Raw genomic sequence first — 41,043 nt, 5'->3', positions numbered from 1 at the left:
CACCATACCCCCCCCCCCACAACCCCCCCGGTCCTGTGTTTGGGGGATCCCAAGCCCCACGCTCGGATAATATGGGCCCCCCCCCCCCCCCCCCCCCCCCCCCCGGGGCCCGGCCCCTCGACTTCATCACAGGGTTGATTCGTCCACTTCATGTTGGACGACCCGGACGCGCAGAAAAAAGCGCCTGCGGCGGGTCCTTTGTAACCACCATGATGCGGGACCACAGCGACAGGGCGTGCCGGAGACGGTCAATCCGGCCGGCGATGTCGTCGCCGGCGGCGACGGTCTCATTCAGGATCAGCATCGACCAAAGAGCGAGGCCACTGCCGTTATGCTCGAGATCTGGGGACGGCGGCTTGGCGAACGCCGTCTACTCGGCGTTTCTCGAACTCACTGCATGCAAGACCGTGACGAAGCCCTTCACATTGCGGGTCGGGACATAGCTGGCTTCTTGGCGCGCTACCACCGCTAGAGATGCAGACTTCGCCCGACAGCTCCTGCTGGAGCGCGGCCTGGATCTGATGGCAGAATTCTTGCGGAGACGCGGACAAGTGGGGAGCACTCCAACCCTACACACGCGTCACTGGGCTATCAGTGTTGACCGTATAATCTTCGGAATGGCAATGGCATATTTTACAAAGCACGACGGCAATCAAATTATATACCGCAGCTGGGAAGAGCCGGAACAGTCAAGCGCAAGGATGAGAATTTTGGTCCTCAAGCTTGATCATGTCGGCGACTTTTGGATGTCTCTAGGGCCCCTAAAGGACCTTCGTCAGCGTTTTGCGCATGCCCACATTACGCTGGTGGTGGGAAGCTGGAACATCGCTACTGCAAAACAGTTCGACCTCGCCGACGATCACATTGCTTTTGACTTTTTTCCTCGCAACCCAAAAGTCAAAACGCGCAAAGAAGCCGCCGACATAAGGCCGCTGCTGACCGGCGAGTTTGATCTTGCCATTGATATGCGTGTTCCGGAAGAAACAAGGCCCATCTTGCTTGAAGTCCCCGCCAGGCACCGTGCGGCGATAGTTGATCCGTACAGCATGCATCAGATCGATATTGCGATAGCGCCATTCAATCTGAAACTGCGCAGAACCATTTTCTACAAGCTGGTCCAAAAAATAGGGCTTGCTAACAAAATCCCCCGTAGATGGCTTGATTGGTTCATTGACCGTAAGCAGGTGCGTCTCCAGCATGTGTCAGAAATCCTCCTCTTTCTGGTCGCAAAGGCAGCTGCCTATTTCGAAAGCGGAGCGGGTCACCCACAGAATTCGACTACAGGCAATGCCCCGATTGTCGTGGCTCCGTTCTCCAATTCCAGCCTGCGAGATTGGCCGATTGAAAGTTTTGGCAAAGTTGTCGCTGCTCTTTCGACCCGTGGTGAGGTGGTCCTCGTTGGCCGTGGCGAATGCCTGGAAGCGCTTGAGGAGGTTGCGAAGATAGCTAGGGAACGTGGAGCCGCGAACATTCGGACGGCTGTCGACTTGTCAGAATTGGAATTCAATTGTCTCGTGAATTCGGCCGCGCTCGTCGTTTCGAACAATTCAGGCACCGGCCATGTCGCTGCCCAGCTTGGCCGCCCTACTATCGGCATTTTCACGGCGTCACATCTACCGGAGATTTGGGGGTTTCGAGGTCCCTTGGTCAGCATGCTTATGAGTGTTATTGAATGTCGCGGATGTGGTCTGGACCAAGTGCGGCATTGTCCGGTCAAAGTCCGATGCAAGTTCGACATCACGCCGGATCTCGTGATTGCCGAGGTAAACGCCTTGATGAATCATTGTAAGGGTACGGCACAAGCTTAGTGGCTCGCGGTCACCACAACCGCGACTGCCCGGACCGCAGTGGCGATGTCACATTGGCCGACAGGTGGCATAGAGCGGCGCCTGAGAATGAAAGTGCCGCCGCCCAGCCTTCATAGCCGTTCCTCCTTTGTGGCGTGACGGCCCGAAAGTCGCCATCGCGTCAGATGTTTATCAGGTTCGGGATAGCCGGGGCTCGTCCGGCGACAGTCATGGCAGCGACTTCGCTTCTGGACCCGCTCATCCGGCCGCCAAAAACAAATGCGCTTCCTAAGCCGTAATTGATCCGCCGGAGCTGACCAAAGCCACCTTGCTCTGGGTTGCGGCAATGGCGACTGGGGCGAGAAGCCGAGAAGAACCGATGCGGCGAGAAATCCTGAGACCATCCGCCACGAGACGTCGCCAGGGAACGTAGTATTGCGTTCCGCGTTACACTAACGTATATACGTCCGCAGCACAGGAGCGCGCCATGGCCACCACACCCACCAGGAAGGAAGCACCCGTCTCGATGCGGTTTCGCGACGATGATCTCACCATCATCGACCGCGGCGCGGAGCTGCTCGGCCTGTCGCGCACGGAGTTCATGCGGCGCGCCGCGCTGCACGAGGCGCAGGCGGCCATCCTCAACGAAACCGTCATCCGCGTGTCCCCGGAAGCCTATGACGCCTTCATGCAGGCGATCTCAGCCCCGGCCGCTGCGCCCCCGGCGAAGGCGGCCGAGCGGCTGCGTCGGTCCCCGCCCTGGGACCGCTAGGTGGCGCTTTCAGGCATCGAACTCCTCGACCACGCACACCGCCTCGACAGCTTCGATTGCGGCAAGCCGGCGCTCAATGCTTGGCTGGCCGGCTTCGCGCGAACGAACCAGGCCCGCGGGTTTACCCGCGTCCCGGTCGTTCACGACGAGGGAACAGTCGTCGGGTATTACGGCCTCGCGCCGGGCGTGATCCAGCCAAATAGCGCACCGCGCGCCATCCGCACCGGACGCCCGCCCGATCCGATCCCCTGCCTGCTGATCGGACAACTCGCCGTCGACCACCGCTATGCCGGACAAGGCGTCGGTAGCGGCTTGGTCAAGGACGCGCTGTATCGCTGCGTCGCCGGCGCCGACATCGTCGGCGGCCGCGCGGTGGTGGTGCGGGCGATCGACGCCGAGGCAGAGCGCTACTGGCAGAGCTGGGGCTTCATTCCCGCGCGGGACAATCCGTCGGTGCTCATGCGCTCGATCCAGGACGTGAGCCTCTGGCTGGCCGACAAAGGGCACTAGCTCCGCGCGCGTAGCGCCTCCGGAGCGGCAGGTCTGCGCGCCTGCCTGCCGCCGACCGGGCTCTAGTTGCGGCGTCCCGCCGCTCCCCGAGCCGGCTTCGCCGTCTCGGCGTTCGGGTGACCCCTCACGCAGGGCCAGAGGGAGACGGCGGTCAGAGCGAGGGAGCCCTGGAGAGAAGGGAAAGTCATGATGTCGATGATATTCATAGGGGGTTCACGCGAGATATTTGAGCTGCCGGAACCTGCCATCGCTCGGATCCGCCCAATCGTTGTTGCCGTGCACGGCGTGCTGATTGGCGACGCGTCTGGAGCCGATGCCGAGGCGCAGGGCCTGCTGGCGGGCTACGGCTACAAACATGTCGGGGTCTTCCATGCGGCCAAGGAACCCCGCAATGATCTGGGCGACTGGGCTGTACGCCGCCAAAGACCGGGAGATGGCGCGCGCCGATTTTGGGATGATAGTCTGGGACGGCGCATCACCCGGCACGGCCGTCAACGTGCTTCGGCTCGCCATGGCGAACAAGCCGAGGTCATCTACGATCTGGCCAGGGGCAGCATGGCGACTACGCACCATGTCGTCCCGGCGAGAAAGTCGTCATTGTCCGTGAGGGTGACCGCCGCCTCTACGGTGAGAATATTGATCGCCGGCAACTTATGGCGCCTGCCGACCTCAAATTCGTTGAAGTCGTGCGCCGGCGTGATCTTGACCGCGCCGCTGCCTTTCTCCGGATCAGAATACTCGTCCGCCACCACCGCGATCCTGCGGCCGACGATCGGCAGAGGATGAGGTTCTTGCCGACAAGATGCCGGAAACGCTCGTCGTCGGGATGCACCGCCGACCGCCATATCGCCCAGCATCGTCTCCGGGCGGGTCGTCGCCACGGTGATGAAGGTTTTAGGATTTTCCGGATCCAAAACCTCGCCCTCGACGGGGTAGCGGAAATGCCAGAGGTTGCCGTTGACCTCCTGCTGTTCGACCTCAAGGTCGGACTCGCGATCAAGAGCTTCGGGTCCCAGTTGACAAGCGCTTGTCCTTGTAGATCAGGCCTTTCCTTGTAGAGCGTGACGAACACTTCGAGCACCGCCTTGGATAGGCCCTCGTCCATGGTGAAACGTTCTCGGCTCCAGTCGGCCGAGGCCCCCAGCCGCTTCAACTGGTTGAAGATCGCGCCGCCGGATTCGGCTTTCCACTCCCAGACTTTCTCAATGAACTCGTCGCGCGTCAGGTCACGGCGGTGGATCTGCTTCTCCATAAGCTGGCGCTCGACCACCATCTGCGTGGCGATGCCGGCGTGATCCATGCCGGGCTGCCACAGCACGTTCTTGCCGCGCATGCGCTCGAAGCGCACCAGAATGTCCTGCAGCGTGTTGTTGAGCGCATGGCCATGTGCAGCGAGCCGGTGACGTTCGGTGGCGGGATGACGATGGTCAAGGCTTCCGCGCCCTCCTCGGCGCCTGCGCCGACACGAAACGTCTTTTGAAGCGTATTATGTTTTTTTGTGCATAGACCAACGAGTTGAACGGCGGCCCCATAAATCGCCGATGTGATAGGTCGGGCGAAGGCGTCCACCAGCTCGTACTTGTCAAGACGATGCCACCCTTGATCTTGCACCCGCCTCCGATACCAGCGATGCGCTGCGTCGTACGCTCATGCCTGTCAGGATGGGATGGGCGCTGCTAGCACCGTGGCAGTTTGACAACCCGGCCATCGGGGCGGTAGCACCGTCCAAGGCCAAGAGTCGCAGGGCAGACCGCACCCCATCGGGCTGCGCGACCCAGACCAGCTGACGCCCAACTCGCACACTCATCGCGCATCAGCACCGTGGATGCGACATCTACTTTGTTGCGAGCGCGATATCGGAACTTGGTTGTGACGCAGCTGTGCGTAAGCGCACCGCTGTCAGCAAGTGAGTGAGCGAAAGAACTACGTGGTGGAGGTGAGAAGTCATGCGGCGTCAAGATTCCCCGCCCTTTGCGGCAAACACACTGATCCCTCTTCAGAATCCGGTCTTTCGTTCGATCTGGACAGCCACGCAGATATCCAGCCTTGGCTGGCTGGTGCAGAGCGTGGCTATAAGCTGGCTTATGGCAACGATTTCAGCCTCCGATCTGATGGTTGCGCTCGTGCAGGCTGCATCGACACTGCCCGCCTTCTTCTTGTCGATCCTTGCTGGAGCGATTGCAGACAGCTTCAGCCGCCGCGGCGTGATGCTTGCCGGACATTGCCTGATCGCACTGGCATCCACGGCGCTGGCTCTCTCTGTTGGACTGGGCTTTGTCAGTCCATGGCTGATCTTGGGACTGAGTTTCTTGGCGGGATGCGGCTTTGCCTTGAATGATCCAGCCTGGCACGCCTCGGTCGGCGACATCCTGGAAAAGCGCGACATACCCGCTGCAGTGACGCTGATGTCGGTGGGGTACAACGTGGTTCGGAGTATAGGACCGGCGCTGGGCGGTGTAATTTTGGCTTTGCTGGGCCCCCTTACGGCTTTCGCCTTCGCTGCGCTGACCGACCTGGTCCCGTTGAGCGCTGTGCTGCGCTCCAAGTGGCAAGTTCGCTCTTCGCCTCTTCCGCGCGAGCGGATGACGACGGCCATTCATGATGGCATGCGCTTCACGGCAATCTCCTCGGAGATCAGAGTGGCGATCGTGCGCGCAACCCTGTTCGGGCTGTCAAGCATCTCGATCCTTGCTCTGCTCCCCCTCGTGGTTCGCGACCAACTGGCGGGGGGGCCAATTGTTTACGGCGTCCTGTTAGCCGGCTTCGGCACAGGCGCCTTCATCGCGGGCATTGGCAATAGCTACTTGCGACGCATCACGTCCCAAAATCGATTGATCACGCTCGCATCCGTTGCTTGCGCAACGTGTTGCCTTTTACTGGCTCTCACATCATCGGTGGCTGTAGCAGCGATCGCGCTTGCAATCGCTGGCGCAGGCTGGGTTGTCACCTGGACCGGAACCGACGTGTGTGTGCAGTTGGCAAGCCCAAGGTGGGTCGTTGGTCGCACCCTGTCGATCTATTACGCCCTGACCTACGGCGGCATGGCAGCGGGCAGCTGGATCTGGGGTGCTGTCGCGCAGTACTATTCCCTGACGTGGGCTTTGGAAGGTGCTGCAGCGGCGCTGTTGCTGGTTGCAGCTGTGGGAAAGCTATTGCCGGTACGGCTATGGGAGGAATCGGATCAAGGGGCCTTCGACTTCAGGCCACCAGAACTGGCCCTCGATTTGAAGCCCAGGAGCGGCCCGATCGTGATCAAGGTGGAGTACTCGATACCCGAGGAGAATATCGAGGAATTTCTGAGCTGCATGCGCGAAAGGCGGCGCGTTCAGAGCCGTGCCGGTGCGCGGGACTGGACCCTCCAGCGCGATCTTCAGAACTCGACTCTTTGGACCGAGACATTCCGCACGCCGACATGGACGGACTATCTTCGTCTAAACCATCGGCTAACGGTGACTGACAGGGAGGTAGGCGAGCGCCTTGCCGCTCTGCAGGTCGGTGATTCTCCTCCTCGTCTCTCACTTTCGATCGAGCGGTCGACAAGCCCCGCCCCCGGCAGCCAAGTCCAGCCCGTGCCCTTTGTATCGCGCCCGTAAGGAAACCAGTAACTTTTCTGGGTTCGGACACGGGAATGGCCGAGACCTACTCCTTCTTTCGTCGGGTCTGCCCGGATTGCCATACGTTGCAGCCGGTTAGGCGAGCATGAGGATTTGTGTGGCACGTATGTCCACCACGGGCCCATGTCCAGCCCCACCGCTGCCATCAGATCGGCTTGGGCACGGGTTCAGGTCGCCTGTCCCCCGGCATCGTGGCGAGCAGCGCGAGCAAGGGGGCGGAGGGGTCTCCCCGGTCTGCACGGAGCGAAGCGGGCAGACGGAGGAATCCGCCAGCGGCGACTTGCAGGGAGAGGGCCGCGCGCCTCTTTCCCTCCCTCACAAAACGTGCCGCCAAGCACGTTCACGTCGGCGCAGCCGTGCCGCAGAGCCGGCCGCAACAAAGAAGGCCCGCAAGGCGGAAGCATCGAAATGTCCGCCAGCGGGACCAATTCAGTTCGGTGCTGGAGAAAGCGGTTCAACAGGGCGGCCATGGGAGCGCCAGCATAGCGCCGCTGTCAGGCGCGATGCGGACCGACAGCCCCGGCGAAGGGCGCTGATTCATCGACCGAAATTGGATCGGGTCATAATCCATGAATTTTTCACGATGCTTCAGCACGCGCGTGGATTTGTGCATTTAACTGCAGCGTCCAGGTGGTCCGGTGGAAGCGCACCCAGGGCATCTTGGAACTTATTTGATGCAGCCATCCAGGACTGCTGCATTGCCACAGCAATGGTCACAACCTGCTAGGGTCCGGACCCATAAAGGGATTGAACGAAGCCGCTGACGCGTCATTTGGTGCGTGGGTTTGCGGATGACGCTTCTGTTTTGAAGGATTGCGGCTGTTGAAGCGCAATCTTGAGAACAGGAGTTTGAGACGGCCGAGTTGAGCCCTCTTCGCCGACGCATGATCGAGGACATGACGATCCGCAATCTGTCGCCGGCCACCCAGCGATCCTACGTGCACGCGGTGGCCAAGTTTTCGCGATATTTCGACCGCCTCGCCGGACCGGCGCGGCCTGGAGGACGTTCGCGCCCGGCCTCGACTCCAGATGCCGCAATGACCGTCGCGGCCCGGCGCGATTGATCGGGTCTCATGCCCAAAGCTGCCTCGGTGCCCAGTAGCGGCACCGCATTGCCCCTCCCAGGCGCTGCGCCAGTAAAGCGTCGGCGAGCCAGCATCCGACGGTGCGTTCGAAGCGATCTCATTCGGCGGCCATGATCGCGCCGGTCACCATGCCGCAGCGGAAAGCTGCCGAGCTCGTCTGGTCAGGTCGCTGACCGCCTCGTCGTCGCGGGCGACGATCGAAATCTTCCCCACCGCAGCGAGGTTTCTCCCGTTAGAAGATCCTCAGCGGGATGGGCTGCCAGTTCACGCCCGGTCAACAGCATCGGGCCCGCGGTGTCGACCTTGTCTCCCGGTCGTGTGAGCAGAAGAACATCGCGAAGTGCGGCTTCATCCTCGACGCCGCGAGCCTGCTTCGCCGTACCACGGCCGCCGAAAGCCCTAGGCGCTGTCACCAGGCGCCAGCCCACCTCTCTAGCTGGCGGACCATCTCATCGAGCGCGCCGATGGCCGCACCGTCAATGATTGCAATGTCCTCAATGCGCCGCAACTGTTTGGGTCGGGGGCAGCCCTGCGCAACCAGCCGGCACCGCCGTCGTCGGCGCGGCTTCCGTGGCACCGGGAAGAGTGCCGTGGTGGCGCAGGAGGGTTTTGGCTCAGAACCATGGAATACGATGAATGATTGGGGCGCTTTTTGTAGAGCGAACGATAAGTCTTGCACGACCAGCCATTTATCCCTCGCGAGATCAATGCCGCGGGCAATTAGCAGGCGAACTCCGTCCGGACTGAGTACCCGTTTCAACGCGGGCAAAGAAGTTGTGTAGCCATGTCACGAAATGCTTGGTCCGCTTCTCTGCCGGCCGATGGTCCATGAAATCCCCTCTGCACGCACGACGCCGGAAACCTCCTTGCCGATATGATGCTCAAGCACCGGCCGCCATGGCACCAGCGTGAACTCGCGCGATTTCTCGATGACAGCGTATTTTCCGCCGGCGAGCTCGACGGAGCGGTGGAGCGTGCCTTCTATTCGATCTCCACTCTGGGCTTCAGAATAGGGCAGACCGAGTTCGTTCGACAACTGGCCGGCCACGCGGTTCAACTCGCGTTGGCGCAGCATCGAAAGCATGTTGGCGCGATAGACGATCCGGTCCTGCTCTTCCCGAGCAAGACCTTGCGCAATCAGCCACTGCCGTCGGCGGCCTTGCGCCTCTCGGACATCGCGGCCGAAACCAGAGCTGTGCAAGGCCTGCGGTATGTCGGAAACCAGCTCTCGATCGAGCCAGGTGGCGCCGTCGAAGCTGACTTGTTGTTCCAGCGGCGTCGATGAGAGCTTGTCAACCGTGACAGGCTCGGCCCCGGCCCGCTGACGCTCGTAGTCAGACACACGGTCGAGATGATCCGGTGCGACGATCCAGGTGCCGTCCGGCTCGCGCTCGACACGACCGGTCGCCCGGCGGATCGCCTCCAGTCGCCGCACGTGCGTTTCGGCAAAGCGTTCGGTGGCCGACGGGTCATGCTTGAGATGGATATCGATGCTGTAGCGCCCGTCATGGGCCGTGGCGATCTCGGCAATTGTGCGGTCGACTTGCCTTGGCCCGGTGTCCCTCGGCGTGACCCGCACTATGCAGCCCTCTGGCGTCGGTTGGGTGGCCTCGCCTTTGCCGATATCAACATAGTGGCTTTTGCCGTCCACGCCGTCGACGACGAGGTAATGGCGGTCAGTGATTTCGTCGGCCAGGCCGCGCGCAATGATGCGGCCGACGACAGGCTGCATCTGCTCTGCAGATCGATCATGGACAACATAGTCGGCGGCACTGCGGGCGAGCCCCTTGCCGGTCAGTTCGCGGTGCATGGTCTTGATGATGTCGCCCCGCTCGCCGATGCGGCGCAGCGTCGCTTCAAGCTCGCCATCAAGGCGCCAGCGGCCCGAGCCGACTTCCTCAGCCAGACCCATCCGCTCGAGCTTGCGCAGGCGGCCCTGGTGCAGCGTCTGGCGAAACGTGTCTCGGCTGGCCGGTGAGATATGCCCCTCATGGTCGCGCATGCGGAGCAGCTGCCGATCGATGCTGGTGAAGCGTTCCCGCTCCATTTCCTGGCGCAGGCGTTGCTCGATCTCGCGGTCCGTTCTCGGGCCAAGGTCGAGGCTGACCAGCTCGGCCGCCCGTTCACGGATTCCAGACGAGATGTAGTCCCGCGCGATGACGAGGTTTTCGTCGCGGTCGTCCTTGCCGCGGACGATAATATGGGTATGCGGATGACCAGTGTTGAAATGATCGACGGCCACCCAGTCGAGCCTGGTGCCGAGGTCTTCTTCCATCTGCGCCATGAGGCGCCGCGTGAGCGGCTTCAAGTCATCATACTCGATGCCGTCTTCAGGGGCGACGATGAAGCGGAACTGATGCCGGTCGCCATCGGCACGATCGATGAAGGCCTTGCCATCAACGCGGTCGCTGTCGGCGCTATAGAGCTCGCCAGGCTCGCCTTCGCGGGTGACGCCGTCGCGCTGGAGGTAGCGAAGGTGTGCACGTGCCCCGTCAACACCCTTGCCGGCCAGCTTGACGATACGCGCCTTGACGACGGCGCGCCGCTGCCGAAACGCCGCGTGGGGGTCGCGCGCTCTGAGAACGGCGGCAGCAGCCCCGCCGCGCCCCGCCCGGCTTCCGATGAAGCGGCCACGGCGACCGCTGCCGCCGCCGGCTCGGTTGATCGCGGCGCGGATCTGGCCGGCGAAACGCTTGCCTGCCTTCGAGCCGCGCGATCCGATTTTGCCCAGGCTCGGCTTGAACTCTTCATCCTGCATTGAGCCTCCTAGTAATCTTAAGCAATATCAGAGGTTTGTCGGCAGCAGCCCTCCTGACGCTGAAGGCAGCCTCCATGGAAAACGATGTGCAGACAAAGACTTCGCCGCCTCCAGGAGGCGATGCCTTTATCTTGCCTTCCGCGGACCTGCCTCCCTGCCTCGCTGCCCCGCCCGACCCACGGTACCCCTGCCCTCACCTGCGATCCGGCCGGCCTGACCTTGCTCGCTCCGATCCAAGCGGCACCACGATTTGGCCATTCGGATCGGTCACGGAAATACCGTTTCGCAGGAAAAACAGCGACTGCCCGGACGGGATTTCCGGCGCTTTTCCGGAACGGGATTTGCCGGTGAACGCGTCCATGTCGGCGGCCGAGATCCCCGCCGCCTTGAGCTGTTCCAGATACGAAACCGTCTCGCTGGGCAGCGGTCGCCCACGCTGCAAATGCTGTTCGTAGCGGTCCGGCCCAGCGTTATAGGCGGCAAACAGGCCGGGAAAGCCGAAGCGGTCATACATGGCGCGCAGATAGGCAGTGCTTGCCAGAATGTTGTCGCGAGGGTCGTGCGGATCGGCTCCCAGGCCAAGCTCTGCGCGCATCTCCTCGTAGGTGCCGGGCATCACCTGCATGAGGCCAATGGCGCCGGCGCTCGATGTGATCGGCCGTCCATTCAGCCTTGTCTGCCCCCGGCTTTCGGCATCCATGACCGCATAAATCCAGGGCTGTGGAATGCTGAAACGCCGGCTTGCCTCAGCTACGTAGTGCTGCCATCTTGCCATCTGCGGACCACGGGAGATGGCGGCCGGCTGAGCGTCGGTCGCGGCGGAACAGGCGCATGGCGCTATCGCGACCATGCCCAGCATCAGGAGGGTTACTCGGTCCATAGCGGCACGAGCCTCCCGGCAATATTTTCGGCCGGCACCGGCCCGAAATAGCGGCTGTCGAAGGAGCGGTTTCTATCGTTGCCGAGCAGGAAAACCTCGGCGGCGGCGAGCTTGCGGCAGGCATTCCACCAAGGCAGCGGACGGTGCTGCGTGTCGGTTGCCAGCCGGCGCGCGACAATCTCGCCGCCGATGATGATGGCGTCGCCGAAGGCGCAGACATGCTCGCCAGGCAGCGCGGCAAGGCGCTTGACCAGCGGCACATTGCTGGGCAGATAGAAGCGTTCGGCGGCGAGATCGGCGACCGGTTTTGGCGGGCGGACGAGCACGAGGTCGCCCCGAGCCGGTGATCCGGACGCGACGCGATAGAGGCCGACCGGCGCACTGGCCGAGGCGTTCCAGATCAGCCAGGGCGATGGTTTGGCGAAAGCGGCGAAGCCGATCAGGCCGAGGCCTATCGTGGCCACGGCGATCGTCTTGCGCGCCCGAACGCGCCGCAGATCGCTGCCGATCAGACGGATAGTGGGACGCCGGCTCATGAGCGGCCTCCCTCACCGGCCGAGCCGGAATCGTGCCCGCCATTCTCGGGCCTGGTCTCCTGCGCGCGCCCCTTCGACCAGTCGTCGAGCTCGTCGATGTGATAGCGGACATAGCGGCCGTGCTTGCGAAATTGCGGGCCGCCGCCTTTGAGCCGCATCTTCTCCAGCGTGCGCTGGGACAGCCCGATATAGAAGGCGGCCTGCGCGGTGTTGAGAAACGGACTGCCCTTCTTCGCGCGGGCCGCGCGTTCGTTTTCGTCGTCCATGATGATCCTCGTTTCGTTACGGACAAGCGAAGGCGAGGATCGGCGAGCGAGATCGTTTCGGGGACGGGCGAAGAGTGGGGGGCGAGTTTTCGCCGCCCTTTCTTGAGAAGAGCCCCGCGCCGGTTGCGGCGCGAGGCTCGAGGCAGGCGGTTCAGTCGACCGGGTTCCAGATGATGGCGTATGTGTCGTCGTCATCCTGGCCGGCGGCGCGGCCGAGATTGGCGTAGAGCTTGCGCGGGCCGAACTCCGGGGCGGCAATCGACAGGCTCACATAGTCCTTGCCGGAGGTCTCGCCGGTGCGGATCCAGCCGGCCCCTACTTCGACCCCTTGCGTCAGCACCCGAAAGTCGGGATGGGTGTCGGCGCTCTTTGCCTGATTGGGCACGATGTCGATGTCGGCGCGGACACTGAGCGTCTTGAGCTGGCCCTTGTAGCCGCCGTTTTCCTGTTTGGTGACGTATCCGATCGCGGTCATTTTCAGTCTCCTTTTGGTGCTCGCCGGGGACCATTCCCCTGCGATGGCGGACCGTGATGGGCGCGTCCGGACCGCCGGAACCGCGACGGCCGCAGCGATAGCGGAGGACCCGAGCGGACAGCTTTTTTGAAGCGAAGCGGCGCGAGGAAGCCGCCGCAGGCGGCGGGGAAAAAAGCTGTTGGCGAGGGTTTCGGGCGGGCCGGATCCGCCTATAGGTCGTCAAGCCAGCCGCAGGGGAATGGTCCCTGAGACGCATGGAGACAGGTGGCGCGATCCGGTGACACAAACGAGCAGGCGGCATTACAGGGCGCTGGCTGCGGGGGCTCTGTCGCCAACCGGATCGGACAATTGCCCCATGCGCGGAGCGCCTCGGCAAGCAACCCGGCGCGCTGCAGGGCTGCCGAAATGGGGGCGAGTTGCCGTCGGGATTTCTCGCGCGCGGCACCGGCTCGACAAGACGACCGATCGGCAGCCGGCGCGGTCCGGAGCGGCGCGCGCGATCTGAGCGGCGGCACTCGAAAGAACCGCCGCTTGGGTCCTGATCGATTATTCGCGGACGAACAGCGGCTGCACTTGTGCCCACTGATCGGCGGTGCGGAAACCGCCGCGGCTGGTGTAGCTTTCGGCGGGGAATTTCATCCAGCGCGGCAGCCAGGTCTCGACCCTGAGGCGGCCATTCTCGCCCGCCAGGAAGTCACGGATGATCTTCTTTTGCGTCTTGACCTTCTCGGCGACATTGCCATCCGCGACCAGCTTGCCGCCGACGTCGGCCAGCATCGAATTGGCGATTTCCTTGTCGCGCAAGAGGTCGAAGAACGCATCGTCCGGTTCCCACCATGCGCCCATATCCACGTTCAGATGGTTGCCGAGCGCCTCGATGACGGCGCTGCCGGCTGCAAGCGTCTCGGCCATGACAAGGGTGAGAACGCGCATGACATCGTCGTCGCAGAGCGCCAAGAGGCGGGCGAACACGCCGGCGATAGCAAAGGCGTCGCCATTGCCGCCGGCGACCACGCCACCATCCTCATCCGGTGATCCGAGCAGGGCCAACACCTCGCGCCGCTTTTTGCCGAATGCAGCTTCGGCCTTGCAGCCGGCAAGGCTGGCAGTCACCGTTTCGTTGACTGCGCGCTGTGGCTCACGGCGCACCTGCCACAGGCCGGAACCGGTGATGGCGTGCGCCACCACGAGGCGCAGCGCCACGGCGGGATGGTCGAGCATGGCCGCGCGCACAGCGGCATGGCGATGCAGATCGACATAGTTCTGCATCGGGCCGGTGACTTCAGGGCGCGGCGGCTTGGCGGCTGTTTCTTCTTGCTCACCGCCCTCGCGGGCGCGGCGGGCTTCCTTGCGTGACAGCCAGCCCTCGTGACACTCGACCTCGCCGCGATACGTGACCGCGATGAAGACCTTGCCGCCCTTCTTCTTCGGGGTCTTCTCGTGGTCCCATGGGTGGAAATACTGGCCCGGCTCCAGCAGCACCACCTCGCTCCAGCCGTCGTTGAGATAGGTGTCGCGTCTGGCGGCAATCGCTTCGTTCTGCTTTTGCCAGAACAGGTCGGGATCGGCGAAATAGCTGTCCTCGCCGAACAGGTCCGAGGTGATCAGGCCGGGATATTCGTCGATGGCAAACAGCGCCACCTTGGTGGAAATCGACTGGCCGCCGAACAGCCATTGCTTCAATTGAAAGCCACGCGGCGCGTATTGATCGGGATCGGCACAGAGTGCCAGCCAGTCCTTCTGCTGCGCCTTGGACGCCATGGTGAGATGGCGCACCGTCTCGGCGTCGATCTCCTCGCGGCGATAGGCTTCGCGGATTTTGGGCAAGAGGTCGCCAAGCGCCAGAATGCGTTTGACCTTCAGGTCAGTGATGCCGAAGGTCGCAGCGATGTCCGGAACGGTGCGGCCTTGCCTGACGAGCCGCGAAAACGTCTCCCATTGCGATACTTCGTCAGGATCGAGGCGGGCGAGGTTTTCGATCAGCGAAGCTTCCAGCGCATCGGCGTCATCACCGTCCTCCATGATGGCGCAGGGCAAGGGATCGCCTTCGCCGCGCTCGTCGGCAAGCGATTTCGCGGCGAAATAGCGCCGCCTGCCGGCGACGATCTCGAAGGTTTCCGGTTGGCCGTTGGGCCGCACAAGGAGAGGCACCAGCACGCCGCGCGCACGCACTGACGGCAGGATGTCGGATATGTCGGGCGCGCGTTTTCCATGGCGCATGTTGAGCGCGGAAATGTTGAGCTGATCCAATGGGATGTGGGCAAGCTGCATGGTTACTCTCCTTTCGCTTTGGTTGAGGTTGTCCCCGCCGCAGAGGCCGAAGGCCGGCGCGGCGGGACGGTTTTTGCGCCTATCGGCGCTGCTGTTCCGCCGTGTCGGGCGGAAGCTCGGAATGGGGCTTTGAAAGGGCGTCTGCTGCCTGCCGCAGAAGTCGCTCGGCCTCGGTGATGTGGCGGCAAATGCGGGCGGCTTCGGCATAGACGGAGAGCGGAAAGCGCGCCTGGAAATGCAGGTCGCGCTCTATGCCGAGGCCAAGCGGACCTTTTACGGATGCAAGCTCGGCCAGACTGACGCTGCCGAGTTCGGGGAAGCCGAAGCCGAGATCGCAAAGGCCGAACAGCGTGTCGCCATCGGCGTCGAGTTCGGTCAAAAGCCACGTGGCGGCACCTGTGGGATTAAACAGTTTCACAACGGGAAAATGGTCGATGTCGGCGTCGGCGGCGCCATTGGCGAGCAGTCGTGCGCGCAGTGGATCGGTGATCAGGATCATGGAAAGACTCCTTGTCAGAACAGGTCGAGTTGATTTCTGCTGGCTTCATCGAAGAGGCCGATATCGAGCGGGTTTTCGCCGCGCGCGGACACATCGGCGCGTCCATCAGGAGGGTGAGCCGATCGCGCGTGGTGATCGGCCGGACACCGGGAATGAGCATCTGCTCGCCTTGCGGTGTCGGCTCGGTCGCGGTCAGTTGAGGATCGCGCATCGTCATGCCGCAATCCCTTCCTGCGCCTCGCCTTCGGCATCGGCCTGAAGGCCAAGCAGGAAATCGGCGGCCTTGGAGGCAAGACTGGCGGCACGGAAGATGGCGCGGTTGTCCTCGCGCAGCACCTTTAGCCATGAGCCGATGTAATCGGCATGACGCAAGGTCGGCTCGATACCGAGGTTGCTGCAGACGAAGGCGGCATTGATTTCGGCGACCAATTCTTCACGCGCGTAAGCCTTGGAGCCGAACGAGCCGGAGAGGTCGCGAGCAAGCCGCGTCCGGTGGCCGGTCCAGTGGCCAAGCTCGTGAAAGCAGGTCCGGTAATAGTCGATCTGGTGATGGAACGCCGGCTGCGGCGGCACCTGAATGTGGTCGCTGCCCGGCATGTAGAAAGCGCGATCGCCGCCGACCCTGAAATCCGCACCGCTGGCGCGAATGAGCGTCTCGGCCTGCGGCACGATCTCGCACTGAGGCAGCGGCTCGGCGGCGGCATAGAGGTCTTCCGGAAGATTATCGCACTGCGCGACATTGAAGACGGTGAAGCGCTTCAAAAAAGGCACGGCCTGTGGTTCATCGCCCTCGTGGCGTGCGCGCTCCTTCTCGTCCTTGGGGACAAAGCGGTCGGCATGCACGATGGTCGTGCCGCGCTCGCCCTTCCTGACATTGCCGCCAAGGACGAGCGCCTGCCGGAAGGTGAGCCAGTTCTGGCTGGGATAGCTGCGCTCGATGACCGCGCCCCACAGGATGAGGATATTGATGCCGGAATAGGTGCGCCCAGAGGATGCATTCCTCGGCAGGCCAAGGCCTGCCTTTGCGCTGCCCCATGGCTTGACCCATGGCACGGTGCCGCGCTCCAGCTCGGCAATGATGCGGTCGGTGATCTCCTGATAAAGGCTGGCGCCGAGGCGCCCGCCCTTGCCTGCGCCAGCCTCTCCGCTGGCGGTACGCTTGCTGTTTGCATGCATCGTCTCATCCTCCGCTCGCCAATCGCCGCGCCTTTCCCCGGAAGCGGGGTGGGCGGCGAGTCGCGACCGGAAAGGCCCGCCGTGGTAGGCGGACCGCATCCGAAGGACCGGAACGAAGAGGAGGACCCTGAGCGGCAGCGAAGGGTTGCGGGCTGCCGCGGCGGGCCTAGAAGGGAGTGCCGCCCACCCCGCGCCACCGGGAAAGGCCAACAGACAAACCGCGCCGCCCGCAAGGGCGGCGGCCGTCATAGCCCGAAGGGCTGCCCACGCCAAGGGGCGAAGCCGAATGGCCGAGACCGCCTGAGCTTGCCGAAGAAAAGCGGGCTCGGTTCACGAGCACCTGGTGCGCGTCGTCAGGCGCGCGGGCGCCCGCCAGGACGGCAGGCTGGACAGATTTTTCGCACGGATCATCGTCAAGCGCCGCAGTTACGCCGAGAAACTCGACGACATCGCCGCCGTGGGGCGGCTTGCTCCGAACAAAACCAGCGCTCCCCTTTCGACAGGTTGAGGCGCGTGTCGCAGTAATATTCCTGTCCGGGATCATGATAGACGCGCTCGCCCGTTTGTGGCTTATATTGGCTTTGATGATGCAGCCGACAGCGGCAGGGTCGATTCGAAGGCAAGAATGCCAGCCAGGAGTTGCTTTGATAGCGATGGTTGCCCACGCCCCTTCCCTCCGAAGAGAGAATGCGACGTTTGCGGCCTGGAGTCTACCAAGTCGGGTCTAATTCACCGGTCCTGTTCCGAACCATTGAATGAACGGCGCATCCTTACCCGTGATATCCTTCACCGTCTGTAACAGCGCTTCATGGGTGCGTTGGAGAGCCAGGTAATGGTTGCTGGTAGGTGATAGAAGCGGCTGGACGATGCTCTTGTGCAGCCGTTCCGCCTCCGCCACAAAGCGCTCGATTTCAGCCTGTGAAAGCTGCTTGGAAAGTTTGGTCCTAGCCATTGCGATCTCCGTTGAGGAATCGCCCCACCTAGGATTATCATCCTAATTATATACGTGACAAAGTATGAGCCGTCTGCTACAAACATGGCAGGGACACCCAGCCATGAAACTCGACAGCCCAATCTTCCAAGACGCCGACGCCGCCCGCATCCATCTGGAGGCGCAGCGCTGGCCCTATGGCCCTAACTGCCCGCATTGCGGCAATGCCAATCCCGACCGTATCACCAAGATGGTAGGCAAGGCGCACCGTCCCGGCCTGTACAACTGCATGGAATGCCGTGAGCAATTTACCGTCACTGTCGGCACCGTATTCGAGCGCTCCAAGATCGCTTTGAACAAGTGGCTTCTGGCAACGTTCCTCATGGCTTCGTCCAAGAAAGGCATGAGCGCTCACCAGCTACACCGTATGCTGGGCGTCACCTACAAGACCGCCTGGTTCATGGCGCACCGCATTCGCGAAGCGATGGCGGAAGACGTGAAGTCGGCTGGCCCACTTGGTGGCGAAGGCAAGACCGTCGAAGCCGACGAGACCTACATTGGACGCGTCGACCGCGATTACCTTTCGCCCCAGCGCAAAGGCCAGCCGCGCTTGAAGCGCAAGATGAAGCCGAAGCGCACCGTTATCGGTCTTGTCGAGCGTGGCGGCAAAGCCCGCATGGTTCACGTCCAGAATGCCACCAAGGCTGTTGTGCGCGATATCCTAGTGCACAATGTCGACCGCAATTCGACGCTCTATACAGACCAGTCGAAGCTCTACACCATGACTGGCGAGGAATACGCCTCACACAAGACGACCAACCATTCCGCTGGCGAATACGTCCGCTATGAGGACGGCGTGTCGATCCATTCGAACACGATTGAGAACGTGTTTTCGGTCTTCAAGCGCGGCATGGTTGGCGTCTATCAGCATTGCGGCGAGGCTCACTTGCACCGCTACCTGTCGGAATTCGATTTCTTGGCGTCACCGACACCGAGCGCCACGACCAGTTGCTTGCCATGATCGAAGGCAAACGCCTGACCTATCGGCGGATTGGTGAAGCCGATATCACCTAAGCAGAAGGCGCGAGTGCTTTTGCGTAGGCGAAAGCGTCACAGTCAGTAGGTAACGCTCTCCCTCATTTGTCCTTTGGTTCGGCTGCTTTGCTGATGGATTCGATGCGCGAAATTAGCGGCTCCTGAGAGAACCCTACGAACGCGCCAAATATGAAAGCTGAGAGGCCATTCGCATCAAATTGCGACAGGCGGACTTCGCCTATCGCGATCTCGAAGACGCCTGCTTTGAGGAAGGCGCCAGTCAGGAAAAGAAGTATCAATGCGAATATAGCCCTCATAGCAGGGGTAAACCGGTCGGCATCAATTGCATGAAGATCAAAAAACGTGACAGCGCGGCACCGCAGGAAAGATGAGAAAGTGAGACCGGCGAGAAGGCCGGGCAATACCATGGCCAACGCCGGCTGAATTACCAAAAGGGTCTGATCTGGCCCAATCAGCCACCGGGCAGCCAACACAGCCAGAAGACCGAGGATTCCAACGCCAATCAGGATCAAGGAAAGCCACCCAACGATCTTCCGCATATGCTCACTAATCATCCGGCCTTTCTCCGTGTCGAAGATACGCTGTTGCAGATTGTGGAGCGTGCCGATGCCAAGATCAGGCTGCGCCGTTTCGCCAACCAAACCGTATTGAGAAAGGCCCAAAAGTTCGTTGTAATATCCCCTGAAACGAATATCAGGCGGATGAAACATTCCTCGCAAGACCATGAGCGTGCGCTCGGCTTCGTGCTTCAGAAGCCCTTGCTCTGCAGGTACTTCAGTTGCGTCTTTCGTCAGGTGAAAAGCAATGTCGTAGGGATTCTCCGCATCTATAGGATACGGAGAAACAACATATCGTCCCGTCATCGTGGGGTTACTTACCGCAGCAGGGGCAAATATCAGGAGCGAACGAAATGGTGGTATCGCTTTTTATCTGGCGATTTGCGATGGAGTTGCCTAACTCGCGCTCTAACTGCTCGGCGATGCCAGCAACGGCATTCCCAGTGCTGGTGCTAGTCGCTATCTGACCGGTTCTAGCCTGCCTGGAAAACTCTCGAAGCATTTTCCGAAAACGATCGACTTGCATTAACCCCTCCCTTAAAAAATAGTACAGAAGGGTACGTTAAAGCATTTCTGGTACCAAGGCTATTCGCTCCCTTAGAGACCTTTTGCTCTCTTGGTCTTTCGCTCTGATATCCGCGCTTTCGTTTCCGGCTTGACCAATGCCCTACCGCCCTTGTGATCGGGCGGCGTCTGTAGCATCCGCTTCAGCGTCTCGTTAAAGCGCTTCTCGTCGGTTTTTACGTCGGACTTATCGTTCATGCCGCCTTACCTAGTGCTTCGCGAGCGATACGAGCTATCGCCGCGTCTTCGTCGTCTCTGTAAACTGGTACCGTCGCTAGTCGATTGCTTGCCCTACGGCGTAATTCATTCGAGATGGCATGGTCATCCTCCAATAGAGCGATTACCGACAAATCTTGCTTCACCTCATGCAGCGCAGCAAAGTGAAGGAAGATCGCGTCGTTCACTCGCGCAGGGCTATTCCCAAAAAATATCGCGACAGGCGGTCGGCCGCTCACCTCCAAAACCATGTCAGGAGTCACCTCGGAAAGGCGAGAACTGACCGCCTCATTTTCTCTGATTTTGGCACGGTCGCCTACCACGGACCTTATTCGCTCCGCTGCGTCTTCCTTGAATGAGGAGGTGATCTTCTCTTGCGTGAGCAGGAGAAAATCGTTCATTCGGATCATAACGCCGACGAACGCCAACGCCCTAGCCGGCAGCTCTACCTCTGGAAAAGACGCGGTCTTTATCGTGCCGTCATCGTGATCGAAGTGAGCATGAACTGAAGACAATAGTTGTTCTAGGCCGCGTCGGCGCGTATCGGTGTCAAAATCGACGCCGGCCGCTTCGAGCTGCTGGATTGTCGCGCCATCGTCCTCAAGCCTGAAAGCGCCGTCCTCTGTCTTTGTGACGTAGAAGGCAACTCGGTCTCCGTCATCGCGCAGAAACGCCGTAGACACGGCAAGGCCGGCCGGCACTTCCGTTACGGTTATGTCATTGCAAAACGCGTGGCAGAGTTCGGCTTTCATACCATTCCCTCAGCCTTATCGATCTTGAAGATCGATATTGCGCAATTAAAGGCGGTCTGCGCAGAAAGAGGCTGCTTTAGATGCCTGAATTCTGTTCGGCGATGGAACGAACCCGCCTTCGGAAGACGGACGCTGCCGAACCGGTTGTGAGCGACATTGATGTTGGCCAAATCGCTGCAACGGGCATGGCAATGCCACCCAGGTTCGCTGGCGTGATACTCATAGTCACAGATGACAAGAGTTTCGCCGCCCTTCGTTACGCCTAGGGTAGCACGGAAAATCCGCTTGGATTCGTTGAACAGCAGAAGAACGCGACAATCTTCGCCGGCCGCTTGAAAGGTGAGGATTCGCCACTGATAGAGCGGGCCATACTTATACGCCTTGGCCTTGGCTCGACGTGACGGCCACTTGGAGCGCGGTATCTCACCTCGCTTCCAATCCCCCGTATCAACGGCGGATTTTTCCGCCGCGACTATCCCCCTCAGATTCATGGTGTTCCTCGTAGCGCAAAATAGCTAAGGAATCACGCATGCTTTGTCACATATATAATTAGGATTATCATCCCTATATCGGCATGGCTTGGTAAAGACCCACCCGCAGCGGAATGGCAGCTTGCCGAAGAAAAGCGCGCTCGGTTCACGGCACCGGCGCGAGCCGTTAGGCGCGCGGGCGCCCGCTAGGACCGCAGGCTGGACAGAATCTCGCACGGATCAGCGTCAAGCGCCGCAGTTAAGTCGAGAAACTCGATGACGTCGAGACGACGCTCTCCACCCTCGTACTTGGCCACGAAGGATTGGGGACGATCAAGCTTCTCGGCCACCTGCGCCTGAGTCAGGCCTTTGGCCTTGCGCAAGGAAACCAGCTGGGCCAGAAACCGCTGGTGGCGGGGCGATCGAAGAGACTTGGGCATGTAGGCGAACCGGTCGGGTAAAGACCGGATCAGCGACTAATCCCGGTTTCGGATTATCCCATTTTGGGATATGCTGCGTTGCATCCAGCGCTCAACAGCCGAGGCTCGCAACAGGCATGAATCGATCAATGGGAACAGATGAGACTCGAAGCTCAACTCTGTGTGACGAAGTCCCCTGGTCGGATAACCTCACGAGCTACGACAGGCAGCATTTCACGATCTACCTGCGGATCCTGGATGCCTGCGCCGACAATGCCAGCGAAGAGGAGATGGCCGATCTCATTCTCGGCATCGACCCGGCCCTTGAACCGGTCCGCGCCCGCAAGGCTCTTCGCAGCCATATCGACCGTGCGAACTGGATTGTGACGACTGGCTACAAGGAACTGTTCGCCGGCTGACGCACAGCACGGACTGTCATGCTCTTCAAACAAGGACGTTCAGATACCCGCCATTCATGAGCGCACGGCCGCGAGAGACGGCGCGGCGGGAGCGGTCACAACTGGTTCGCGTGCTGTTTGATTGCCATTTCTAGTGCTTGGCTCAGAGGCACAGCCTTGGAGAACAGGAAGCCTTGAGCGGTTCGGCAGCCAAGCTTGTGCAGGGTTTGCCGATCCGCCTCTGTTTCGACGCCCTCGGCCATGACCTCGATCCCGAGCATGTTACCGAGATCGATGACCGATTTGACAAGCAGTCGGTCCTCTCGGGACTTGGCCAAGCCGCGAATGAAGCCCTGGTCTATTTTCACCTTGCGTATCCGACTGTCCTTGAGCGATGCCAACGTAGAAAAGCCGGTGCCGAAGTCATCGAGCGCGATGGAAATGCCCGCATGTGAAAGCCGTCCGAGCTTTTCATCCACTCTGTCCGGGTCAACCGGGGATTCTTCGGTAATCTCGATCTCGAACATCGTTGCAGGGAGACCTCTTGCCGCCAGACCATCCAGAACCATGTCGTCGATATCGCCGGCTTCCAGTTCGCGCGGTGAAACATTCATCGCCACACGGAGATCACGACAGTCGGCTTTCACCAAGTCGTCGATAAAAGCACAACAGTCGGCGAATACGGTTTGCGTCAGCAGCTGAAGCATTCCGGTTTCGCGTGCAGCTGTGATGATTTCGGGTGGAGAGATGGCACCATGAGTCGGATGGGACCACCTCAGCAAGGCTTCAAAGCCGACCACAGCCTCGGTGTCGAGTTTCACGATCGGCTGGAACCAAGGTTGCAAGCTTCTCGTCTTTATCGCCGAATGAAGGTCCCGTTCGACGGACTGGCGGCGTTGCAGTTCCCTGTCGAGTTCGGCATCGAACAGGCAAAATTCGTTCCTGCCACGACGCTTGGCCGTATAAAGGGCGATATCCGCCCGCAACAACATTTCGGTCAGGCCCGGGCTTTCCGCCAGGTATATTCCTATTGATGCCCCGACCCGGACGGACGCGACCTCGATATAGGGGCGGGCAATTTTGGCTATGATATTGGAGGCGAGATCACTGGCAGAAAGCGAAACCCTCGTTGAGGGAAAAAACAGCACGAATTCATCGCCGCCGATACGAGCGAGCGTTGAGCCTTCCGGTGCTTCCTCCTCTATGCGGCGGGCGATCCTGACAAGCAGTTCATCACCGGTCCTGTGACCGTAGGTATCGTTGACGGATTTGAACCCGTCCAGATCAATCAGCATTGCCACGAAGGGGCTATCCGCGGTCTCGAACCGTCCGATAGCGTGTTCGAGGCCACGCCTGTTGAGAAGGGCCGTCAGGTGGTCCTGCCTGGAACTGGCCTTCATCTCCGCCGCAAGCCGCTCGGCCTCATGCCTCAGGCGGCTCGCTTCGCGGAACCGTGCTTGCCCAACAAACGAAGCTCGAACCAAGCCGCCCATGAAGAGCAGAACGGTAAAAGCCAGAATGTAGTCTTCAAAATTGCCTTTCGCCAAAAGGCAACCCACCGTGATGAGGAGCGGAGGTGTGATGAAGTTGGTCGCCGCCGCGGCATACGAACTGCCGTATGTAACCGCACCAGCGGAAATGCCCGCCAGAATGACCAGATGCAGCGGTGCTTGAGGTGTCGTGTATCCAACAGTCAGGACGGCCAGGAAGGACCAGGCAAACCCTGCCAGAAGGGCAAGGATGCCAAACCAGCGAAGCCGCGGCAAAACCCCCACTAAACCGTCATGGCGCCCCGTTTCCTTTAGCTGATAACGCGCGAGTGCAAGGCGGGCGGCATTTATCGCATTGACGGCCAGGAACCAGATTGCAGCGGCAAAGCCGCTGCCAGAAAGGGCGTGCACCGTCAAAATCAGGCCTGACAGGATAGCGCTTATCGGCATCGACACGAAGAGGCCGGTCCTCAGGTCAGCAAGCTGATCCTGACGGATTTTGGCCTCCAGCGTGTCTACTTTCTTCGGGGCCATGGACGGACCGGCTTGCTCCCATCGTTGTTCGCGAGGACAAGCTTACGCAGGCCCACTGAAGGACGGGTTAACTATCCAGCGGGGCTAACCAGTGCGCTCACCATGTCTTCGGGGCGCACGTCTGCTCTTGGCCTTGCCGTCTGACCATCGAGCTCTTGCCCGCACGCGTGCCTTGATCCGAATCATCCCAGAATCGGCAACGTCACCATGGAAGCAGCCCTGCCAACGGCATCAACGCGCCCGGCGAGACAAAAAGCCGGGCCGAGATAGCGTTCCAGAGCGGCAGCGCTGCCTGCGATTCACCGCCTGAGCATGGCCGAAATGCCATGGCGGATAAAGGGAAGATATTGGGCAAAGCGAAGCCCCGCATGTCTTGCAAGCCGTGCCGTCGGGTGCTCGCCTGAGTAGAGAGCGACAAGTGCATTCGTAGCATGATAGAGCGGTGCCGCCGACAGACGCAGCCGGCTTTCGTATCTGCCGAGCATGTCAGGATCAGCAATGTCGCGGCGCTCACGACATGCCGCCAGGATTCCATCGGCGAGTTGCTTCTGGCCGCTGAGGCCGATGTTGAAGCCATGCGCGGTCACCGGGTGCATGCCGAGGGCAGCATCGCCGATCAGTGCCGCACTCGGAGCCCAGAACTTGTGCGCCCAGGTCGTGACCAGCGGATAGGCATGGCGGGTGCTTGCCAAGGTCATCTCTCCGAGGCGTCCTCGACAACGGTTCGTCAATTCCATCAGGAACAAATCGTCGTCGAGAGCAAGCAGTCTGTCGGCCTCGTTTGAGCGCAACGTGAGAAGCAGCGACGACACGCCTTCCATGAGCGGCAACATCGCTATCGTCTGATAGTGATCGAACCATTCGACCGCGATCTGGTGATGGGCGCGCTCGTGCCTCACCCGGCAAATCAGCATGGAGTTGCCAAGCCGATTGATGTCGGCCCCAATGCCGAGCAGGTCGCGCGTCGCGGACAGACGCGAATCCGCTGCAACGAGCAGCCGAGCGGCCAATTGCCTGCCATCACAGAGCCTTATGACTGCTTCTTTGTGGCTGGTTGTTGCATTGACGACCGAGCGGCCGCACAGCAGCTGGGCATGATCCTGGAAGTGGACAAGCTTGAACAGGGCGTCGCGGATCCGAAAATTTGGGACCAGAATTCCGAGTGGTTCCCCAGATCCGCTGGGAGAGTCGAAGCTCAGGGCGAAAGGGCTCGATCCGTTGAGCACGCGCGCGCCTTGTAGCGGTGATTTGTCCGAAGCGGGGATGGCATCCCAGGCGCCGAGCTCGCGAAGGATTCCAACCGATGCGTGGGTCAGCGCGATCTCGCGACCGTCGAAAGCCGGATTCGCCAGGCTTTCGAGCGACTGCCGTTCAACCACTGCCACCTTGAGTCGGCTCTGGGCAAGCGACGCGGCGAAGGAAAGTCCGACCGGCCCGGCTCCGACCACAATAACGTCGAATCTATCGACAGAGCCGGCCATCAGCGTGCCGCCATTGCGTCGGCTATCTGCGACGAAGGGCACTGGAACGCATCGCAATCGATCCACGGTTTGCGGCTCATCTCCCCAAGCGTCTCCACGCGACCTAACCGTCCGTTAGACATCCGTTCTCCGTTCAAAAATGCTCAATGAAACCATGCCGATGAAGAGATAACCCTGATGTGGATCAACCAAGCTCGATAAACGCGGCAACGGCGGGTTCACGGTCGACTGGTCGATCGCCACGCCATGGTCTGGTCAGGTCATCATGGAATGGCCGGCTTCCCGTTCGGTGCGGCCCTTTCCTGGCCGAAAGTTCGGCAACGTATTCTGGCTGATCCGTTCGCACCCGTCGCGCGCCGAAATCGGCATGACGCGAAGCAACCGCGGAAAATATTCGAGCGAGTCCTCGCAGGGCAGGCTGGGTCAACTGCGTGGCTCGTCGCGGTCGATCAGCATCCGCTCGGCGGCGCCATCGAGATCTTCATATTGGCCGCTCCTCAAGGCCCACAGGAACCCCGCCAGCCCAAGCGCTCCGAGGAACAGGGCCACAGGTATGAGGTAGGCGAGCGTCGTCATGAGGATTGTGCCAGTGCGCCAATGTCGGAGCGCCTGTCATGTCGGGCATCTTGCACCGATGCATTTGACACGAAACCTTGCAGGCGTAGCGCATTGCCGATGACCAGGAGGGACGAGGCGGACATCGCGACCGCCGCGATCAGTGGCGTAACGTGCCCCAGAATGGCGACCGGCACGGCGATGCCATTGTAAACGATCGCGATGGCGATGTTCTGCCGGATCAGCCGTCCGGCCTTCCGCGAAATGTCTAAAGCAAGTGGGACCGCCAGAAGACTTTTACGCAGGAACACGAAATCCGCGGCGTTGCGACCGATATCCGCCGCCGTGGCCGGAGCTATCGAAACGTGTGCGGCGCCCAATGCAGGCGTGTCGTTGAGCCCATCGCCGACCATCAGCACCTTGTGGCCAGTTCGCGTCAATGCTTCGACGTGTTCGACCTTCCCGGAGGGAAGCAACGCGGGAACGAAGCGCTCGACGCCCAGTGCTTCCGCGACTTCGCCGCAGGCAGCTTCTGTGTCGCCCGACAGCATCTCCACCGACACGCCGGCATCGTTCAATCGCTCGATCGCCGCCCTGGCGTCGGCACACAACGCATCCTCGAAATTGAAGGTCGCGACAACGATCCCGTCTTTCGTCAGGACCGTCCCGCCATAGCCATGTTTGCCTTCGCCGCCGGTGCGGGCCTTCCATCCAGCCCATCCGCGTCTGCCCAGCCGCCAGATACTTCCGACGTCAGTTGCTTCGATACCGAACCCCGGATGCTCGGTGACGGCATCGAATTTGTGCTGCCCGCCGCCAGCGGCAAGACCGGCTATGGCTTTTGAAAACGGATGACGCGAATGCGCGGCCATGTCGGCTGCAATCGTCAGCATGGCCGGATCGATCGAGGCCGCATTGACGAGACGGGGCTGGCCGAGCGTGAGCGTGCCGGTCTTGTCGAACACCGCTGCATCAATCGTTGCCAGGCGCTCCATGGCCGAACCATCCTTGACCATGATGCCGTTCTCGAACAGCCGCCGCGCGGCGACCACCTGGACGATCGGCACGGCGAGCCCGAGCGCGCACGGACATGTGATGATCAAAACGGCGATGGCGATGGTTATCGCCCGATGCCAGTCGCCGGTTGCCGCCATCCAGCCAAGGAATGTCACGAAGGCGGTGAGATGAACAACTGGAGCATAGAGTGCTGAAACGCGATCGGCGATGCGGCGGTAATGTGCGCGACCGCCCTCGGCGGCTTCCATCAGCCGAACCATTTCCGCCAGGAACGAATCCTTCGCGGCGGTTGTCGCCTCGATGGTTAGCGGGCCGGTAAGGTTGAGCACGCCGGCCTGGACGGCATCGTTTGGCGCCACGCTTCTGGGCGTGCTCTCGCCCGAAACCAGCGAGCAGTCGACGTCCGATGTCCCACGCGTGATCTTGCCGTCGACGGGGATTCTTTCGCCGGCCGCTATCAGCAACAGCATGCCCGGTTCGATCTCGCCAACCGGCAGATAGTCGCGTGCGCCATCGTCGCGCAGCACCATGGCGCCACGCGCGGCCAGTTGTGACAGGCCTTTCACGGCGGTGCGGGCGCGTTCGCGCATCACGTGATCCAGCGTGCGGCCGATCAACAGGAAGAACAGCAGAGACACCGACGCGTCGAAATAGGCGTGGTCGCCATGGTTGATCGTTTCGTAGAGGCTCATGGCGTAAGCGAGCGATACCCCGACCGCGATCGGCACGTCCATGTTCATGCGGCTGTGGCGCAGCGCATTCCAGGCCGAGGCAAAATAGATGCCGCCGGCGAAAGCGAGCGCAGGAATGGCAATCAAGGCCGAGACCCAATGGAACAGGTCGCGGGTCGCGCCCTGCGCGCCGGACCAGACGGAGACTGATAGCAGCATGATGTTGCCCGCCGCAAAGCCGGCGACCGCGACGGCGCGGATCAGTTCCGAGAGCGTCTTGTCCCTCCCGTCAGCCTCGGGATCGAACAGGTGCGCGCCATAGCCCAGCCGTCCAAGTGTGGCGACGAATGGCGGAACCTCCTCGCCGCGCCACCGGACCGAAATACGTTTCGTCGAAAGATTGACACGAGCGCCTTCGACGCGATCCAGCTTGCCGATCGCCGTCTCGATCGTCTGGATGCAGGCGGCACAATGCACAGCCGGCACCGAGAGGTCGGTCTGGCGAAGATTTTCGCCAATCGAGCGGCTCGCCAGTCTGATTTCCTGGCCAGAAGGCAGGACCAGTGTGACCTTTTCCAGGTCCAATGCCATTTCGGCGCCTGGCGCGCAGCAGCTCATTGCAGCGCCCCGTGGGAAATCATGATCCGGCGAACGTCGCGATAGGGTTCCGCAAGGCTCGCATCGGCGTCGATTTCGACGATCCAGACGCCATCCGTGGGCATGTGGTGCGCGGCGAATATCTGACCGGAGGCAGCGGCAAGAGTGACGGATTTGTCCTCGGCCTCGTAGGCGGGATGACGAAACAGCACCTTGACGACATGCAAGGCAACCGGCTTGCCGACAGCATCGGTGAGGCTGTAGCGGACCTCACCGCCTGCGATGGTCAGTTTGCCAGTCCAGCCGAGGGCTGCCTGAGCTCGCCCCTCCTCGGCCTTCCTGTTGAACTGCTGGCTCGCCACATAGGTGTTTTCGACGACAAGGCCGGTCCAGCTCGTGTTGGCGACCGTCGCCATCGTCAGATTGACCGCTATGACCACGCCGAAGAAGCCAAGGATGGTGAACAGCATATGCCTGCCAGTGAATTCGCGGGATTGTCGCGAGGTGTCGCTCATCTGGCGCTCTCCGGTGCGTTGAAAGTGGCCGTGTATTCGTCCGACTCGAACGTTGCCTTGTTTTCGACCCGGAACTTGAAGCTTTGCGCTGCACCCCGAACCTGATCTGCCGGCTGACGCACGAAAACCTTGAGCAGCTTCAGCCGGTCGGGTTCGACCGGGATGGCGAAGGAGCGATCCGCCGGCAGGTCGATGCCGACAACGCTCATTTCGGCTCCATGCAGGCCCTGCATCGTGACAATGATCGTTCTTGGTTCGGGGATCATGTTGAGCAGCTTGACGGTGTAGCCGTTGCGGATCGAACCGTCGGACAGCGTCACGAACTGCGGGTTGCGATCGTGCAGGACATTCAATTCGAGCCGTTCGCGGGTCAGCAGCGAATAGAGCAGCGCGAGACCGACCGCCGACCAGGCGCCCATGTAGATGAAGGTGCGCGGGCGAAAGATCTTGCGGATATGGAAACGGGCCACCTTGTCGGAGAACAGGCCGTCAGCGCTCCTGACCAGTGACGGGTTGACTGAACCGGAGCCGCCCGGGGTCGCTAGCATCATGTTGGCGTTGTAGTCGGCCAGCGTCGCATAGGAAATCAGTCCGCGCTCCCTGCCGAGCTTGTCCATGATACCGTCACAGGTATCGATGCAGAGCGCGCAGGTGATGCATTCAAGCTGCTGGCCATCACGAATGTCGATCCCCATCGGGCACACCGCGACACAGGCATTGCAGTCGACGCAGTCGCCGACGGGCTGCCCGGCGGCAAGGACCCTCTTGGCGTGACGCGAGCGCGGTTCGCCGCGCCATTCATTATAGGTGACGGTGAGGGAATTCTCGTCGAGCATGGCCGCCTGGATGCGCGGCCATGGGCACATGTAGGTGCAGACCTGCTCGCGCATCAGCCCGCCGAACGTATAGGTCGTCGCCGTCAGCACGGGCACGGTGATGTAGGCGACGGGGGCGGCGGTGCCGGTGAAGAGTTCCCCAACCAGCGTCGGCGCATCAGCGAAATAGAAGATCCAGGCGCCGCCGGTCAGCACCCCTATGACCAGCCAAATGGCGTGTTTCGATGTTCGCAGCACGAGTTTGCGCGCAGTCCAGGGACCGGCATCGAGCTTCATGCGCGCGTTGCGGTCGCCCTCGATGGCTCGCTCGACGACCAGAAACAGATCGACCCACACGGTCTGGGGGCACGTATAGCCGCACCAGGCCCGGCCGACGGTGGATGTGATCAGGAAAAGGCCGATACCGGCCATGACCAGCAGGCCGGCCACATAATAGAATTCCTGGGGCCAGATCTCGATGAAGAAGAAATAGAAGCGGCGGTTGGCAAGATCGACCAGCACGGCCTGGTCCGGGGCAAATGGCCCGCGATCCCACCGCAGCCAGGGCGTCAGGTAGTAAATCCCCAGCGTGATTGCCATCACCGACCACTTGAAGCGGCGGAAACTGCCAGAGGCCCGGTTCGGGAAGATCTTCTTGCGCGCGGCATAGAGCGGCTGACGGGTCTTGGCGGAGTTGACCGCATCGGCTTCGAGCCGTTCTATTTGCGTGTTATCGAGCACGAGAAGCTCCAGTCACCAGCGACGATTTCGCCGGAAGCCCGACCCATCGGTTTCTGGATGATGCCGAGGCCCGGCTCGCGCCGGGCCTCGTCGCTTGGCGGTGGGGGGAGGACGAGAATAGGCTTGGGTACCTATTCTCCGCCGCCAAGCGAATGGACATAGACCGCGAGTTCCTTGGCCTTGATCGCGCCGAGACGACCAATCCAGGCCGGCATGACGCCGTGCTTCGGCGCGCGGACCTGCGCGGCGATGGCTGTTTCGCCAGACCCGTAAAGCCAGATCGCGTCGGTCAGGTCGGGTGCGCCGAGCTCCCTGTTTCCCTTTGCATTCTCACCATGACAGGCCGCACAATTCTCGGCGAAAACATTGGCGCCGAGTTCGATCTGGCTTGTGTCCTGAACAGGATCGGAGAGGCTTGCGACATAGGCGCCGACCTGCTTGATCTGATCCGTCGTGATGATGTCACCAAAAGCAGGCATTTCCGACAGGCGCGTATCCGGGTCTGATGCGAAGCGGATGCCGTGCGCAATCGTTTGCTGGATCTGTTCGGCGTTGCCACCCCACAGCCAATCGTCGTCGTTTAGGTTGGGAAAACCCTTGGACCCTTGAGCGCCCGAGCCATGGCACTGCACGCAATTGACCTTGAACGCGGCGCCACCTGCGGCGACGGCGAATTCGCGTAGCGTATCGTCGGCAGTAATCTCGGAGACGGTCTTCGCCTGAATGGCAGCGACAAATTTACCCTTGGCCACTTCGGCCGCCGCCAGTTCATTCTTGACGTCTCTGCGGCTCGAATACCCCAGCACACCCCTGGTCGCGGAAGTCAGCATCGGCCATGCCGGATAGACGACGGTGTAACCGATCGCCCAGCCAATGGTGATGTAGAAGGTGATGACCCACCAGCGCGGAAGCGGGTTGTTGAGTTCCTTGATGCCGTCCCACTCATGGCCGGTCGTCGAGATACCCGAAACCTCGTCGATATGCTCGCTGCCCATGATCAGTCGTCCTTGAGAGGAATGTGAGCGGCTCTCTCGGCTTGCCTGCGGCTGCCGGGACGAAGTGCAAAGGCAACGCATCCGAGGAAGAAAAGCGCCATGGCAAGCAGGCCCCAGCTGTCGGCAAACTCCCGCATGAAATTGTAGGTCATCGCCATTCTCCTCAGCGGTAACCGGCGGCTTCGTCATAGGTCCTGAAATCGACCAGCGTGCCGAGCATCTGCAAATAGGCGACCAGCGCATCCATTTCGGTGACCTGCTGCGGATCGCCGTCGAAGTCCCCAACCTTGGCTTTCGGATAGCGTCTCTCCAGGCCCGATGTGTCGGCATTCGCATCGGCCTGCGCCATGAGATCGGCATTGGCATGAGCGATCATGTCGTCTGAATAGGGCACACCGACACGGCTGTTGGCGATCAGATGCGTCGAGAAATCCTTCACCTCGATGGGCATGTCCTTCAGGAACGCGTAGCTCGGCATGATCGATTCCGGCACCACCGAACGCGGCTCGGTGAGATGCTGGACGTGCCATCCGTTCGAGTAGCGGTCGCCGACCCGGGCGAGATCCGGCCCGGTGCGCTTCGAGCCCCACTGGAACGGGTGGTCGTACATCGACTCGGCCGCCAGGCTATAGTGGCCGTAGCGCTCGACCTCGTCGCGGAACGGCCTTATCATCTGGCTGTGGCAGAGGTAACAGCCCTCACGCACATAGATGTTGCGCCCGGCGAGCTCGAGCGGCGAATAGGGCCGCATGCCTTCCACCTTCTCGATGGTGTTGTCGAGATAGAAGAGCGGCGCGATCTCGACGATACCGCCGATCGTTACGACCAGCAGGGACCCGAGGAGAAGAAGTGTGGCGTTCTTCTCGATGACCGCGTGTCTGTCCATCAGGACCATTTTCTGGCTCCTGATCGCACAGGCTGGAGGGCGGGGATGGAGCGCGGCATCGGATCCTCCTCGCGCTGGTAGCCGAGGATGGTCATGGCGATGTTCCAGGCCATGAGGAGGGCGCCCGACAGATACATCGCGCCGCCGATGGCACGCATGATGTAGTAGGGATGCATGGCGGCGACGGTTTCGGCGAAGGAGTAGACCAGGAAGCCCTGCTCGTTGTATTCGCGCCACATAAGGCCTTGCATGACGCCGGAGACCCACATCACCGCGGCGTAAACGACGATCCCAAGCGTCGCCAGCCAGAAGTGCCAGTTGACGAGCCGCAGCGAATAAAGCCGGTCGCGGTTCCATAACTTCGGGACCATGAAATAGATCGCGCCGAACGAGATCATGCCGACCCATCCGAGCGCGCCCGAATGGACGTGACCGATGGTCCAGTCGGTGTAGTGCGAGAGCGAGTTGACGGCCTTGATTGACATCATCGGGCCTTCGAAGGTCGACATCCCGTAGAAGGCGATGGCCATCACCATCATGCGGATGATCGGGTCGGTGCGCAGCTTGTCCCAGGCGCCCGAGAGCGTCATCAGGCCGTTTATCATGCCGCCCCACGAGGGCATCCAGAGCATGATCGAGAACACCATGCCGAGCGTCTGGGCCCAGTCCGGCAGGGCGGTGTAGTGGAGGTGGTGCGGACCGGCCCAGATGTAGAGAAAGATCAAAGCCCAGAAGTGGATGATCGACAGCCGGTAGGAATAGACCGGTCGGTTGGCCTGCTTGGGAACGAAATAATACATCATGCCGAGGAAGCCGGCGGTGAGGAAGAAGCCGACGGCATTGTGGCCGTACCACCATTGCGTCAGGGCGTCCTGGACGCCGGAGAAGGCTGAATAGCTCTTGGAGCCCAGGAAGGAGACCGGCATCGACAGGTTGTTGATCACATGCAGCATTGCGATGGTCACGATGAAGGCAAGGTAGAACCAGTTGGCGACATAGATGTGCGGTTCCTTGCGCTTCAGGATCGTGCCGAGGAACAGGATGAGATAGGCGACCCAGACAATGGTCAGCCACAGGTCCACATACCATTCGGGCTCGGCGTATTCGCGGCTCTCGGTGATACCGAGCAGGTAGCCTGTCGCGGCCATGACGATGAACAGCTGATAGCCCCAGAACACGAACCAGGCGAGATCGCCGCCGAACAGCCTGGCACGACAGGTCCGCTGCACGACATAAAGTGACGTGCAGATGAGTGCATTGCCGCCGAAGGCAAAAACCACGCCGGAAGTATGCAAAGGCCGCAGTCGGCCGAAATTGAACCAGGGCTGGATGTTGAGATCGGGGTAGGCGAGCTGCAGGGCGATGACCACGCCGACCAGCATGCCGACGACGCCCCAGAATACGGTGGCGATGGCACCGTAGCGGATCGGCCCATCCATGTAAGCGGCGGGGTCGATCGGAACTGCCGGCTTGAACTCCGTGTTGCGCAACAGAATCGCAGTGAAGCCAGCCACGGCGAAGAACAAAACCCACATATGCCGGCGAAAAGGTTCATCTACGCCGAAGCCGGCAGCCACCAGGGCCGCAAACGCAAACAGGCTTAGAAGGACGATCTCTGTGCCGAATTTCATCGCAAGCCCCGATTTCCAATTCCGGCGGGCGCCAACCGCAGTGCCTTATTGCGCAGCCGTGGCCTGCTCGCCCTGATCCATGTCAGAGCCGCACGATTTTGCTTCGAGCAGCATCGAGTTCGGTGCGATCAGACTGTGGCGATCGAATGTGGAAGCGCAGCACCGGCCGCCACGCTTACGGACAGGCCCCGCGTCCCCGGTCGGGCCGGGTATGGAGGCGATCGCGGGCGTGTGGGGAAGCGCGCCTTCTGTGACGCTGGAAAGTAGGCCGATGCCTTGCCGAACGTCGATCGTTTCAATGCCTTGGGACATCCAGCGCCAGCGTTGCGCTGCCTTCGTGACATTCATGGTTCGGGGAGACGGCGATTTTCCCCTGCGTATGAGGCGTATTGACTTCGGCCGAGTGCAATCCTGCCTGGAACAGCCGGTTGCACGTCGAGCACCTCGAGGATGGATGCTTCGCCGACGAGTTGGCCGAAACACACCTGGCTCAGGCGATCGGATGGAGAGCGGGCTGTCGCTATGCGGCTTCTTCTAAGCCCAACGCGAGCATGCCCTGCCCCGAACGAAATAAGTGACGTAGGCCATGCAGCTTCGGTGTCATTCAAACGGCGGTTGCGCCTCGGCCGCCGCAGCGCCGTTCCAGCCGGCTCATGCTGTCCACGGTGACACGGCGGTTGTTCTCGATCCGAATCACGCCGTCCATTCTCAGGCTGGTCAGCTGACGGCTCACGGTCTCGTTTGTAATTCCAAGGAAATCAGAGATGTCGGCACGCGTCATCGGCAGCTCGAAGCACGCCGACCTAGCCGCCGGGTCAACACTGGAATCGATGTTCCGGGCGATCATGAGGAGAAAGCTCGCCACCTTCTCCGGTGCGGTCTTGCGCCCCAGAGTCACCATCCATTCGCGTGCCTCGTCGAGTTCGTTCAGCGCCTGCTTGAACAGGCGATGCACAAATTCCGGTGATTCCTTCATCAACCGTTCGATGGCCGCTCTCGGAAACGAGCATAGCGAGACAGCTGTTGCCGCTTCCGCATTGATCGCGCTTTTCATCTTGAAGGGCCGTCCCAGAAAATCCGGCGCGAACTGGAGACCGACGATCTGCTGGCGGCCGTCCGAAAGGCTCTTCGTCAGCTTCACCACGCCTGAAAGCACGTTTGAATAACAGTCGACCGCCTCGGCGTCGCCGATCAGTTCGACCCCCGGCTCGATATTGTGCCGCGACGACGTCTTGGCGAGCTGAGCCAAATGGTCTGGTTCGAGCGCACCACAGACACCGCGGTGCCGTGCCTCGCAAGACAGGCAAAGAACGGGAATGCCGGAACTGTGAATGTCCTGCCGTAATGTCATTCGATCGCTCTACCGGTCCAGTGCGGGCAGGATAGCAATCGACGGTAGAAAAATCCTTGCGGCAGTTTGTCCGTGCTGAAGGTTGATCGAAATCAGGGCTTAGGCTCATCCAAGCATCCACAGTTCCGGCGACGCAAACACGGTGGACCACGACATGCGACTGCAGCTAGCTGCCAGACTTGGCGAGAACGTCCCGCGCTATACCAGTTATCCGACCGCGCCGCATTTCCATGCGGGGGTCGATGCCGTCGTTTACCGAGGCTGGTTGGAGGCGCTCAACGACGGCGATGAGATCTCGCTCTATCTGCACATCCCGTATTGCGACAAGCTTTGCTGGTTCTGCGCTTGCCATACCAAGCAGACACGCCACTACGAACCAGTGACCACATATCTGCGCTCACTGGATGCCGAGATCGCCACCGTCTCCAGTCTTGTCGCAGGCAAGGGCCGCGTGCGTGCCGTCCATTTCGGCGGCGGTTCGCCGACGATGCTCAAACCGGAAGATATCGTGGCGCTGGGAACCGCCCTGCGCAACAGTTTCACCTTTCTTCCCGGCGCCAAGATCGGCGTCGAAATCGAACCCAATGATATGGACGATGCCCGCCTCGACGCACTCGCCGAAATCGGCATGACCCGTGCGAGCCTCGGCGTCCAGGATTTTGACCCGAAGGTGCAAAAGGCAATTAACCGCGAGCAGAGCTTTTTGCAGACCAAAGCGGTAGTCGACGGCGTTCGTTCGCGCGGCGTCGAATCGGTCAATCTGGACCTGCTCTACGGCTTGCCACACCAGACCAGGGAGAGTGTCGCCTCCACCGTCGCGCAGGCACTGACCCTGGAACCGGATCGGATAGCGCTTTTTGGCTACGCCCATGTGCCGTGGTTCAAGAAACATCAGACGATGATCGACGAGGCATGGCTGCCGGGTCCGGCAGAGCGGTTTGCTCAATCGCAACTTGCGGCGCGGGCGATCGTGGACCAGGGATACGAAGCAATCGGCCTCGACCATTTCGCCAAACCGGGCGATGCCCTCGCGCTTGCCGCCCGCGCCGGAACACTGCACCGGAACTTTCAGGGCTATACCGAGGATCGCTGCGAGACCTTGATCGGCCTTGGCCCGTCATCCATCAGCCAGTTTCGCCAGGGCTATGCACAGAATATGCCTTCGACCGCCGAGTATGGACGCATGGTTGCTGATGGCGGGCTGGCCGCTGTTCGGGGTATCGCGCTTTCCGACGACGACCGTGTTCGCGGCTGGATCATCGAGCGATTGATGTGTGACTTCGCCTTCTCGGCGATTGAGCTGGTGGAGCGCTTTGGCGAAGCCGGCCAAAGACTTCTCCTCAAGGCGAGTTCCACGGCTCTTCATGGTCCTGCGCGGCTGCTTGAACTTGATGGTGACCGCTTCGTCGTGCCGGCGGAAAGCCGGCCCTTTGTCAGAAGCATCGCGGCGAAGTTCGACAAATATTTCGAAAGTGGAACGGCCAGGCACTCAGCGGCAGTCTGAGCACCGCAGAGGAACGGTCATGGTTCTCAGTCGATCGTGAACCGATTGCGCTACGTTTTTCACTGTTGACCGGCGACCATCGTGTCAAGACAGGATTCGGAGCGGACCAGACGCGTCTTGGCATAGCGACGATATCGTCCGGTCGTGCCTTCCGGCGCCGTATTCCATTTCGCAGTCCCTGAAGCGCCACGTCGAGTCCGGCCTCTTTTCTGTATCGGAAGCAGTCGACAATCGTCCTGGCCAGATCATGGTTGTCGGCCGACAGCTCCCTTCGGCCTTGCAACGAGAATCCGCAAGGACCGTGCCAGCTGCAGCAGGCGCGCCGGATCGCAACACCATACTATTCCACCCGTGGCTCGCGCTAACCTTTGATTGGTTCGCGCCAGGCCGACGCCCGTCGAAACCGAGCCTCGGCAACAATCCTAATCGTAAGCGGCTGGCCACGCTCTTGGTGCCGGTGGTAGAAGTCCGCAAGCACCCCGGCAGCGCCTTCAAGCGTGGGACAACCCGTCCACCCGAATATTCGTCGGCGCAGTTTCAGTGAAAAGCGGGCCTAGGCTACACAGCTCTCTTGTTACCCCAGAGCATAACGTGCAGCTGCGGCAGCACACGGGCTTCGAACCACCTGTCGCGGGTCACGCTATCAACCAGCCACTCCATGCGCTTCAATATTCCGTCAAGGTCGACAGGCGCGTCTTCATTTGCGGGGCGTGGCGGCGTGTGATTGCCGGGTTGCAGATAGATCGGAAGCCGCGGAAATCTCGCAGCGGCGTCTTTCGCGTAGGCGTAGTCCCTTTCGTCGAAAACAATGAGCTTGAGCACGACTTGCGGCCTGCCTTGTGCCGCCTGGAGGCACGCCTCGAAAGCGGCCCAATCGGTCGTCATTTGGCTTGACGGCGGCTTTGGGCTGAGGACTAGCACGTCAAGGTCGGCAAACCAGTCCCTGGCCACCGAACCTTGGGTTTCCAGCGCAAAACGGTAACCTTCACCATGGCCTCGCTCGATGAGCGCGCCGAGCGGCTGGATGGCCGGATTGCCGCCTGACAGCGATACCATCAGCGGGCGGCCACCGGAAAGCGCAAGCACGTTTTGCCACACCGCGCCAACGGACATCATCTCCCATTCATGGCGGAATTGATTGTCCACCGCATGCAGGCTGTCGCACCAGGAACAGCGATAGTCACACCCGCCGGTTCTGACGAAGACCGTCGGCAAACCGATGAGCACGCCCTCGCCCTGGATCGTCGGCCCGAAAATCTCACTCACGCGGATTGCGGGATGCGTATCGGTCATGGCCGGTATTCCGCCCAGGTTTTCGGCGTTTCGCTCACACGCACGGCCGAGGTTTCGCGCAGGCGTGCCTTGCACCATTCATAAAAATGTCTGGCCAGATATTCCGCCGTGACTTGCTCATGTCCCAGCACGTCGTTGAGATGTCGATGGTCGAAGCTCTCGTCGATGTAGCGTTTGAATGGCGCCAAATCGTGATAGTCGCGCACGAAGCCGTTCTCGTTCAGTCCATTCGCTGAAAGCTCCACTTCAACGATGTAGTTATGCCCGTGCAGGCGCGCGCATTGGTGATCGGGTGGCAACGAGGTGAGCTGATGCGAGGCTGAGAAGTGGAATTCCTTGGTGATGCGGAACATTACGCGGTCCTCCTTCGCAGCGCATCGAGCCAGAAGTCGGAGTCCTCGTAGTCGGTGGGGTCCGGCTGCCCAGAGAGATGAAACGCCTCGCGCCGCTCGACACAGGTCCCGCACCTCCCGCAGTGACGCTCGGCGCCCTTGTAGCAGGACCAGGTCTGCGCAAATGGCGTGCCGTATGCTGCTCCATTCCTAACAATGTCCGCCTTCGTGAGATTCACATAGGGTGCATAAATGCGAATCTTCGCGTAGCCGTCGAGCGCGTGGTCCTGCATCATCTGGAAAGCGTCGATGAAGGCCGGACGGCAGTCGGGATAAATGAAATGATCCCCACCATGCACGGCCGTCGCCACCGCGTCAGCGCCGTGCGCTGCGGCGAAGCCGAAGGCAATGGCTAACATGATGGCGTTCCGGTTCGGCACCACCGTGACCTTCATCGTGTCTTCGGCGTAGTGCCCGTCGGGCACGTCCACATTATCGGTCAGCGCGGAGCCGGAAAGGCCGCCGCCGATCTCGTGGATGTCGATGATGCGGTGCGGGACGCTCAGTCGCTCCGCGCAAAGGGCGGCGAAGCCCAATTCCTTTCTATGCCGTTGGCCGTAATCGAAAGATAGGAGGCCGGCGAGTTCGTGCTCCGCTGCCACCTTGTGAGCAAGGGTAACGGAGTCCAATCCGCCGGAGCAGACGACGAGAGTCTTCATTTTTGGGTCCTTGTTTTAACCGGGTAGGCTGCGACCGGAGATTTCTCTGCGCTCCCAGTACTTCAGGAAATCCATTTTGTGAAGTGAACGGGGGACGAGTTTCATGCGCTGACGTGCCGCTGTGTGCAAGGCGCCCTCGCGGTGAGCCTGCAAGGAACACTGACTAGCGAAACGTCACGCTTCAGCGGAATGCTCAAAGGCGAGCGCACCAGAATAAGCTCTGCAGGAGGTCCGGACCTTCGTAAACAAAGTTCTCGACGATCAAGCGCCCGGCGGTCCCGAGCTTCGAGGGACGCCACCGCGAGGGCTTCAGGTACAAGACGGCCCGAGGATAGGCTTGCCGCAAGAGAACGGACTTACCAGTGGATGTTCAGCGACGCCGATGCAGATGTCTGGAATGATCACGACATCAATTGTCGCGGCAACTTTGGCTGGCCTGCTCCTCGGGCTCCGTAGATCCAGCGCATTCCGCTTCAGGATCGGTTCGAACCGGAGCACGCCCTCGGTCAATAGACGACCGGCAAACCCTGAATGATCGGTCGTGAGCCGACATCTGTGAACAAGCGGTGTGGTCGATTGCTATCACCCATGTGTTGCGCGCAGGTATCTTATGGCAGTGGATGAACTGGATTTGATGATTTTACAGCTGGCGGTCGAAAGCGTTCGCTCGCTCTCCTTAAGCTTCGCAGAAAAGGCCGCCGAGGTAGCCACCAGGAGCCGCGGCATCCTGCTTTTCGACGTGCGGGTCGACGGTGACGCGGAGGTCCAGCGGGTCGCAGCCATCCGATATCAGGGCGACCAGATCGGCGTGCTGGCGTTGGACAGACAGGGCCTTGTTACCCACCATTGCATCGTCAACGGTACGTTCTCACATTTCACTGCGCCCTTGGAGAACTGGCACAGCATGCCCCTGTCGATGCAGGCCAAGCTCAATGCCAACGGCCATGCCAGTCTCTTCCTAGGGGCCTTGCGAAATGCCGGACATTTGCTGGGCAGCTAGCATTTGGCCAGAATGCATCTGTGAATTTTTGCATGCGCATCGCTGCCGACACCGCCTGGCATGATTGTCGTGCTCGAAAACGGCTGCGGCGATCGCGGCAAAGCGATCGCCGCGATGATGGCGATCAACGCGTGGGCGTTGCATAGATGCGCGATCGTTTAGACGGAGGTCTCCGCCTGGCATCGAGCAACATGCACGGAGGTACGCAAAGCGCAAATGCATCAAGTAGTTGAAGGGACGAGCCCCTCGCGCAAATGGAGCTTGCGCTGCCGTCGTCGTCCCATAGTGCCGCCGAACTCGGGGGCGTGACGATCGACCACGATCGCCTATTTTTTTGCAAAGCCGAATGTCCCGATTCCGAAGCCAAGGAAAAACTCCGACCACAGCGAAGAATAGTAACAACACGGGCGACGCAAGCCGCCTTGCCCTCTAGCAGGGGAGGTGCTTGCGGTGCTCTCACCGACACAAGATCGCAAATGGCACGTGGGTGAGCACCAGAACTGGCGACACGCATGGTGATCGGCTTGACTCGCTGGAGGAAGCACAAGGCCTCAGTGGGCGGAGGCGCCAGCGACGGTCGAATACTGGCTGGCTGCTCGGGATCTGATCGTTGAATGACGTAGGATTTGGTTGGTTAAGCCGATCCGAACCATTTCCCGGAGACCACACCCACCATGAACGATCTTGCGCTGCCGCTGAGCGGTTTGTCATCAGTCGGCGGCAAGTCCGTCGTCGCCCGTTTCGACGGCGGCATGCTGTCGTCCAACAGCGGCGTTCTGGCCTTGGCCGAGGTGGAAAAGCGGTTGCGGGTGGCCGAGCGTCTGGCGCGTTGCATCGACGATCCGCGCTGCCCGGACCAGGTCGTCCACAGCCTGGCGGACATGATCGGCTTTCGCATGAAGATGATCGCCGCCGGCTACGAGG

General features: G+C 61.0%; 40 protein-coding genes and 3 pseudogenes. 12 read left to right on the top strand and 31 right to left on the bottom strand.

What is annotated here, in order from left to right; genetic code table 11:
* Positions 1-148: 148 nt before the first annotated feature.
* Complete coding sequence (locus NKH67_RS30810; protein ID WP_352493109.1) at positions 149-304, bottom strand: hypothetical protein; 156 nt, start codon at positions 302-304, stop codon at positions 149-151.
* 319 nt (positions 305-623) lie between these two features.
* Between NKH67_RS30810 and NKH67_RS30805 the strand changes: the two genes are divergently transcribed.
* From NKH67_RS30805 to NKH67_RS30795, 3 genes are all read left to right on the top strand, one after another.
* Positions 624-1,808: a glycosyltransferase family 9 protein gene (locus tag NKH67_RS30805; RefSeq protein ID WP_352493108.1), complete on the top strand. Its 1,185-nt coding sequence runs from the start codon at positions 624-626 to the stop codon at positions 1,806-1,808.
* A gap of 466 nt (positions 1,809-2,274) precedes the next feature.
* The gene (locus tag NKH67_RS30800; RefSeq protein WP_352453587.1) at positions 2,275-2,559 is read left to right on the top strand and encodes a type II toxin-antitoxin system TacA family antitoxin; all 285 of its coding nucleotides are present in this window, start codon (positions 2,275-2,277) and stop codon (positions 2,557-2,559) included.
* Entirely contained in the window at positions 2,560-3,069 is a 510-nt protein-coding gene (locus tag NKH67_RS30795) for a GNAT family N-acetyltransferase (RefSeq protein ID WP_352920085.1), read from the top strand.
* 213 nt (positions 3,070-3,282) lie between these two features.
* Here NKH67_RS30795 and NKH67_RS30790 read toward each other — a convergent pair whose 3' ends face one another.
* Positions 3,283-3,591 carry a hypothetical protein gene (locus NKH67_RS30790; RefSeq protein ID WP_352920089.1) on the bottom strand — a complete coding sequence of 103 codons (309 nt, stop codon included), beginning with the start codon at positions 3,589-3,591 and terminating at the stop codon, positions 3,283-3,285.
* A gap of 56 nt (positions 3,592-3,647) precedes the next feature.
* Positions 3,648-4,500: pseudogene (locus tag NKH67_RS30785) on the bottom strand (class I tRNA ligase family protein); the annotation flags it as partial.
* 515 nt (positions 4,501-5,015) lie between these two features.
* On the opposite strand from NKH67_RS30785, the gene NKH67_RS30780 reads away from it, so the two are divergent.
* Positions 5,016-6,662 (top strand): MFS transporter, encoded by a 1,647-nt coding sequence (locus NKH67_RS30780; RefSeq protein ID WP_352508099.1) that lies wholly within the window; start codon positions 5,016-5,018, stop codon positions 6,660-6,662.
* A 905-nt stretch (positions 6,663-7,567) separates the two neighbouring features.
* Positions 7,568-7,697 (top strand): annotated as a pseudogene (locus tag NKH67_RS30775) (phage integrase N-terminal SAM-like domain-containing protein); the annotation flags it as partial.
* An 858-nt stretch (positions 7,698-8,555) separates the two neighbouring features.
* On the opposite strand, the gene rlxS reads toward NKH67_RS30775, so the two are convergent.
* The 7 genes from rlxS to NKH67_RS30740 form a co-directional block, all read right to left on the bottom strand.
* Positions 8,556-10,526, bottom strand: coding sequence for a relaxase/mobilization nuclease RlxS (rlxS, locus tag NKH67_RS30770; protein ID WP_353032575.1), 1,971 nt, complete (start codon positions 10,524-10,526; stop codon positions 8,556-8,558).
* Positions 10,527-10,719: 193 nt separating this feature from the next.
* Positions 10,720-11,406, bottom strand: a complete 687-nt coding sequence (locus NKH67_RS30765; RefSeq protein ID WP_353032573.1) for a lytic transglycosylase domain-containing protein — start codon at positions 11,404-11,406, stop codon at positions 10,720-10,722.
* Positions 11,394-11,942: a signal peptidase I gene (gene lepB, locus NKH67_RS30760; RefSeq protein ID WP_353032571.1), complete on the bottom strand. Its 549-nt coding sequence runs from the start codon at positions 11,940-11,942 to the stop codon at positions 11,394-11,396. The genes NKH67_RS30765 and lepB overlap by 13 nt, the downstream gene beginning before the upstream one ends.
* Positions 11,939-12,208: a helix-turn-helix transcriptional regulator gene (locus NKH67_RS30755; protein WP_352647535.1), complete on the bottom strand. Its 270-nt coding sequence runs from the start codon at positions 12,206-12,208 to the stop codon at positions 11,939-11,941. Before NKH67_RS30755 ends, lepB begins: the two co-directional genes overlap by 4 nt.
* Before the next feature lie 151 nt (positions 12,209-12,359).
* Positions 12,360-12,683, bottom strand: a complete 324-nt coding sequence (locus tag NKH67_RS30750) for a DUF736 domain-containing protein (protein ID WP_023672372.1) — start codon at positions 12,681-12,683, stop codon at positions 12,360-12,362.
* Positions 12,684-13,229: 546 nt separating this feature from the next.
* Positions 13,230-14,954 carry a ParB/RepB/Spo0J family partition protein gene (locus NKH67_RS30745; RefSeq protein WP_353032569.1) on the bottom strand — a complete coding sequence of 575 codons (1,725 nt, stop codon included), beginning with the start codon at positions 14,952-14,954 and terminating at the stop codon, positions 13,230-13,232.
* 79 nt (positions 14,955-15,033) lie between these two features.
* Positions 15,034-15,453 carry a DUF2958 domain-containing protein gene (locus tag NKH67_RS30740; RefSeq protein ID WP_353032567.1) on the bottom strand — a complete coding sequence of 140 codons (420 nt, stop codon included), beginning with the start codon at positions 15,451-15,453 and terminating at the stop codon, positions 15,034-15,036.
* Positions 15,454-15,464: 11 nt separating this feature from the next.
* On the opposite strand from NKH67_RS30740, the gene NKH67_RS30735 reads away from it, so the two are divergent.
* A complete protein-coding gene (locus tag NKH67_RS30735; protein WP_352783954.1) occupies positions 15,465-15,653 on the top strand; it encodes a hypothetical protein in 189 nt (62 codons plus the stop codon).
* Between the two features lie 13 nt (positions 15,654-15,666).
* Here NKH67_RS30735 and NKH67_RS30730 read toward each other — a convergent pair whose 3' ends face one another.
* A complete protein-coding gene (locus NKH67_RS30730; RefSeq protein ID WP_353032565.1) occupies positions 15,667-16,629 on the bottom strand; it encodes an ArdC family protein in 963 nt (320 codons plus the stop codon).
* A 343-nt stretch (positions 16,630-16,972) separates the two neighbouring features.
* Between NKH67_RS30730 and NKH67_RS30725 the strand changes: the two genes are divergently transcribed.
* Positions 16,973-17,137, top strand: coding sequence for a hypothetical protein (locus NKH67_RS30725; RefSeq protein ID WP_353032563.1), 165 nt, complete (start codon positions 16,973-16,975; stop codon positions 17,135-17,137).
* 216 nt (positions 17,138-17,353) lie between these two features.
* Here the strand turns inward: NKH67_RS30725 and NKH67_RS30720 are convergent, their stop codons facing one another.
* Complete coding sequence (locus NKH67_RS30720; RefSeq protein ID WP_353032561.1) at positions 17,354-17,581, bottom strand: hypothetical protein; 228 nt, start codon at positions 17,579-17,581, stop codon at positions 17,354-17,356.
* Positions 17,582-17,684: 103 nt separating this feature from the next.
* Between NKH67_RS30720 and NKH67_RS30715 the strand changes: the two are divergent.
* Positions 17,685-18,634 (top strand): annotated as a pseudogene (locus tag NKH67_RS30715) (IS1595 family transposase).
* 62 nt (positions 18,635-18,696) lie between these two features.
* Here the strand turns inward: NKH67_RS30715 and NKH67_RS30710 are convergent.
* The 5 genes from NKH67_RS30710 to NKH67_RS30690 form a co-directional block, all read right to left on the bottom strand.
* Entirely contained in the window at positions 18,697-19,479 is a 783-nt protein-coding gene (locus NKH67_RS30710) for a hypothetical protein (RefSeq protein ID WP_353032559.1), read from the bottom strand.
* Between the two features lie 291 nt (positions 19,480-19,770).
* Positions 19,771-19,935 carry a hypothetical protein gene (locus tag NKH67_RS30705; protein ID WP_353032557.1) on the bottom strand — a complete coding sequence of 55 codons (165 nt, stop codon included), beginning with the start codon at positions 19,933-19,935 and terminating at the stop codon, positions 19,771-19,773.
* Positions 19,932-20,705, bottom strand: coding sequence for a DUF1828 domain-containing protein (locus NKH67_RS30700; protein WP_353032555.1), 774 nt, complete (start codon positions 20,703-20,705; stop codon positions 19,932-19,934). The genes NKH67_RS30705 and NKH67_RS30700 overlap by 4 nt, the downstream gene beginning before the upstream one ends.
* Positions 20,702-21,196, bottom strand: a complete 495-nt coding sequence (locus NKH67_RS30695) for a hypothetical protein (RefSeq protein WP_352783941.1) — start codon at positions 21,194-21,196, stop codon at positions 20,702-20,704. The genes NKH67_RS30700 and NKH67_RS30695 overlap by 4 nt, the downstream gene beginning before the upstream one ends.
* A gap of 185 nt (positions 21,197-21,381) precedes the next feature.
* Positions 21,382-21,615 (bottom strand): helix-turn-helix domain-containing protein, encoded by a 234-nt coding sequence (locus tag NKH67_RS30690; protein ID WP_023679646.1) that lies wholly within the window; start codon positions 21,613-21,615, stop codon positions 21,382-21,384.
* Between the two features lie 128 nt (positions 21,616-21,743).
* Between NKH67_RS30690 and NKH67_RS30685 the strand changes: the two genes are divergently transcribed.
* Positions 21,744-22,013 (top strand): DNA -binding domain-containing protein, encoded by a 270-nt coding sequence (locus NKH67_RS30685; protein ID WP_352690192.1) that lies wholly within the window; start codon positions 21,744-21,746, stop codon positions 22,011-22,013.
* Positions 22,014-22,108: 95 nt separating this feature from the next.
* On the opposite strand, the gene NKH67_RS30680 is transcribed toward NKH67_RS30685, so the two are convergent.
* The 11 genes from NKH67_RS30680 to NKH67_RS30630 all read right to left on the bottom strand — a co-directional run bounded on the left by NKH67_RS30680 (position 22,109) and on the right by NKH67_RS30630 (position 35,271).
* Positions 22,109-24,016: a putative bifunctional diguanylate cyclase/phosphodiesterase gene (locus NKH67_RS30680; protein WP_353032552.1), complete on the bottom strand. Its 1,908-nt coding sequence runs from the start codon at positions 24,014-24,016 to the stop codon at positions 22,109-22,111.
* Between the two features lie 299 nt (positions 24,017-24,315).
* A complete protein-coding gene (gene ubiM, locus NKH67_RS30675; RefSeq protein ID WP_353032578.1) occupies positions 24,316-25,497 on the bottom strand; it encodes a 5-demethoxyubiquinol-8 5-hydroxylase UbiM in 1,182 nt (393 codons plus the stop codon).
* Positions 25,498-25,920: 423 nt separating this feature from the next.
* Positions 25,921-26,073 carry a cbb3-type cytochrome oxidase assembly protein CcoS gene (ccoS, locus tag NKH67_RS30670; protein WP_353032550.1) on the bottom strand — a complete coding sequence of 51 codons (153 nt, stop codon included), beginning with the start codon at positions 26,071-26,073 and terminating at the stop codon, positions 25,921-25,923.
* On the bottom strand, positions 26,070-28,358 hold the full coding sequence (locus NKH67_RS30665) for a cation-translocating P-type ATPase (RefSeq protein WP_353032548.1): 2,289 nt from the start codon (positions 28,356-28,358) through the stop codon (positions 26,070-26,072). The genes ccoS and NKH67_RS30665 overlap by 4 nt, the downstream gene beginning before the upstream one ends.
* Positions 28,355-28,852: a FixH family protein gene (locus tag NKH67_RS30660; RefSeq protein ID WP_353032546.1), complete on the bottom strand. Its 498-nt coding sequence runs from the start codon at positions 28,850-28,852 to the stop codon at positions 28,355-28,357. Before NKH67_RS30660 ends, NKH67_RS30665 begins: the two co-directional genes overlap by 4 nt.
* Positions 28,849-30,408, bottom strand: a complete 1,560-nt coding sequence (gene ccoG / locus NKH67_RS30655) for a cytochrome c oxidase accessory protein CcoG (protein WP_353032544.1) — start codon at positions 30,406-30,408, stop codon at positions 28,849-28,851. Before ccoG ends, NKH67_RS30660 begins: the two co-directional genes overlap by 4 nt.
* Positions 30,409-30,539: 131 nt before the next feature.
* Complete coding sequence (gene ccoP / locus NKH67_RS30650) at positions 30,540-31,403, bottom strand: cytochrome-c oxidase, cbb3-type subunit III (RefSeq protein ID WP_353032542.1); 864 nt, start codon at positions 31,401-31,403, stop codon at positions 30,540-30,542.
* A 2-nt stretch (positions 31,404-31,405) separates the two neighbouring features.
* Positions 31,406-31,555 (bottom strand): cbb3-type cytochrome c oxidase subunit 3, encoded by a 150-nt coding sequence (locus NKH67_RS30645; RefSeq protein WP_023679629.1) that lies wholly within the window; start codon positions 31,553-31,555, stop codon positions 31,406-31,408.
* A gap of 11 nt (positions 31,556-31,566) precedes the next feature.
* The gene (gene ccoO / locus NKH67_RS30640; RefSeq protein WP_352516162.1) at positions 31,567-32,298 is read right to left on the bottom strand and encodes a cytochrome-c oxidase, cbb3-type subunit II; all 732 of its coding nucleotides are present in this window, start codon (positions 32,296-32,298) and stop codon (positions 31,567-31,569) included.
* Entirely contained in the window at positions 32,289-33,920 is a 1,632-nt protein-coding gene (gene ccoN, locus NKH67_RS30635; protein ID WP_353032540.1) for a cytochrome-c oxidase, cbb3-type subunit I, read from the bottom strand. Before ccoN ends, ccoO begins: the two co-directional genes overlap by 10 nt.
* A gap of 604 nt (positions 33,921-34,524) precedes the next feature.
* Entirely contained in the window at positions 34,525-35,271 is a 747-nt protein-coding gene (locus NKH67_RS30630; RefSeq protein WP_353017514.1) for a Crp/Fnr family transcriptional regulator, read from the bottom strand.
* 154 nt (positions 35,272-35,425) lie between these two features.
* Between NKH67_RS30630 and hemN the strand changes: the two genes are divergently transcribed.
* On the top strand, positions 35,426-36,775 hold the full coding sequence (hemN, locus tag NKH67_RS30625; RefSeq protein ID WP_353032538.1) for an oxygen-independent coproporphyrinogen III oxidase: 1,350 nt from the start codon (positions 35,426-35,428) through the stop codon (positions 36,773-36,775).
* 558 nt (positions 36,776-37,333) lie between these two features.
* Here the strand turns inward: hemN and queE are convergent.
* Genes queE through queC form a run of 3 tightly spaced genes read right to left on the bottom strand, consistent with a single transcriptional unit; the run spans position 37,334 to position 39,119 of the window.
* Positions 37,334-38,068: a 7-carboxy-7-deazaguanine synthase QueE gene (queE, locus tag NKH67_RS30620; protein ID WP_353032536.1), complete on the bottom strand. Its 735-nt coding sequence runs from the start codon at positions 38,066-38,068 to the stop codon at positions 37,334-37,336.
* Positions 38,065-38,421, bottom strand: coding sequence for a 6-carboxytetrahydropterin synthase QueD (queD, locus tag NKH67_RS30615; protein WP_352457393.1), 357 nt, complete (start codon positions 38,419-38,421; stop codon positions 38,065-38,067). Before queD ends, queE begins: the two co-directional genes overlap by 4 nt.
* The gene (queC, locus tag NKH67_RS30610) at positions 38,421-39,119 is read right to left on the bottom strand and encodes a 7-cyano-7-deazaguanine synthase QueC (RefSeq protein WP_352474109.1); all 699 of its coding nucleotides are present in this window, start codon (positions 39,117-39,119) and stop codon (positions 38,421-38,423) included. Before queC ends, queD begins: the two co-directional genes overlap by 1 nt.
* 610 nt (positions 39,120-39,729) lie before the next feature.
* On the opposite strand from queC, the gene NKH67_RS30605 reads away from it, so the two are divergent.
* Both NKH67_RS30605 and NKH67_RS30600 read left to right on the top strand, forming a co-directional pair.
* Complete coding sequence (locus NKH67_RS30605) at positions 39,730-40,119, top strand: hypothetical protein (RefSeq protein ID WP_353032534.1); 390 nt, start codon at positions 39,730-39,732, stop codon at positions 40,117-40,119.
* 674 nt (positions 40,120-40,793) lie between these two features.
* Positions 40,794-41,043: transposase (locus tag NKH67_RS30600; RefSeq protein WP_353032532.1), on the top strand; the 250-nt coding region annotated here is incomplete at its 3' end.

The organism is Mesorhizobium sp. M0968, from assembly GCF_040319065.1.
Lineage (GTDB): Bacteria > Pseudomonadota > Alphaproteobacteria > Rhizobiales > Rhizobiaceae > Mesorhizobium.
Note: the sequence above shows the minus strand (reverse complement) of the source record. Positions and strands in the feature narration are given on the sequence as shown.

Excerpts from the sequence above, each read along its gene's own strand:
- NKH67_RS30810 (WP_352493109.1), bottom strand. The coding sequence starts at position 304 with ATGCTGATCCTGAATGAGACCGTCGCCGCCGGCGACGACATCGCCGGC.
- NKH67_RS30805 (WP_352493108.1), top strand. The coding sequence starts at position 624 with ATGGCATATTTTACAAAGCACGACGGCAATCAAATTATATACCGCAGC.
- NKH67_RS30800 (WP_352453587.1), top strand. The coding sequence starts at position 2,275 with ATGGCCACCACACCCACCAGGAAGGAAGCACCCGTCTCGATGCGGTTT.
- NKH67_RS30780 (WP_352508099.1), top strand. The coding sequence starts at position 5,016 with ATGCGGCGTCAAGATTCCCCGCCCTTTGCGGCAAACACACTGATCCCT.
- rlxS (WP_353032575.1), bottom strand. The coding sequence starts at position 10,526 with ATGCAGGATGAAGAGTTCAAGCCGAGCCTGGGCAAAATCGGATCGCGC.
- NKH67_RS30765 (WP_353032573.1), bottom strand. The coding sequence starts at position 11,406 with ATGGACCGAGTAACCCTCCTGATGCTGGGCATGGTCGCGATAGCGCCA.
- lepB (WP_353032571.1), bottom strand. The coding sequence starts at position 11,942 with ATGAGCCGGCGTCCCACTATCCGTCTGATCGGCAGCGATCTGCGGCGC.
- NKH67_RS30755 (WP_352647535.1), bottom strand. The coding sequence starts at position 12,208 with ATGGACGACGAAAACGAACGCGCGGCCCGCGCGAAGAAGGGCAGTCCG.
- NKH67_RS30750 (WP_023672372.1), bottom strand. The coding sequence starts at position 12,683 with ATGACCGCGATCGGATACGTCACCAAACAGGAAAACGGCGGCTACAAG.
- NKH67_RS30745 (WP_353032569.1), bottom strand. The coding sequence starts at position 14,954 with ATGCAGCTTGCCCACATCCCATTGGATCAGCTCAACATTTCCGCGCTC.
- NKH67_RS30740 (WP_353032567.1), bottom strand. The coding sequence starts at position 15,453 with ATGATCCTGATCACCGATCCACTGCGCGCACGACTGCTCGCCAATGGC.
- NKH67_RS30730 (WP_353032565.1), bottom strand. The coding sequence starts at position 16,629 with ATGCATGCAAACAGCAAGCGTACCGCCAGCGGAGAGGCTGGCGCAGGC.
- NKH67_RS30720 (WP_353032561.1), bottom strand. The coding sequence starts at position 17,581 with ATGGCTAGGACCAAACTTTCCAAGCAGCTTTCACAGGCTGAAATCGAG.
- NKH67_RS30710 (WP_353032559.1), bottom strand. The coding sequence starts at position 19,479 with ATGACGGGACGATATGTTGTTTCTCCGTATCCTATAGATGCGGAGAAT.
- NKH67_RS30705 (WP_353032557.1), bottom strand. The coding sequence starts at position 19,935 with ATGAACGATAAGTCCGACGTAAAAACCGACGAGAAGCGCTTTAACGAG.
- NKH67_RS30700 (WP_353032555.1), bottom strand. The coding sequence starts at position 20,705 with ATGAAAGCCGAACTCTGCCACGCGTTTTGCAATGACATAACCGTAACG.
- NKH67_RS30695 (WP_352783941.1), bottom strand. The coding sequence starts at position 21,196 with ATGAATCTGAGGGGGATAGTCGCGGCGGAAAAATCCGCCGTTGATACG.
- NKH67_RS30690 (WP_023679646.1), bottom strand. The coding sequence starts at position 21,615 with ATGCCCAAGTCTCTTCGATCGCCCCGCCACCAGCGGTTTCTGGCCCAG.
- NKH67_RS30685 (WP_352690192.1), top strand. The coding sequence starts at position 21,744 with ATGGGAACAGATGAGACTCGAAGCTCAACTCTGTGTGACGAAGTCCCC.
- NKH67_RS30680 (WP_353032552.1), bottom strand. The coding sequence starts at position 24,016 with ATGGCCCCGAAGAAAGTAGACACGCTGGAGGCCAAAATCCGTCAGGAT.
- ubiM (WP_353032578.1), bottom strand. The coding sequence starts at position 25,497 with ATGGCCGGCTCTGTCGATAGATTCGACGTTATTGTGGTCGGAGCCGGG.
- ccoS (WP_353032550.1), bottom strand. The coding sequence starts at position 26,073 with ATGACGACGCTCGCCTACCTCATACCTGTGGCCCTGTTCCTCGGAGCG.
- NKH67_RS30665 (WP_353032548.1), bottom strand. The coding sequence starts at position 28,358 with ATGAGCTGCTGCGCGCCAGGCGCCGAAATGGCATTGGACCTGGAAAAG.
- NKH67_RS30660 (WP_353032546.1), bottom strand. The coding sequence starts at position 28,852 with ATGAGCGACACCTCGCGACAATCCCGCGAATTCACTGGCAGGCATATG.
- ccoP (WP_353032542.1), bottom strand. The coding sequence starts at position 31,403 with ATGGGCAGCGAGCATATCGACGAGGTTTCGGGTATCTCGACGACCGGC.
- NKH67_RS30645 (WP_023679629.1), bottom strand. The coding sequence starts at position 31,555 with ATGACCTACAATTTCATGCGGGAGTTTGCCGACAGCTGGGGCCTGCTT.
- ccoO (WP_352516162.1), bottom strand. The coding sequence starts at position 32,298 with ATGGTCCTGATGGACAGACACGCGGTCATCGAGAAGAACGCCACACTT.
- ccoN (WP_353032540.1), bottom strand. The coding sequence starts at position 33,920 with ATGAAATTCGGCACAGAGATCGTCCTTCTAAGCCTGTTTGCGTTTGCG.
- NKH67_RS30630 (WP_353017514.1), bottom strand. The coding sequence starts at position 35,271 with ATGACATTACGGCAGGACATTCACAGTTCCGGCATTCCCGTTCTTTGC.
- hemN (WP_353032538.1), top strand. The coding sequence starts at position 35,426 with ATGCGACTGCAGCTAGCTGCCAGACTTGGCGAGAACGTCCCGCGCTAT.
- queE (WP_353032536.1), bottom strand. The coding sequence starts at position 38,068 with ATGACCGATACGCATCCCGCAATCCGCGTGAGTGAGATTTTCGGGCCG.
- queD (WP_352457393.1), bottom strand. The coding sequence starts at position 38,421 with ATGTTCCGCATCACCAAGGAATTCCACTTCTCAGCCTCGCATCAGCTC.
- queC (WP_352474109.1), bottom strand. The coding sequence starts at position 39,119 with ATGAAGACTCTCGTCGTCTGCTCCGGCGGATTGGACTCCGTTACCCTT.
- NKH67_RS30605 (WP_353032534.1), top strand. The coding sequence starts at position 39,730 with ATGGCAGTGGATGAACTGGATTTGATGATTTTACAGCTGGCGGTCGAA.